A 57,364-nucleotide genomic window follows, 5' to 3' on the forward strand; every position below is an offset into this window, starting at 1 on the left:
CTGCGATGGCCAGAGCTGTGGCTAGTGCATTGCGGCTGATATGGGGAATGATTTTGGTTGACTGTGTCATGTCTGCGCTTCCTTACGGGACCTGGCACTGACGGGTAGGGCATTTCGGCGGGGGCGGAGCCGGTCTCTGCTCGCCCGATTGGTAGGCGTAGACATCCTTCGTCGCCAGAACCACCCCGCCGCTCTTCAGTGCGAAGCGCACAGTGTTCGTGGCGATCCAGCTAGCGACCTGCGAACCGCTTTGCGCGCGTGCGAACAACTGGGGGTTGGTGCCATCTGGGTTGCTGACCCACACCTCTGCATCGGCGCGACTGGAGTTCCAGCTCATCGTCACCGCGCACGTGGTATCGCCGACGTACAGCTTGCACGGGCTGGTCGACGCGGCGATGGTCCCACTCGCCACGGTGATGACCACGTTTGGTGTGCTGGCCCCGAACCACGTATAGCCGTCACGCACCATTCGCCATTGGAAGTTATACGTACCGGCCGTGGACGGCGCTGTCGCGTTAAATGCAAACGTCGCGCCACCGCCCGGAACGACCGCTCCAGGAGTGCCAATCCGGCTCACTCCCCACGTCGTGTTATCGCCCGGATTGGATGACCCCAAGCTGTAAGCATCCGCGGCCGTCCAAGTCGTGTTGCCTGTGTTGCTCAACTGGACGCTTACAGCGAATGGCGTGCCGGCAGCGACGAGTGTCGGAACACTCTGGTTAATGTAACTGCTGCCATAGGAGATTGGTTGTACAAAGACCGTGGCGGAAGGCGTGCCGCAGCCGGCTGCATTGCACGCCCATACGCGGTAGCCGTAAGTGGCTGCTGTGCTACGTCCGGTCAGATACGCGCTATTGCCACCCGCGACAGCGGTCCAGCCGCCTCCGTTTACGCTTTCGTCGAGCTGATATGCCGTCGCGCCAGTAGAACTTGACCAACTAATAGTGTAGCTGCCGGTCGCATTGACGCTCGGCGCGGAAATCGTTGGCGCCCCTGGAAGGTCAATACGGCTGACTGACCCGACATCCGACACAGGACCACAGCCGGACAAGTTACAGGCGGACACTCGGTAGCTATACGTACCGATCCCTCGCCCTGTTAGCGTCATCGACGTTGAAGCCGTCGGCGCGAGCGCCGTCCAAAGTCCGTTTCCTGTGTTCTCTTCGACCTTGTAACTTGTTGACGACATCACCGCCGTCCACGTGATCGTATAGGTGCTCGAGCTGCTAGTTCCAGGCGCCGACAACGCCGGAGCTGTGGCGGGCGGATGAAGCACTTGCACGGTCACTGCATTGGATGCACTTGCGCATCCGTACTCATTGCATGCACTTACGCGATACGTATAGCTGCCGTCAGCTCTGCCGCTCAACGTGGTACCCACTCCGGTGTAGCGGCCCAACGATGCCCAGCCGCCACCATTGACACTCTCGTCTAACTGATACGCCGCAGCGGTCGCGATAGCGGACCACGAGAGTGCGAAAGCGCCATCTGGGCTCGACGTCGGAGCCGCAAGCGACGGTGCACCGGCCGGCGCCACCACCGCCGCCTTACGCTCTACGACCTTCGACGTTACTTGCGAATTTGCGTTGTATGCGTATGTCGCGACCTCGTACGTCCCGGCCGCCTCTTGGCTGTACTCACGGACAACACGCCAAGCCTGGTCGTAGTCTCGGGTAAGGACCCGACCGTTAGGTGTCCGAATGGTCGTTGCTCGTCCGGCTGCGTCATACGTGTACGCCGTATCCTGCGCAACGCCGTTGACGTACTCCCGGATTAACCGCGGGCGGTCACGCTCGTCGTACGTCACCTCGGTGACGGCCCCGTTAGGCGTAACGATTTTACGCGGCTGTCCTAAACCAGTGAAATCACTGTAGGTTTCAATACCTGTAGAGCTTGCAACGCTCGTGAGATTACCTACCAGATCGTAAGCACGTGTCGTTTTATCACCAGCTCCTGCAATCGGTCCATCGACAGCTTCTTCGGCTGTCGGCCCGTCGAAGTAGCCATACCAGTCGTTACCGATCGGCCAGTACTTGTAATCGTAGGTGGTAGAGCGCGCCTGCCCTTGCACACCTGCCGCCGACAAGTTGGTCGTCGTCACACGTGCTATGCGATCAAATTTTCCGTACTCGAAGGACGTGGACATCAGCCCGACCACCGTCTGGCTAAGCATCCGATTCTTGCCGGGTGTGGGGTCCCAACTGAACCGTGTCGTCCTCGCGGAAGGCGTGCCGGAAGCTTCCGTCTTCTCTTGCAGCTGACCCTGCGCGTTGTATGTGTACGTCGTAACGGATCCGCGAAAGTCGGTCTTTGACTTTAGGTAGCCGTTGGCGTCATAGATCGTTTCGGAGTACGAAGTGGCAGGGCAATAAGTACTTGGCTGGCCCGTCGTGGTTCTGGGCTTGCCGTTTTCGAACGTGTAGACAGTCTGTTTACCTAGCGGGTTTGTCTCAACGACCGTCAACAGCCCGTTAGCACCCGGCGTGTACTGAAACGTATAGCGCTCAATCCCGTTGTGCTCGCTGCTAGTCGCGTGCCCCGCCGCATCATAAGTGAACTTAGAATACCGGACACCGTTTACCGACTTACCAGTAAATTGATCTGGATGCGCAGCATCCTCATAGTGGTAAGTCGTGGTTGTTGCGGGGTTGCCAGGCGAGGTCGCCGACGCCAAGCGGTGCAGACCCGCTCCAAATGCGTTGGTCGCATAGGTGTATGTGTAGACGTTGCCAGCAGGATCGCGAACGCCCGTTAGCTGACCATTCGTCCAGAGCAGATCTATGAAACGATTGTTGATGTGCGTTATGCGCGTGGGATAAGTCCAGCCGGCGTCGTAGGTATAACTCCATGTCAGCCCAGGCCGCTCTGAGACGGATGTTACGTAGCCCGACGGTGTATAGGACTCACTGCCGCCAAGTTCGTTAGTGAGGTTATAGCTTGACCCCGTCCATACGATCTTCGCAATCGGCGAAGGCTTGTCTTCATAGAAGGTGCCGTCCGCTGCTCGAATAAACTTAATGATCCGTCCGTCCGGGCGCCATGCGTAGATGACCGTATTCGATCCAATCGTGCACGAACCGCCGTTTGGCCTCGGATAGCAGGCATTAATTGCCGTAGTGCCGAACGTCAGCTTGTAATCGAAGTCACTCAGCCAATGCTTACCGAACAGGCCAACGCCTTGCCAGTAGTGGTTGTAGCTTCGGGTAAGCCCTAGCGGCTGCTCGCCTGTGGTTGCGAAGTCGCGCTCTTCTTCGATCTTATTTCCGGTAGCCGGGTAAATGGGGTTTGCTTTTGGACAGCCCTTTTTTGAGCTATCAGCGGCGGGGTCTTGAGCGCCGGGATTGCCGACAAACGGGCCGCCCATGGCCCCAAGATCGATCACCGATCCGCCGGGCCTTCCATTATTTACGAACAAATAGTCGGGCCAACCGCCGCCGCCACTGGTCTGCCCGCCGTGGATCGTGACGCTGTCCAACCTGTAGTCGCAAACCGTCGGATCGGTCGGACTCGGTTGATAGTGATCGGGGCACTGCCCATTGACAGCGGCTAACGCATGCGCGCGAGGTGACACGCCGCCGAACGAAAGCAAGATCAGCACGGGAAAAAGGGGATTGGCGTAGAGGCGCCGACGAACTCGTTCTCCGGGCGGCGCCCCGACACTTGAATTCCAGGCCGCAGGCCACGGGTTACTCGAGCGCTGCCCGGACTTGCACGTCGCAACCGCGGGAGAAGAGTGGTTTTCATGCGCGTGAGCGCTGCGAACGCGCGCGGTGCTACTCGGCAGGATTGCTCCGCCAGGCCAACTGGTCTTCATTGCGTCCCCTTGCCAGCCTGTTGCAGGCTGACTCCATGATCCCCGCGCAGCGACAGCGTCCCTGCGGTCCAGCATTCACGATAGTTAAAGTGTTTTGCCCACGCAACCTCCGGGTGAAGTTGGCCCTGGCGCGCCGACTGCCTCAGCGCCGCGACCTTGCGCGATTGATCGGCCTAGCCCGTCGACGGTTGTTCGTGCGGTTCGGCGCCTTCGGTTCGTCAACGAACGCAAGACGTCGCGGCCATACACGGTGTCGCAATCCCTCTACCGCATCCTGTAGCACGCTTCGCCGAAGCACGCGCCGAAGAGGCACTAGTGGGCAAGTATTCCGAGCAAGTTTCCCGCTAGATGTCGGGCAGAGCGGGACACCTGGTCCGGCGCGTACGGAATGCTGTCGCCCATTTTTCGAAGCCCACGCGTAAGCCAGTGACAGTCTTGTCCAATTTTGTATCTGATAAGGCGGCTGCCGCCGTCGACATGTCCACCATGCGTCGGCGCGCGGCGGGATCTTGGAGCGCCAGATAGCGCTCGAGTCAGACGACGCAAGCCCCCGTCTCTGTGCACGCCATGACGCGAGCGTCACTGAGCGATGGGCGCCTGACGCCGACGCGCCAGACTATCGACGACACTGCTCGCGCCTTCCGCAAGCGCAGTACCGGGCCGGGAGGGGGGGACTGCGTGGGCATCTGTAGTAAAAGCGCCATCGCCCCCCCTTAAATCGAACGCGTTTTTTTCGGAAATTTGAAAATTCTGATGGCGAGTGAGGCTTGCCACGGATTCCATCAGGCGAATCTCGCAACGCACGTACGCCCGGACTCATCTCGTTGCGGCCTAGCAGCACTAATAGTCCGCCAAAAGCGCGTAACTATCGCCCGTAAATCGGCGTGCGTGCCTGCTTCAACTCGCCCCCAATCGACACGCGGGCGCACCGCCTCGAACCGTTGCTCGCGTTTGAGACCCCAGTCCAAGGTCCCGCGTCGAGCCACTCCATGCGCAACGCGAGCGGCGAGGCCTTCGTGAGCCCCCTGGGGGCTTCGAGGTTGCGACCCCGTAGACGCGCGCGGCCGAGCTAACCCTGCATCGCGCCACGATTGGGACGATGCGCTCGTCGAACTCGCGCACGAATGCGTGCACCTGCTCGAACGACCGCTCGCAGCCGCGACGCTGCTCGAAGAGGGACTCGCCGTTCGCTTCTCGCTCGACGCGCAGCGCGAACTGCGCGTCGTCGTCGTCGTTGTCGTTGTCGTTGTCGAGCCAGTCGACCTGAAATACGTGGCCACGCTGCCTCTGGTCGCGCATCACCTGCCGGGCGATGCGTACGCGAGCGCGAAGACCGTTCGGGACCAGGCCGGAAGCTTCGCGGCCGCCACGCCGCAAGGGCTCGCCGACTTGTTCCCGTCGCTCGACGTCGGCATGGCGCAGGCGTTTTGCGGACGCGCGCTAATGCGTTGAAGCTTTAGCGTAGCGGTCGGTCGTCATGCGCCCGCGCGGCGGGTACTAATCGCTGTCGCGCTGAGCCTTTCGGGCCGCTACGGCGAGCGCCATCGCATCGGTTATTTCGTCGGACGATACCGTCGTCATCATGGTGACGTCGGGATATTGCTTTTTAACCTCGCCTACGATGCGATCAGCAACGCGAAGACCTTCTTCGAGCATCGCGAATAGCTCGCCGTAGACGCGCGCAGCTGCGTCGGGCTCGTCGTATCTGAGTAGTGATTTCTCGTGGCCGGGTGGATAGTCGGCGAGCCGACGAATGTCGGACGCGATGCCGTCCGCGTACATCACGAAGCGCGACAACAAGCTCGGAAGATCCCCTTCCAAGAGCCCGGCGTTAGTCATCGCGGCCCGGGACGTCGGAACAATGTCTGGTGGCAGGTGCACGGCGAACTGGTAGACGGCCCCATCGATACCCGCGTCGCGCGAATACTCTGCAATTTGCGCTTGCCAATCGCGTCGACGGACGACTTCCGCGACGGCGGCGGCTTCGCCAGCAATCGCGACTGATAGGTTGCGTCGAGTCATCCGAATTTTCGCGTACTCGACGCCGAACGTCGTGAGTGCTGTGAGCCCGCCACCGATGAGCGCGCCGAAGAGCGCCGCTGCGCCTTGATCCATTGTCCGTCCCCCTCATCCCCGCCGGTGAACGTATGCGCGGCAACACCGCGTGGCAAGTCCGCAGGCTGTTAGCGGTCGCCGTCGACGTGCGAATCGACCGGACCTGCGCCCCGCATTACCCAGGGGCCGAACACGCGCAGGAAAGCCGCCGCTTCCGCGTCACCGGCCAGAGCCGCGCGCCAGAGTGCATCTAGAACCTCGTCGGGTGTCGCCATCGTTCCAAATCCGTTTGGGGTGCGGAGACGATGCCTGGCCGAACGCGCGCTGTCCGTCGGATTAATCCGCAACGTCGATCGGGCTTTGCCGCGATGCAGCACACGGCTTCCGACAAGTGTCGCGCGACGTGGTGATGGTATAGATCGCATCGACGCGACCACGAAGGCGGCGATGAACTTAATTCTGTTCGGGGCGGGTGCGAGCGCCTACGCGTGTGGCTGCGGCAAGGGGCCGCCGATGGGCGACAAGCTCTTCGATGCGCTTATGAGCGCGCGGCCCGAAATCGCCGCGATCGTCGACGCCGAAATTGTTCGCGTATTTCGCGAAACAAATCGCTTCGAAGAAGGCATGGGCCGCGTCTGGGGCGACGGTAGCCGGCGCGTAGCCCCTTTTCTGCGGGCGATGGCCAAATACCTTGCTTCATTCGAACCATGCGCGTGCAAACGCTACGGTTATCGCCGCCTTCTGGCGGCGCTGACGCGGAACCTGCGACGGACGCAATTCGCGACGCTGAATTACGACCTACTGCTCGATAGGACAGCGCTGCAAATGGGTCTCGGCATCCGTTTCGGTGATGAACTGACGAAGGGAACGGCGGCGATACTGAAACCGCACGGATCGGTCAATTTCTTACCGGCGCATCGGATACACGCGCGCGACTTGCAGATCGTGGGTTGCAGCACCTACATAGAAACGAACGCATGCGTCGTTCCTCCACCGTTTGATTTGCGAGATATCGAGCGCTGGTGCGACGACCCGGACAACGAAGCGTTTGCGCCTGCGATGTCGGTCTACGCAATTGGTAAGGCGACGCCATATAACTCCGGCCTCGTCACGGAGTACCGCGATGCATGGGCCACCGCCGCCCGGACGGCGAAGCGGGTCGTTATCGTCGGGGTCAAGGTGACCGAGGAAGACACGCACCTGTGGTCGCCGCTAGCCGACAACCGCGGGGCAATCATGTACGTCAATCCGAGCTCGGGCGATCGGCAGGCGTTCGCTGATTGGAGCGCGCGGCATCGGGGCCGTTCACCTGTCGAGTGCGTGCCGCACGGATTCGCCGAGTCGATCGACACGATCGCCCGCCGCCTTGCTGTCCACTAGCCCGGCACCAAGGCGACCGAGACTACGGCGGCGGTTGCGGACGTTCCACGCCGCGAGCGTCAGGTTCCACACCTATCCCCAAGCCGCGGGCATCGGCTGAGACGCGCGCGCCGTAGCGTGGCGCCATGACCGCGCCGCCCCTGACGCCCGACGACCTTCCCGACGTTCCGTTGCCGGCCGGCTTTCGTTGGGCCCTGAGCCCATACAGCGGGCGCGTCTGCATCTACTGGGGCGACGACCCGGCAAGGCGACGCCTGGTCGCGGAAGCGGGCCTGAACTTCTGGAATGGCTACGAGACGAAGGTCGGCATGCACCGGCGGGTCTACATGCGGCGTTGCTTCGGCGACCTATCGCGCGCGTTTTGCTTCCTGGCGGCTTGGCTGCATGCACGGCACGAGGCCGTGGCCGAAGAACTCGCCGGCCGCCGCTCCGATCCGACCGAACGCCTCGACCCGTACGTGCGCGACTGGCGTGACGTGCGGAAGCCGAAGGCGCAGCCGCGTGCAAATCCGTTTCGAACGCCGCCGCCTCAATCGGGCACGTCGCGCGAAGCGCGGCGTCGCTGGTGACGCCGAACTGCGCGGCGCAATCCCCGAGCGGAACGCCTGCGCGTTGACCATGAGGCGCCATCCGATCGCGCAATGGTCAACGCCATCCGCTGCCCGTTGACCATGCGTTGACCATTAATTCGAACGCCGGAAACGAAAAAAGGGTCTGCATCGCTGCAGACCCCTTCTTTTAAGCTGTTTTTGTGGTGGCCGGGGAGGGAATCGAACCCCCGACACGGGGATTTTCAATCCCCTGCTCTACCAACTGAGCTACCCGGCCACGACCACGGCGGGCCGTGGGAGGCGGAATGTTACGGACGCGTGGAGTGGTTGGCAAGCCGCATGTGGGCTGAACGGGCGCGATGACGCGAGTTTTGGGGGGCCCGTCTTCAAGCGCATCATCGGGAGACCTTCAACGGAACTGGAGCACACACCATGAAACCCGTACTCGCGCTGGTGGCCGCCGCGCTCGTGCTTGGCGGCTGTGCCAGTAACCCCCAGAACACGGCGCAGCAGCTCGAGATGTATCGCTCGAACGCAGGCGCGCCGATCAACAACTTCCTCTACAACAGCAGCTTCATGCAGTGGACGCCGCTTGGGACGGAGGCGCTTGCACTCTGGATGTCGCCCGGGCGCGCATACCTGCTCGAGGTACCCGGCTGCCGGGACCTGCAATGGGCACACGGCATCCAGGTCACGCAGAGCGGCGGCAACCAGGTATCGGCGAAGCTCGATCGCGTTATCCCGCTCGGGGCGGGCAATACCGTTCCGTGCCAGATCGTGTCGATCCGCCCACTGGACACGAACGCGGTCCGCGCCGCGGAGCGCGTCGTCAGCAAGTAGAACAGTCGACCTCGGCAGACATATGCGCGCAATGCAAACAAAAACGCCCCGGGTTTCCCCGGGGCGTTGCACATTGACGAGGTGCGCGTGGGGGAACTCAGTCCTGCGCGGCCTGGTAGGCGGTCAGGTAGCGGCCGGCGGCGACGGCGAACGCGGCGCGCGTTACTGCCTTGTTCGGGTCGAAGTACGCCTTGAGCGTCGGCTGCAGGTCGTACGGCCCCTGCTCCACCGCGAAGCGCGCATTGATCAGGCCGAGGTCGAGCGCCTGCTGCACGTAACCGCGAAGCGCGGCGGGGATCGAAGCCGCATCCGCCACCGGAACGCGCTTGCCGTCGTAGAACGCGGTGAGGTCACCACTGAACGACTGCGCCTGCGACTGCAGCGCCATGCTCTGCACCAGCGAGTAGGCGAGCGAGACGCGGGTCACCGGGTCGTTCGCACGGAACGCCCCGTTGACGGTGCCCATCACGCCGTCCTGGTTGTGCGCGAGGTCGCGAAGTGCGCCACCACGTGCGATCGCCGACTCGGCGTACGCATAACCTGCGGCACCGGTGCCCAGATCGCTGAAGCTCGAGCGTCCGTTGAACGGCAGCGATTGACCGATGTTCTGGCCCATCGACAGGTACTGCGCGAGCTCGATGCGCTTGAGGTTGGCATCCGGGCGGAACGTCTTGTCGGCGTAACCATCAGCGAGGCGGTTCGCGATGGCGAACTCGATCGCCTGACGCGCCGGATGACTGGCGATGTCGTTGAGGCCGGTATAGCCGCCCGAGTTGAGGAAGCTGATCTCACCGTCGACATAACCCGGCGCGGCATAGCCGTTCGTGACCTTCAGCGGATCGAGCCCAGCGCCCGACACCGAACCGACGCCGCGTACGGTGAGCTTCCACTTGCCCGCCTTGCCCGGCGCGCCGACGGTGATGGTGTCGCTCTCGACCGGCAGCGCGATCGACGAACCGTACTGCTCGCCATCCGGATCGATCAGCACGAGCGCAACCGTGTTGTCGACGGTCGAACGTGCGCTGACGAAGGCGACTTCCGGACCGACGTCGAACTCCATCGTGTCGACCGTGCCGACCGGCGCGAAGAACAGCGAGAACGGCTCCGGATCCGCGCCCTTCGCGAGCACCGCGTTCGAGTTGAACGTGTGCAGCGAGTTGACCGTGCTGCCGTAACCGGTGCGGACGTTGGTCGCTTCCGCAACGGCGGCATACGTGTTGATGTGACCGGCGCCCGCTTCCCACGAGAGGCGACCGGTCATGTTCGTCGCGGTGCGCTTGATGATGTCCTTGACCTGCGCCGGCGTGAGGTTCGGGTTCGCTTCCAGCATCAGCGCGATGATGCCGGCCACGTGCGGTGTCGCCATCGAGGTACCGCTCATGTGCGTATAGAACGGCAGGTACTGCGGTGCGAGCGTCTCCTGGTCGTGCTGCGCTTCCAGCGGCGGCAGCGCACCGGCGAGGTCGCGATCGGAAATGATGTCGACGCCCGGCGCGACGATGGTCGGCTCGTTGACGTAGGTCCACGACTTGCCGTCTGCCATGGTGAAGGTGCCGGTTTCACCGCGCTTGCCGCGCGACGAGAAGCCGGTCAGCACGCCGTCCTTCTCGCTCGCGCCCACCGAGATCACCCACGGCGCCTGCGCGTACGGGTTGTGCGTGTCTTCGCCCGGGCCGTCGTTGCCGGCCGCGAACACGCTGACGATGCCGCGCTTGTAGAGCTCGTACGTGGCGACGCTGACCGGATCGGTCGGGTCGAACGTGCCACTGCTGCCCCACGAGTTGCTGACTACACGGATCGTGTCGCGATAGCTGAACTGGTTGGTCGCGGCGTAGTCGAGGCCACCGACCGCATCGAGGATCGAGATCACCGCGCCCGAGCCATAGCCGACCAGCGATGCGCCCGGAGCGACGCCGCGATACAGGCCGTTCGAACGCGCGCCGCTGCCACCCACGATGCCCGCGCAATGCGTGCCGTGACCGGAGCTGATGTCGGAGTTCGGCACGTTCTCGGCGTACGTCATCGGCACGATGCCGGGCGCGACATCCGATGCCAGCGACGCCAGAATGTTCTGCGGCGCGAGCACGTTCTGCACGACATGCGTGCCGAGCTTGAGGTCATCGTGCGTCGCATCAATGCCCGAGTCATTGATCATCACCGCGACGCCCTTGCCGCTGAACGGCACGGCGCGACTGAAGTCGCCCGGGTTGGAGATGGCACGCGTCGCGCTCGAGATCTGGTTCGCCTCGACGTCGAAGTAGCGCAGCGGCGCGTTGTAGAAGATCGAGACGACGTCGCCTTCCTTCGCGAGCGCGCGGATCTCGGCCGGCGTGGCGATGACGCCGGCGATCGGCAGGCTGCGCATCGTGCGGCCCTTCTCGATGCCGAGCGCCTTCAGCTCGGCGAGCTGCGTGGCGTCGATCGGGCCGGACTGGCGATACGTGACCACGACGCCGAGCTGGTCGGTCGGCGCGGCGGCAGCGAGCTTCTGCACGAGCTGGCCGTCGAGGTGGGCGTCGGCGAGGGCAACGCCACTGGCGAGCAGGCCGAACGCGAGGGCGGAAACGCGGAGGGAGAGGGAGCGCGAGGCGGACATCGGGAACTCCAGGTCAGGCGACGATGCAGTTGTCGCACCGGCGGCGGCCCGCTCCCATCCGGCATTGCCTCCACGCCGCGCAGGGGTAAACACTCATGAACGCGCGGGGGTTTTCGACCTCGCGTCCGCGCCGCGCGCCGGTGTAAGGTCGGGCCCGTCCGCAACGACGCGCGCTTCACCAGGCCCGGCCTAGCGTCGCTGCGATATCGGGGTCCCAACACGTTCCGGAGCCGCCATGCCGCGTGGTCTTGCCCGCTGGTTCATCTTCGCCCTGCTGGCCGTCGTCGCTCCGTTCGCATCCGCGCAGTCGTTGCCGGTGCAGGTCGCGGTGCAGGGCAATGTCGCCACCGTCGTCATCGGCACGCCTTCGCTGCCCATCGCGGATATGACGCTGACGTTCGACTCGCCGCACGCGTTGTCGGCCGCGAACCTCGGAATCGTCGCGCAGACGGTGTCGCTCAACGACCCGCAGTTGCTGACGCGGCTGCCCGGCTCGCTCGCCGCGCTGGATTCGTCGTTCCCGCTGATGGTGACGGTCGAGCCGCCCACCGGCGGCCTGTCGTTCGATCGCACGGTCAAGGTCGAAATCCATACGCACGCTCTGGCCTACACCTACGGCAGCAGCTATCGCCTGTTCAAGGCGCCGATCGGGGGCGCGTTCCGTGACATCACCACGGAAGTCGCGCAGGGCAGCGTCCGCGCACGCGGCACGACCGGTGGGTTCTCGCAATTCCTGATCCTCGCCGACGTGCGCCGCACCGGCGACGTCGTCAACGACAAGCTCGAACGCCTCCGCACGCGTATCGCCACGCTACCGGCCAGCGAAGCCGCGCCGTTGGAAGCGCAGCGCGCCGCTGCGGCGCAGGCTGTAGCGGACGCCCGCTACGACGACGCGCTTGTGAACCTCGATGCCCTCGCCTCGCGCGTCGATGCACGTGCGGGCACTGCGATCCCGAATACGTGGCTCGCGGGCGGCGGTGGCGACAACACGGCGGGCGAACTCATCGCCGGCGTCGCCACGGCGAAGTTCTCGATCGCCTACCTGCGCAACTTCGGGCACTGAGGCACCGCCTGACGCCGCCACGCTCCATCGACGCATCCGAAGCCCCCGCCCGTCGGGGGCTTCGCGCGTCCGGGCCCCGCACGTCGGCGTACGTTGACGTGCACGGCCGTTTCGCACGGGGAACTGGCCCTAAGATGCGCTGATGCAGGCCCGTCTCATCGCCTACGTTCCGGAAGGCGCCGCAATCGCACGAATCGTCGCACCGGGCGACCGTCTCCGCATTGGTCGCGCGCTCGACGCCGACCTGTTGTTGCCGCATGCCTCGGTATCGCGTCGCCACGCCGAGCTCGCACCCGAGGTCGACGGCACATGGCACCTGACCGACGTCGGCAGCAAGAACGGCAGCTACGTCGACGGTGGGCGCGTCACCGATACCTCGCTCGCGCGCGCATGCTGGCTGCGCTTTGGCGACGTGCACTGCGAGTTCGCGATCCTCGACACCAATGCCGCCGAGGAACAGGTGCGACGCTGGGCGGAACGCCGCAACGAGGCCACGCGCCTTACCGCACGCATCGAAGCCATGGCGCAGCCGCAGGACGGCGCCGCGCCGACATCCACCCTGCTGGAGCACAGCCTGCGCGCGGTGCTGGAACTGGCGCAGTGCACGCGTGGCTTCGCGCTGACCGCGGGCGGCGGGCGTTATCGCATCGCGGCATCGATCGCGCTGGATGCATCGCTCGCCACCGGCCCCGAATTCACCGGCAGCCTCGGCGCGGTGGCGCAGGCACTGCGGTCGCGCGCACCGGTGGTGTTCAACGACATCGGCCACGATGCCTGGCTGTCCAGCCGCGAGTCGGTCGTGCGCGGCGGGCTGCGTACGTTGATCGCCCTGCCCCTGCTCGATGGCGATCGCGCGCTCGGTGCCGTGTATGCCGACCGCCGCGAAGCCGGCCCCGCGCTGACCACGCTCGACGTCGAGCTTCTGCAGGCCTTCGCCGAGCGTTGCGCGCTGTGGCTGGCCGCGCGAGGTGAGGCACAGGGCGGCGTAGAACCGCCCGCGCCCGGCGACTGGGCGAACCTGCTCGCAGGCCATTCGCCGACGCGATGACCGACCACACGTCCACCGGCATCTACGCGCAGATGGATCTGGCGCCCGGCACCCTGCTCGCCGGGCGTTTTCGCATCGAGGGGCTGGTCGGTGTCGGCGGCATGGGCGTCGTCTATCGCGCGCGGGACGAAGCGTTAGGTGTTCCCGTGGCGATCAAGTTGCTGCGACCGGAAATCGCGCAGCGGGCCGATGCGTTCGAACGCTTCCGGCAGGAGTTGCTGCTCGCACGCCAGGTGTCGAGCCCGCACGTGGTGCGCATCCACGACATCGCGCGACACGAGTTCGCCAACGGCGATACGCGTTGGCTGATCAGCATGGACCTGATCGACGGCGAGCCGCTCGATCGCGTCCTCGATCGCGGCGCGCTTCCCGTCGACACCGCGCTGCGCATCGCGCGCGACGTTGCACTGGGCTTGCAGGCCGCGCATATGCGCGACGTGGTGCATCGCGACCTCAAGCCCGCGAACGTGCTGGTTGCTGCCGATGGAAACGCATCGATCACCGATTTCGGCGTGGCGCGCTCGATCGCGACGAGCACGCGCAGTGCGACGTCGAGCATCGTCGGCACGCCGGATTACCTGTCGCCCGAACAGGCGCGCGGCGATCCGATCGGGCCGCGCAGCGATCTGTACGCGCTCGGCCTGATCCTCCACGAGATGCTGACCGGCGAGCGTGCGTTCGCATCGGCGACCGCGGCGGAAGCGCTGGCGCAGCGGATGGTGCGCACGCCTGCGCTCGTCACCGCGACGCGACCCGACGTGCCGACATGGATCGCGCGGCTCGTCGAAAGGCTTCTGCGTCCGCAGCCCGCGCATCGGCTGCCGGACGCGGCTGCGGTCGTGCAGGCGATCGACCGTCGCGAAGTACCGCGCGATCCTGTTCGTGGTCGTCGTTTGCTCGCAGCTGCTGTTATCGCTGCGCTAGCCATCGGCGGCGGCGCGTTCTGGTGGACGCATCGCGCTCCCGTGAATGCCATCGCGCCTGCGCCATCGCGCCCGCTCGAACGCGTGCTGCTCATGCCGCTGGAAGGCGACGGCGTCGCGGAAGCCGAACGTGTCGGGCTCGACATGCAGTTGCGCGCCGCATTGGCCGATGCACCCGGCATGGCGCGCGTCGACACCGATCGCATGTTGCAGGCACTGGGGCAGCTCGACGCAACGGGCCGGCCAACGCTTGATGCAATGCGTCGCGCCGGTGCGGCGAGCCGCGTGGTGCGTCTCGAACTCGCATCCGCGGCGAACAGCTGGCATGTAGTCGTTGAGCAGGATGGCAGTGGCGGTGCGCGACTCGCTGGTCCGCGCGCAGCAACGCCCGCTGCCGCGCTCGCCGCGTGGTTGCGCACCGCGCAGGCCACAAGCGCGCTCGGCGTCAATGCGACTCCCGCTTTCCACGTGCCTGCGCCGAACGTGCTCGCGCTCGAAGGCTCGGCGGAAATCGCGCGTCGCGCCGGTCACTACGACGCCGCGCTGGCGGCGCTTCAACAGGCGACCGCGCTCGATCGCGATGACCCGATTATATTCGTCATTCTGGCGCAGGTCGCGCAGGCGATCGGCGAGGACGACCTTGCGCTATCCGCAATCGACCGCGCGCAACGCGCCGCGCCGAATTCTGCGACGTCGTCGCGTGATCAGCTCGCAGCGATGCGCGCGATGCTGGAAGGCGACCCGTCCGTCGCGGCGAAGACGTGGAGCGCGCTGTCGACGCGGTCGCCGTCCGACACCTTCGCGCAACTGCAGTTCGCGCGCGCGTCCGGCGCCGCAGGCGAATTCGACGCCGCCATCGGCACGCTGCAGAAGCTGACCGAACGCGATGCACAGGATGCGCGCGCATGGTTCGAACTCGGCAAGTTCTCCATCCTCAAGGGCGACTCACTCCCGGCGGTGGACGACTACCTGGTCCGCGCGCTCGTTCTGTTCAAACGCGGCCGCAACGCGTACGGCGTCGCGGAAACGGTGAATGCGCTCGGCGTCGGCTACGGACGGCTCGGTCAGACAGTCGACGCCGAAGAGCAGTACCGCCGCGCGGTCGAACTGCGCCGTGCGGTCGGCAATCGACGCGGCGTCGCGACCAGCCAACGCAACCTCGCCAACCTGCTTAGTCAGCGCGGGGCGTTCGATGCTGCGGCCGCCGCGCTGGACGAGGCGCGTCGCATCAACATCGAACTGAACGATCGCGCGGGCCTTGCGGCGGTCGACAACGAACGTGGGTTGCTCGAAGAGGAACGCGGTCATTATGCCGCATCGCTCGATGCGTTCCGTCTTGCGCTGCAGGGCTTCGAGCGTGCCGGCGACCCGCATGGTGTGGCGCAGGCGCTCAACGACATCGGCTTCGCCCAGTACCAGCTCGGCGCATACGACGATGCGCAGACCTACTGGCAGCGTGCGGCCGACGCGTACCGCCAGCTCGGCGACGAAACCGGCGTGATCCGCACGCGACAGAACCTCGGGCTGCTGCTCGCCGCCCGCGGACGATGGGCCGATGCGCAGCAGGCGCAGACCGATGCTCTCACGCAAGCGCGTCGTCGCCAGATGGCGGAGGAAGCCGCCGTCGCCTATCGCAACCTCGCGGAACTCGCGATCGCGCGCGGCGACACGTCGGGCGCAATTCGTAACGCGGCCGAAGCGCTTGCACTGTTCAAGGAACGCGACGACCTGCGCGGAAGCGTCGACGCGCGCCTGCTCGATGCGGAAGCGCGCATCGAAGGCAGTGACCTCGACGGCGCATCTCGCGTGCTGGCGGGATTGCGCACTGATCTCGCGCAAGCATCGACGGAACAACGTGCGATCGCCGGCCGCCTCGACGCGCAGCTTGCCGACACACGCGGCGACCCACGTGCGGCGCTTGCCGCGTTGAAGATCGCGCAACCACTCGCGATGGCGTCGGGCGTGCGTGCGTTGCAGCTCGACCTCGACCTGCTGCAGGCGCGCATCGCGAAGCGCGATCCGACGCCGTTCGACGCGCCCACCGCCGCGCTCGGCAATGCGGGCCTTCGTCTCGACTGGACCGACCTCGCGATGCGCGCCGCGCTCGCACGCAATGACGCAGCGGGCGCTCTGCGCCTGTATCGCGACGCCGCGCCGTCGCTGCGTGATACATCGAGCCGCCTCGTCGCTTCCATCCACGATCAGGCGGCGGCGGCCGAACGCACGCTGGGCGACACGTCGGCCGCCGCCGACGCCGAAACCGCGGCACGCGAGGCGCGCACGCATTTCGAGGCCGCAATGCCGCGCGTCGCATCTGCCGCAACCAAAGCCACCGCGCCATGACCGACTCCACCGCCGACCGCTACATGCAACTGCTCGACCGCCTGGAGGCGAACGAACGCGAGTTCCGTCGCCTTGGCCGGTCGGTGCTACGCGTGCAGGAAGACGAACGCCGTCGCCTCGCACGCGATCTGCACGACGGCGTCGGCCAGAACCTCACTGCGCTCAAGCATCGGATCGCGCAATTGCGTGATGGGCTCGACGACGACGCGCCGATGCGCGCCGCGCTCGATGCGGCCGTCGCACTCTGCGCCGACACGCTCGAAGACACGCGCGAACTCTCGCGCCTGCTGCGCCCGACGATCCTTGACGATCTCGGTCTCGAACCCGCCCTGCGCTGGCTCGGCCGCAGCGTCGGCGAAACCGCGGGCATCGCGGTCACCGTCGACGTGGAGCCGCTTCCGCCGCTGGATGGCGAACGCGAAACGCTGATGTTCCGCATCGCGCAGGAAGCACTGAACAACATCGCGAAGCATGCGCAGGCGCGCAGCGTGCTGCTGCGGCTGGTGGAGCGCGAGGGTCGCCTGCAGTTGCAGGTGCTCGACGACGGCATCGGCTTCGATACCGGCGAACGCGCGGGCGGAAGCGGCGTATCCGGCATGCGCGAACGTCTGCGCCTGTTCCAGGGCACGCTCGAGATCCATTCCGCGCCCGGGAACGGCACGCGGCTGCGCGCGGTGGTGCCGCTCGACGCGTACTGACGCCGTCAGGGCGGCCCCGGCTTGACGCCATGGCCGCTCGAACCGCACGGTTCGCGCATGCCCATCCGCATCCTCATTGCCGACGACCACACCCTGGTGCGCGAAAGCCTCGTCGGCCTGCTGCAGGCCGATGGGGACGTACAGGTCGTCGCGCAGGCCGCGGACGGCATCGAAACACTCGAGAAGGCAAACGCGGTGCGGCCCGACATCGTGATCGCCGACCTGTCGATGCCCGGCCTCGGCGGTATCGAGGTCGTGCGACGCCTGCGCGAGTCACTGCCGCAGACGCGCGTGCTGGTGCTGACCATGCACCAGGAAGACGAGTACGTGCTGCAGGCCGTGCGCGCCGGCGCGTCGGGTTACCTCGTCAAGGACAGCGCGTCGTCGGAGTTGCTGGCCGCCGTGCGTAACCTGCACGCCGGACGCGGCCACTTCGGCCCACAGGCGGCGCGCACGCTGGCGCAACAGCTGCAGCACCCCGAACGCACGCTCGACGATCCCTACGGCCGGCTCACCGCACGCGAGCGCGAAGTCTTCCACCTGATCGCCGAAGGCCACACGACGAAGGAAGTCGCACGCAAGCTCGACATCAGCGCGAAGACCGCCGAAAACCATCGCGCCCGGGTGCTCGACAAGGTCGGCGTGCGCAACACCGCGGAGCTGGTGCGTTACGCGCTGCGCAAGGGCCTGCTCGACTAGGCCACCGCTACCGGCTTCGGCAGCGCGAACGATGCGAGCCCGCACAGCGCCGCAAACACCGCGCCAGCAACAAACGTCGTCGATGCACCGTGCCAATCCCACAGCGCGCCGGCCAGTGCGCTCGCGATGACCAGCGCGATGCCCGACGCAAGACTGAAAACACCGAACGCCGTGCCGCGGAAATCCTTCGGCGCGTGGTCGGCGACGAATGCTCCGAGGACGCCCTGCGTCAGGCCCATGTGCAGTCCCCATAGCGCCGCACCCGCAAGCGCGACGATCGGACCGTGCGCGGATGCCAGCACGACGTCGGCCACGACGAGCACCGCCAATCCTGCGACCAACACACCGCGTCGCCCAAGCCGGTCACTCAACACACCAGCCGGGTACGAGCTCAGCGTGTACACCAGGCTCATCACCACCAGCACCAGCGGTGCATACGCCTTCGCGAGGCCGAGCTGGTCGGCGCGCAGGATCAGGAAGGCCTCGCTGAAGCGCGCCAATGACAGCAATGCGCCGATCGCGACCACGCGCCAGTAACCGCTGCCGGGCGCACGCAGACCTTCGCGCGTGATCGGAAGACTTGCGCGCGGCGCACGATCGCCGACGCGTTCGGGCTCGCGCACGAAGCGCACGAGGATCGCGACCGATACCAGGCTCGGCACCACGGCGAACCACAGCACATGCCGGATGTCGTCGTGGAACGCGAGCATCAGCGCGATCGCCGCGAGCGGGCCGATTACCGCTCCCACGGTGTCCATCGACTGACGCAGGCCGAAGCTCGCGCCGCGCAGGTCGGGCGGGACGATGTCGCTCATCAGCGCGTCGCGCGGTGCGCCGCGGATGCCCTTGCCGAAGCGGTCGAGCAACCGCGCGCCGACGACCATCGACACCGACGTCGCCATCGGAAACAACGGCTTGGTCAGCGCGGCTAGCCCGTAGCCCAGCACCACCACCGGCTTGCGGCGCCCGATCGCGTCGCTCGCATAGCCGGAGAACAGCTTGGTCACCAGCACGAGCCCTTCCGCGCTGCCTTCGATCAGCCCGATCGCCAGCGCGCTCGCGCCTAGCGGCCCGGCGAGCAGCAGGGGCAGCAGCGAATGGACCATCTCGGAGCCGAAGTCCATGAACAGACTGACCCAGCCCAAGGCCCATACCGCGGGCGGAATGCGGCGGATGTTGGATCGCTGCATCGGCTGCTCCATCGATGACGAGCCGAGTATGGCGGCCGTCGCGTGGCGAACCTCCACAGCGTGTCGACGCGCTCTCCGTGCGGGACGGTATGCTCGACACGATTCCGAACGGAGCCGCTCGATGCGTCCAGCCTCACTCTTCCGATTCGCCCTCGCGACCGCCGCGCTCGCGATGCTCGCCGCCTGCGCCAGCGGCCCCGTGCGCCGCGTGTCCGAGCCGACCGCGCAGATCCAGCAACTGACCGTGCGCGCCGACGGCGGCTGGGACGTCCAGCTGCGGCTGCAGAACTACAGCTCGATCCCGATGCGCTTCGACACGGTGCGGCTCACGCTGACCGCGTCCGAACAGGCCGCCGGCGATCTCGTCGCATCGCCTGCGCTCGACATCGGCCCGGAATCCGCTGACGTGATCGACGTGCGCCTGCAACCCGCAACCGGTGCGAAGCTCGCCATTGCCGATGCATTGGCCGCGGGTCGCAGCGTCGACTACGGGCTCGAAGGCAAGATCGCCGCGACGCCCGACAAGAAGTCGCAGCAGACCTTCGACGTGAAGCATCGCAGCACGCTCAACCCCGCGCCGGGCCTGCCCGGCGTGCTGCGCTGAGGTCGCCGCCATGAGCCGTTACGACGCTCCACTGACCGACATGCGCTTCGTGCTCTTCGACCTGCTGCAGGCCGAACGCGAGTTCGCGCGACTGGGCCATTCCGACGCAACGCGAGACGTGCTCGACGCCGTGCTCGAGGAAGGCGCGCGCTTCGCCACGCAGGTGCTCGCGCCGCTCAACCGCGTCGGCGATGAAGTCGGCTGCACGCTCGACACTTCGACCGGCGACGTCCGCACGCCACCCGGCTTCAAGGAGGCGTATGCGCAATACGTCGAAGGCGGCTGGACCGGCCTTGTCACCGCGACCGAGCACGGCGGCCAGGGCCTGCCGCACCTCGTCGGCTTCCCGATCAAGGAAATGGTCGACGCCGCGAACCTCGCGTGGGGCAACTTTCCGCTGCTGTCGAACGGCGCAGTCGAAGCGTTGTCGGTCTATGGCACCGAATGGCAGCGCGAAGTGTTCCTCAAGCCGCTGGTCGAAGGCCGCTGGACCGGCACGATGTGTCTGACCGAACCGCATTGCGGCAGCGATCTCGGCCTGCTGCGCACGCGCGCTGAGCCGCGCGGCGACGGCACGTATTCGATCTCCGGCACCAAGATCTTCATCACCGCCGGCGAGCACGACATGACGGACAACATCGTCCATCTCGTGCTTGCGAAATTGCCCGATGCGCCTGCAGGAAGCCGCGGCATCTCGCTGTTCGTCGTGCCGAAGTTCCGTGTTGCGAAGGATGGCTCGATCGGCGAACGCAACACGCTTCGCTGCGGAAGCCTCGAACACAAGATGGGCATCCACGGCTCGGCGACGTGCGTGATGAATTTCGACGGCGCGGAGGGCTACCTCGTCGGCGAACCGCACAAGGGCTTGATGGCGATGTTCGTGATGATGAACACCGCGCGCCTTGCCGTCGGCCTGCAGGGGCTGGGCCTTTCGGATCGCGCGTACCAGAACGCGTTGATCTACTCGAAGGAACGCCTGCAGATGCGCGCCGCGACCGGCGCGAAGTTCCCGGACAAGCCGGCCGATCCGATCATCGTCCACCCCGACGTGCGCCGCATGCTGCTCACGTGCAAGGCGCTGGTCGAAGGCGGCCGCGCGATGTCGTACGACGCCGCATTGCAGTTCGACATAGCGCTGCATGGCACGTCGGACGAAGAGCGCGCGGAAGCCGATGCGCTGGTCGGTTTCTTGACGCCGATCGTCAAAGCCTGCCTGACCGAATGGAGCATCGAGGTGACCTACGATGCGCTGCAATGCTTCGGCGGACACGGCTACATCCACGAACACGGCATGGAGCAGCTCGCGCGCGATGCGCGCATCACCACGCTCTACGAAGGCACGACGGGCATCCAGGCGCTCGACCTGCTCGGTCGCAAGGTGATGCAGCTCAAGGGTGCCGGCCTGAAGGCCATGCTCGGCCGCATCCGTTCTTTCGCGACCGAGCATGCCGACGACGCCGCGATCGGCGGCTACTGCACGGCGCTCACCGACCTCGCGACGCAGTGGCAGGCACTCAGCGTCGCCATCGCCCAGCGCAGCGGCGAGAACGCGGACGAGCTCGGCGCGGCGTCGTACGACTACCTGATGTTCTCGGGCTACGTCGTGCTCGCCTACTGGTGGGCGCGCAGCGTCGCGTCGCTCGACGGTGCATCCGTCACGCCCGCGTTCGCCGACGGCAAGCGCGCGGCCGCACGGTTCTATTTCGACCGCATCCTGCCGCGCACGCTCACCCATGCGGCGGCGATCGAGAGCGGTGCGGCGTCGCTGATGGCTCTCGACGCGGACGCTTTCGACGCCGGACGCTGAACCGGCCAGCGGCCGCGTCGATGCAACACGAGCCGGTGACGCCCTTTCGTCACCGGCTCGTTATAAGCTCGGGCCATGGCGCACCATCCTGCTAGGTTGCGACTCGTCGACCACGATCCGATCTGGTCTGCGGAACCGCTGTCCCCGCCTCCCGGCGGATTCCCGCTGGACGGCGTCCGTTTGCTCTCCCTCGACGCGCATGGCCACGTCCTCGACTGGCTGCACTGGCACGAGGCGACCTGTCTCTACGCACGCGGCGCCGTGGCCTGGACGCTGGGCGAACCCTGCCTGCGCGTACGTGGCGGCCATGCGCGCGACACCGGCGAGCGCAGCATCATCGAACTGCATCCCATCGTCGCGACGCGCGGCCGCGCACGTGCGCACGCGCTGAACCCGACGCCCGCGCTCACCAACCCGGCGCTGTTCGCGCGTGACGCGCACCTCTGCCTCTACTGCGGCGACCCGTTCCCGCGCAGCAAACTCACGCGCGATCACGTCATGCCGCTGTCCAAGGGCGGGCGCGATACGTGGGAGAACGTCGTCGCCGCCTGCTTTCCCTGCAACTCGCGCAAGCGCAACCGGACGCCGCAGCAGGCGTCGATGCCGCTGCTTGCCGTACCCTACCGGCCGAGCTGGATCGAACACCTGATCCTCTCGAACCGGCACATCCTCGCGGACCAGATGGAATTCCTGAAGGCGCAGTTGCCGCGCCGCGAGCGACGCATCGCAGTCTGAGGACTGCGTCCCCGTTCACGATTCGACGACGCGGTGCGTCGCATGTCGACGCATGCACGTCGTGCGCGTTGACGGCGCCGGACCCATTCGCAACACTCGACCCAAATACTAGGCAGAGACGTATGGCGGCATTGACACTCGGCTTTACCGGCATGGACGCTTCCACCGAGAGCGAGCTGCGCCGCGCCTTCGAACAGGCGCTGCCGGCCTCCGGCGGCGGCTGGCAGCTGGTGCCGGACACGCACGCCGACTACGTCGTCGTCGACATGGACAGCATGTACGGCCCGATGAGCTGGCTGCGGCTGCACAACGCCGGCAAGCAGGTGGTCGGGCTCACCGCCTCGCCGCGCACGCAGGCGCCGTATCGCCTCCCGCGTCCGGTCGATGCGGAATCGCTGACGGAGCTGCTGCGCGACATCCGCGTCGCGAACGGTGTGGACGCGATTGCCGTTGCGCCCGCTGCCGCGCCGACGCCTGCCGCCCCGCCCGCGCCGACGCCCGCACCCGCCGAACCCGAGCGCATCGCGGTCAAGCCGTCCGGCATGACGCCGTCGCCGCAGCCGTTCGACCAGCTGCCCGAAGAGCGACCCGCGCCGGCCGCCGCGACGGAACTGCCCGCGAATCCGGTCGCGATCACCGAACCTGCAGCGCCCGCGCATGAGCCGCCGAGCGTGGCCGTCGCGAAGGTCGTTCCGCCCGCGCCGAGCATTGAGCCGGTCGCGCCTGCGCCTGTCGCTGTTCCGACGCCTGCACCGACACCCGCTCCCGCCCCGCCCGTCGCGACCCGCAGCGCCGAGCCGCAGTCGCTGGCCGAATGGCTGGCCTCCGGTCGCTTGCGCGGCCGCGTGCGTTTCGGGGACGGCAGCACCGCCGTCCTGCTCGACACCGACCAGCGCCAGTACTTCGGCCCGTCCGCGCTCAAGCCGGTCACACCGCTCTTCACGCGCAACGCCACGCTCGCCGACTTCGAAACCGTGTCGCCGGACATCTGGAACGCGCAGACCACCGCGCTCGGCGCGCCGCAGCCGATCGCGCGCCTCATCTGGTACGGCGCGTTGCTGGCCGGCGAAGGCCGCATCGCGCCGGGCTACGACCCGGCCGACCGCTTCAGCCTGACCAAGTGGCCGCAGACCGAGCGCGAGTTCCCGAAGCACTTCCGCATCGCCACCGCGATGATGAAAGGCCCGGCGACGATCAAAGAAGTGGCCGACGCCAGCAGCGTGCCGGAGTCGGATGTCGCCGACTTCGTGAACGCCTCGCTCGCCACCGGCTTCGCCGAGCCGTTCCGCGAGCCGGAACCCGAGCCCGATGCCGGCGCACGCGGCGGCCTGTTCGGACGCCTGCGCGGTCGCTGATCTGACGGCACGCACACCAGCGGCAGGCGCGATGCCTTGCCGCTGGACCGCCTGCGGCGGGACAATGCGCAGTTCGCTTTTCCGGCCGCTTCCATGATCGATCCGCAGCGCTACCCGCGCCTTTCCCGCATCGCGACGCCGGCCGACCTCCGGCAGTTCGACGAGGCCGAGCTGCAGGACATCGCGGACGAGTTGCGCGCGTACCTCATCGAGCAGGTCGCACTGGTGGGCGGCCATTTCGGCGCGGGCCTTGGCGTCATCGAACTGACCGTCGCGCTGCACTGGCTGTTCGACACGCCGACCGATCGCCTGGTGTGGGACGTCGGCCATCAGACCTATCCGCACAAGATCCTGACCGGACGCCGCGACACCATCGCGACGGTCAAGCAGAAGGACGGCGTCGCGCCGTTCCCGAAGCGCGAGGAATCCGAATACGACACGTTCGGCGTCGGTCATTCGTCTACGTCGATCTCGGCCGCGCTCGGTATGGCGATCGCACTGCAGCGCATGGGTGACGACCGCAAGGTGGTCGCAGTGATCGGCGATGGCGCGATGACCGCCGGCATGGCGTTCGAAGCGCTGATGCACGCCGGCGGCATGGAGCCCGAGCCCAACCTTCTGGTGATCCTCAACGACAACCAGATGTCGATCAGCGAGAACGTCGGCGCGCTGACCAAGATGCTCGGCCGCCTCAGCGGCAGCCGCGCGCTCAACGCGATCCGCGAAGGCGGCAAGAAGCTGCTCGGCGACAAGAACAAGGGCCCAGCGCGCTTCGTGCGTCGCTGGGAAGAACATTGGAAAGGCATGTTCGTGCCGTCCACGTTGTTCGAGGAACTCGGCTTCCATTACACCGGCCCGATCGACGGCCACGACATGGACGCGCTGGTCGCGACGATGAAGACGCTGAAGGGCCTCAAGGGCCCGCAGCTGCTGCACATCATCACGACCAAGGGCAAAGGCTACGAACTCGCCGAAGGTGACCAGATCGGCTACCACGCCGTGTCGCCGTTCGATCCCGCGAAGGGCCTGGTCGCCAAGACCGGCGCGAAGAAGCCGACCTACACCGACGTGTTCGGCGAGTGGCTGTGCGATATCGCCGCTGCCGATCCGCGCGTCATGGGCATCACGCCGGCGATGCGCGAAGGCTCGGGTCTCGTGCGTTTCAGCAAGGAATATCCCGAACGCTATTTCGACGTCGCCATCGCCGAGCAGCACGCGGTGACGCTCGCCGCCGGCATGGCCTGCGAAGGTGCGAAACCCGTCGTCGCGATCTACTCGACGTTCCTGCAGCGCGGCTACGACCAGCTCGTGCACGACGTCGCGATCCAGAACCTCGACGTGCTGTTCGCGATCGATCGCGGCGGCGTGGTCGGCCCCGACGGCGCGACGCACGCGGGCAATCTCGACCTCTCGTTCCTGCGCTGCGTGCCGAACATGGTCGTCATGGCGCCGGCGGACGAGAACGAGTGCCGCAAGATGCTGTCGACCGGCCATTACTACGACGGCCCCGCCGCGGTGCGTTATCCGCGCGGCACCGGCCCGGGCGTCGCGATCGAGCCGACGCTGGATACGTTGCCGATCGGTCGCGGTGAAGTGCGTCGTCGTGGATCGAACATCGCGCTGCTCGCATTCGGCGCGATCGTTCCTGCCGCGGAAGTGGTCGGTGCGGAACTCGGCTTGACGGTCGCGAACATGCGCTTCGTGAAGCCGCTCGACCGCGACCTCATCCTCGAGCTCGCGCGCACGCACGACGGCTTCGTGACGCTCGAGGACAACGTTGTCGCAGGTGGCGCGGGTTCGGGCGTTGCGGAGTTGCTGGGCGCGGAAGGCATCGCGATGCCGGTCGTGCACGTCGGGTTGCCTGACGAGTTCCAGCACCACGCAAGCCGCGAGCAGTTGCTCGCCGAGGCGGGCTTGGACGTCGCCGGCATCCGCGACGCGGTGCTGCGTCGCTGGCCTGCGCTGCGTTCGCCGCCGCGCGCGGCGGCGGTCTGATTCAGCGGGACGCGGCGGGCGTTGTTTCGACCAAAGCCGGCGCGTCCGGGGCTTCGACGACGTAGCCCTTCGCCGCGAGCGCAGCCACGAGCCCGCCCGGTTGCATGACATCGTTGATCGGCAACGTCGCGAACGTCGTCCGGTTACGCGCCAGGCTCGCCTCCGCTTCGGCGATCCATTTCGCGCGCGCCTGCGCTTCGAGGTTGTCCATGCCGTACTTCGCGGCGAACTGGCCGCCGAGCATCGCGCGTTCGCAGACGTCGCCCAAGTCCGGGTTCGGCAGCGTGCCCAATGCCGGCACGTCGCCACGCGCCCATGCATCCGCGCGGGCCGACAACGCCGGCAGGTCGCGCTCGACGCGATCGAGCGTTTTCGTGAAGCACTCGACGTCAGCAAAGTCCGCGGCCTTGAACTCCTTCAGCACCTTCTTTGGATTCTCGAGCTTCACTTTCGCGACGGGCGCTACCGGCTTCAGGCCGCGCGCCTTTACCGCATCGGCGACTGCTGTACGCACGACGTCGCGACCCGTCAGCCCCTGCTTCTGGATCGCTTTGTCGTAAAGCTCGTCGGCAGCAAAGATCGGACGCCAGCGCTCGATCGAATCGTCGCGGCCGAGGTGTTGCTGCTTCAGCAACGTCCACCGCGCGTATTGGGCAGCCGGCACCACGTCGTGCAACGTCTTGTCGTCCGGCAGCGAACGCACGCCGACCAGCGATGGCAGCAATGCGAGCTTGCCGAAGAAGCCGATGTCGGCGTCCACCATCACGCTCGGCTCGGCGATCACCTCGTCGGCCGACGCGACGATCCTCCGCATCGGCACCGAGTTCCACACCATCCGCGCCGGCAGCGCCGACACGGTGCCGAGGATCCACAGCGTGTTGTCGCCGCGGCGCACCTTCCACATGCCGGGGCCCGGCGCGTGTACGACCGCCGTGTCGAGAAGGCGTCCGTCGGCAGCGACCGGCGCAGGCTGTTGGGCGAATGCGTCGAACGCGAACGACGCCGCGACGAGGAGTAACGATGACATTGCGATGCGCATGACGGTTTCCGGATCCCTGGATTGAAGTCGCCGGCTGTGACTCGGCCATCGCGACGGAAGTTCCAGCAAGTCTGCGACCTGTCGACGGACGCGACGCGGCCCGAAGGTGGTCATGACGGACGGCACGCGCCGGAAACGACGACGCCCGGCACGTGGCCGGGCGTCGCGATGCATCGAATTGGTCGGGGTAGCCGGATTCGAACCGACGACCACCAGTCCCCCAGACTGGTGCGCTACCAGGCTGCGCTATACCCCGGAAAGCTTCCCGCCGAAGCGGGCGCGCAGTATAGCGCGGCGCGATTGGATCCGCTTCCGACGACGGGCGATGCCACGTCGAAACGAGCGGCCGTACTCAGCGCTTGAGCAGCTGCAGCACTTCTTCGAGTTCCATCCGCACTTGGCGGATGATCTGCGAGCTCAGCGCCGATTCCTGCTTCTGGTTGTCGCCTTCCAGACGCAGGCGCGCGCCGCCGATCGTGTAGCCCTGCTCGTACAACAAGCCGCGGATCTGTCGCACCATCAGCACTTCGTGGCGCTGGTAGTAGCGGCGATTGCCGCGGCGCTTGACCGGATTGAGCGTGGGAAATTCCGTTTCCCAGTAGCGCAGCACGTGCGGCTTGACGTCGCACAGCTCACTGACTTCGCCGATCGTGAAATAGCGCTTGGCCGGGATCGGCGGCAGTTCCCGGTTACTTCCCGGATCAAGCATGGTCCGTCGCTCCGGAGTAGGCCTCGACGCGTTCCTTGAGCTTCTGGCCCGGACGGAACGTCACCACCGTGCGCGCGGAAATCGGAATCTCCTCGCCCGTCTTCGGGTTACGCCCGGGACGCTGGTTCTTGCGGCGCAGGTCGAAGTTGCCGAAGCCCGACAGCTTGACTTGGCGACCGGTTTCCAGCGCCTCGCGCAGCACGTCGAAGAACGAATCGACGAACTCCTTCGCCTCGCGCTTGTTGAGGCCGACCTCGTCGAACAGTCGCTCGGCCATCTCGGCCTTGGTCAGCGTCATCGCTACGTTTCCTCGGGATCAGCTGCGGATCGTCGCGCCGTGCTCACGCTGCAGCGAAGCGACCACGTCGCTCACCACGGCATCCACATCGCGGTCGGTCAGAGTGCGACTTTTCTCCTGCAGGATCAAGCCCATGGCGACACTCTTGCATCCCGTTTCGACGCCCTTGCCGCGGTACACGTCGAACAGCACGAGATCGCGCAGGGACGGGCCAGCAGCCTTGCGAACCGACGTCTCGAGCGCGGCCCACGGCGTGGTTTCGGCGACGACGAACGCGAGGTCGCGGCGGACGGACGGATAGCGCGACAACGCATCAGCCTTCGGCACCGCACGACGCTGCACGGCGTCGAGATCGACCTCGAACGCGACCACGTCGACGTCCAGTCCAATAGCCTGCTGCAGGCGCGGATGCAGCTGCCCGATCCAGCCGACGACGCGGCCGGCGAGCACGATGTCGGCCGATCGACCGGGATGGGCCCACGGCTGCGACGAACGCACGAACGTGAGCTGCGCGCCGGACAGCGCGGCGAGACTTTCAAGATCGCCCTTGAGGTCGTGGAAACCGACCGCGCGTGGCTTCTCGCTCCACTGCTCGCCCTGCGCATCACCGCACGCCACGGCCGCGACGCGCTGCGTGTGCAGCGGCGCCTCGCCATCGCCAGCGGCGTGGAACACGTTGCCGAGTTCGAACAGGCGCACGCGCGACTGCTGACGCGCGGCGTTGCGCGCCAGCGCGGCGACGAGGCCCGGCAGCAAAGATGTCCGCATGATCGCCAGTTCGCCACTCAGCGGATTGGCGAGCGGCACGGCGCCGGCCTGCATGGACCAGGCGTTGAGCCACGCGGCGTCGACGAACGCGTAGTTGATCGCTTCGAGGAAATCGCGACCGGCGAGCGCCCGGCGCAGGTGCGCGGCGTCGACACGCGTTTCGGTGGCAGGCGCGAGCGGCACGACGCCGCCCGGAAGCGTCGCCGGCACGGCGTCGTAGCCGTGGATGCGCGCGACTTCCTCGATCAGGTCTTCCTCGATCGCGAGGTCGAAGCGGCGGCTCGGCGGGGTGACGCGCCAGCCATTCGGCTCGCTGTCGACCGTCAGGCCGAGCGCACCCAGGATGCGTTCGACCTCGGCGTCGTCCACGCGCACGCCGAGCACGCGCGCAAGCCGTTCACGACGCAGCACGATGGGCGTCGGACGCGGCAGATGTTCGTCGAGCGCGGCTTCGATCACCGGCCCAGGCTTTCCGCCCGCGATATCGACGATCAAGCGCGTCGCGTATTCGATCGCCTGCCGCGGCAGCTCCGGGTCGACGCCGCGCTCGAAGCGATGTGAGGCATCGGTGTGCAGGCCGAGCTTGCGGCCGCGGCCGATGATGGCGCTCGGTGCGAAATGCGCGGCCTCGAGGAACACGTCGCGCGTCGCATCCGTCACGCGCGTGTCGTGCCCGCCCATGATGCCGGCCAGCGCGACCGCGCTATCGGCGTCCGTGATGACGAGGAACTGCGGATCGAGCGTGACATCGCGGCCGTCGAGCAGCTTCAGCGGTTCCCCATCGCGCGCACTGCGCACGCCGACCGGCCCTCGCAGCGTGCCGCGGTCGAACGCATGCATCGGCTGACCGAGTTCGATCATCACGTACTGCGTAACGTCGACGAGGAACGACACCGGGCGAATGCCGCTGCGACGCAGGCGTTCGGCCATCCACACCGGCGTCGCGCGCGTGGCGTCCACGCCTTCGATCACGCGGCCGCAGTAGCGCGGCACGTCGGCGCCGGCATCCAGTTCGACCGCCAGCGTCGATGATGTTTCGGCCGTAACGGGCGCGATGTCGAGGGGCGCAACCTGTGCACCCGTCGCCGCGGCCACATCGAACGCGATGCCGCGCACGCTGAAGCAATCGGCACGGTTCGGCGTCAGCTTGATCTCGATGCTGGCGTCGGGAAGCGCGAGGAAATCGGCGAGCTTCGCGCCCACGGGCGCGTCGTCGGGTAGTTCGAGCAGCCCGGACGCATCGGCGTCGATGCCGAGTTCCTTCGCCGAACACAACATGCCGAACGACTCGACTCCGCGCAGCTTCGCCGCCTTGATGGCGATACCGCCCGGCAGCGTGGCGCCGACAGTCGCAAGCGGCGCGCACAGCCCCGGGCGCGCATTCGGCGCACCGCAGACGATCTGCACCAGCTCGCTGTGACCGGCATCGACGCTGCAGAGCTGCAGACGGTCGGCCTCGGGATGACGCTCGGCGCTGATGATGCGCGCGACGACGACGCCGTCGAGTGATGCGCCGAGCGGCGTGACCTCTTCGACTTCCAGGCCGATCGCGGTGAGCGTCGCGGCGAGTTCTGCGCGCGAGGCCTGCGTCGGCACATGCTGTCGAAGCCAGTTTTCAGAGAACTTCATCGGGATCTCGCTCGTCGAACCGGCGCACGGCCGGTGTCATCGGAATTCGAAAGAACGGCTTACGCGAACTGGCGCAAGAAGCGCACGTCGTTCTCGAAGAAGCTGCGCAGGTCGTCGACGCCGTAACGCAGCATCGCGAATCGCTCGACGCCGAGGCCGAATGCGAAGCCCGTGTACTTCTCCGGATCGATGCCGACGTTGCGAAGCACGTTCGGATGCACCATGCCGCAGCCGAGCACTTCCAGCCAACGCGTGCTTCCGTCGGCCTGCTTCCACGCGATGTCGACTTCCGCCGACGGCTCGGTGAAGGGGAAATAGCTCGGACGGAAACGCATCTCGAGGTCGTCCTCGAAGAACGCGCGGACGAACTCGACGAGCGTTCCCTTGAGGTCGGCGAAACTCGCGCGGTCGTCGACCAGCAGGCCTTCGACCTGGTGGAACATCGGCGTATGCGTCTGGTCGCTGTCGCTGCGATACACCTTGCCGGCGGCGATCATGCGCAGCGGCGGCTGGTGTTCCTGCATGAAACGCACCTGCACGCCGGAGGTGTGCGTGCGTAGCAGTCGACCGTCGCCGAAATAGAACGTGTCGTGCATCGCGCGCGCCGGGTGATGCGGCGGGAAATTCAGCGCTTCGAAGTTGTGCCAGTCGTCCTCGATCTCGGGGCCGTCGGAGAGCTGGTAACCGAGGCGGCCGAAGATCTCGGCGATGCGTTCGAGCGTGCGGCTAACGGGATGCAGGCCGCCGCGCGCGACGTCGATGCCCGGCAGCGTTACGTCGATCGATTCGGACGCGAGGCGCGTATCGAGCGCTGCGGATTCGAGACCGACGCGACGTTCCGCGAGCGCGGCCGTCACGGTGTCGCGCGCCGCGTTGATTGCTTCGCCCGCGGCCTTGCGCGCGTCGGGCGGCAACGTACCGAGCTGCTTGAGCTGGCCCGTGATGCTGCCAGACTTGCCGAGCAGCGCGACGCGCAGCGCTTCGATCGCGTCGGGCGAATCGGCGGCGGCGATGTCGGCGAGCGCCTGTTGCGTCAGCGACGAGATGTCACTCATGGACGACCACTCTCTTCGTTGCATCGATCCCGCAGCGCGGGCTGGGCGGGGCGATTAGCGGCACGCCACCGGGCCGTTGAGCATCGCGTTCGGTGCACTGCGCGCCGTCGAACGAGACACCACGAATTTCGGACTGCGGAAACGAACATGGGGAAGGACTTGCGCCCTTCCCCATGCGTGAGGCTTCTCGCGAAAGCCCACGCATGAGCGCGGGCTTCGCTGATTGCTTCTTACGCCGCGAGCGCGCTCTTCGCCTTCTCGGTCAGCGTGGTAAACGCTGCCGCGTCGTGCACGGCGATGTCCGCCAGCACCTTGCGATCGAGCGTGATACCGGCCTTCAGCAGACCGTTGATGAAGCGGCTGTAGCTCATGCCGTTCAGACGCGCAGCGGCGTTGATACGGGCGATCCACAGCGTGCGAAAATGACGCTTCTTCTGCTTGCGGCCGATGTACGCGTACTGCAGCGCCTTCGTAACCGCCTGCTTGGCGACGCGGAAAACCTTGCGACGCGCGTTGTAATAACCCTTCGCCTGGGCGAGGACCTTCTTGTGACGGCGACGCGCCATCACACCACGCTTAACTCGTGCCATTGTTCAGCCCTCCTCAGAGATACGGAAGCATGCGGTCCAGACGGCCCGCGTCCTCGGCACGAACATGGTTCGTCTGCCGCAGGTTGCGCTTCCGCTTGGTCGCCTTCTTGGTGAGGATGTGGCTCTTGTTGGCGTGGCCGCACTTGTACTTGCCGGAAGCGGTCTTCCGGAAGCGCTTGGCCGCCGCCCGATTGGTCTTGATCTTGGGCATATCGATGTCCGTTCGGAGTTTCTGACTGGCTGGGCGGTGGCTTGCGCCACGCTTTCCGTCCTGCCCATACCGGCGTGTTGGTCGACGATCCGGCCGAGCCGGTCGTGACGGGTCCTAAATCCCCGGAATGACCGGGCCGCGTATTGTGCACGACCCGTTAATCCCGTGCAAATCAGTGGGTTGGGCTAAGTCGTCGGCTGGAGACCGCGGCCCTGCTCGAGCGGGCCAGCTCCGGCGTCCCAAAACGCGAACGGCCCGCCGAAGCGGGCCGTCCTGTAAACCGAAGCGGCCGTTACGGCTGCTTCTTCTTGGGCGCGATCATCATCACCATCTGGCGGCCCTCGAGGCGCGGCCGGGATTCGATGACGATGTCCTCGCCCAGGTCCTTCTCGATCCGGTTGGCCATCTCGCGGCCCAGTTCCTGATGGCTCATTTCGCGGCCACGGAAGCGGATGTTGACCTTGATCTTGTCGCCTTCCTCCAGGAAGCGGCGCATGTTGCGCAGCTTGATCTGGTAGTCGCCCTCGTCGGTCACGGGGCGGAACTTCATTTCCTTGATCTCGACCTGCTTCGACTTCTTCTTGGCCTCGTTGGCCTTCTTCTGCTGCTCGAAGCGGAACTTGCCGAAATCCATGATCTTGCAGACCGGCGGGTCCGCGTTGGGCTGGATTTCAACGAGATCGAGGCCTTCGTCCTGGGCCATCGTGAGGGCTTCGTCGCGCGTGAGCACGCCGATCATCTCGCCGTCGCTTCCGATGACTCGGACGCGCGGGACGCGGATCTCGCTGTTTTTACGATTCGGCTTTTCGAGCGTACTGATGTTGCGGTCTCCAGATGTGGAACCGGCCGTCCGGACGGCCGGTCATTCCTGCAGGCGGGCCCTCAGAGGGCCTCGCTGCGCAGTCTCGCGGCGAACTGGTCGATGGTCATCGATCCCAGGTCGTCCCCTCCGCGGGTCCGCACCGCGACCATGCCGTTCTCCTTCTCGCGGTCTCCGACCACCAGCAGGTACGGCACGCGCTGCAGCGTGTGCTCGCGGATCTTATAGCCGATCTTCTCGTTCCGCAAATCGGAATGGACCCGGAAGCCTTGATCCATAAGGGTTTTCCGGACTTCGTCGACGTAGTCGCCCTGCGCGTCGGTGATGTTCATGACCACCGCCTGGATCGGCGCCAGCCAGCTCGGGAAGACGCCGGCGTGGTGCTCGATGAGGATGCCGATGAAGCGCTCCATCGAGCCGACGATGGCCCGATGCAGCATCACCGGATGGCGGCGCTGCGAGGCTTCGTCGACATACTCCGCGCCGAGGCGTCCCGGCATCATGAAGTCGACCTGCATCGTGCCGAGCTGCCACGTGCGACCGATCGCATCGCGCAGGTGGTATTCGATCTTCGGGCCGTAGAACGCGCCCTCGCCCGGCAGCTCCTGCCATTCGACGCCGGCCGCACGCAGCGCTTCGCGCAGTGCGTTCTCGGCCTTGTCCCACGTCGCATCGTCGCCGAGGCGGTTGTCGGGACGCAGCGCGATCTTGATCTGGATGTCGGTGAATCCGAAGTCGGCGTAGACCTTCAGCGCCTGCGCATGGAACGCGCGCACTTCGGCTTCGATCTGGTCTTCGGTGCAGAAGACGTGGCCGTCGTCCTGCGTGAAGCCGCGCACGCGCAGGATGCCGTGCAGCGCGCCCGACGGCTCGTTGCGATGGCAGGCGCCGAACTCGCCGTAGCGGATCGGCAGGTCGCGATAGCTGTGCAGGCCCTGGTTGAACACCTGCACGTGGCCCGGGCAATTCATGGGCTTCAGCGCGTACGTCCGCTTCTCGGACTCGGTGAAGAACATGTTGTCCTTGTAGTTGTCCCAGTGGCCGGACTTCTGCCACAGCGACACGTCGAGGATCTGCGGGCAACGCACTTCCTGGTAGCCCGACTCGCGGTACACGCGACGCATGTACTGCTCGACGACCTGCCAGATCGACCAGCCCTTCGGATGCCAGAAGATCAGGCCCGGGCCTTCCTCCTGCAGATGGAAGAGATCCTGCTGCTTGCCGATCTTGCGATGGTCGCGCTTCTCGGCTTCCTCGACGCGCTGGATGTAGGCCTTGAGCTGCTTGGTGTCGGCCCACGCCGTGCCGTAGATGCGCTGCAGCTGTTCGTTCTTCGAATCCCCGCGCCAGTACGCACCGGAGATGCGCGTCAGCTTGAACGCCTTGAGGAAACGCGTGTTCGGCACGTGCGGGCCGCGGCACATGTCGACGTATTCCTCATGGTGGTACAGGCCCATCGCCTTTTCGTCGGGCATGTCTTCGACCAGGCGCAGCTTGTAGTCCTCGCCACGATCCTTGAACACCGCGATGACTTCCTCGCGCGGCGTGACGCGCTTGATGACGTCGTACTCGGTGTCGATCAGCTCGCCCATGCGCTTTTCGATGGCGACGAGGTCGTCGGGCGTGAACGGGCGTTCGTACCAGATGTCGTAATAGAAGCCGTCCTCGATGACCGGGCCGATCACCATCTTCGCAGTCGGATAGAGCTGCTTCACCGCATGCCCGACCAGGTGCGCGCACGAGTGGCGGATGATCTCGACGCCTTCAGCATCCTTCGGCGTGATGATGCGCAGCTTCGCGTCGTGGTCGATGACGTCGGATGCATCGACGAGGCGGCCGTCTACCTCACCGGCGACGGTGGACTTGGCGAGGCCCGGGCCGATCGACGCAGCGACGTCGGCAACGGAAACGGGATGGTCGAACTCGCGGCGTGAGCCGTCGGGCAGCGTGATGGCGATCATTTGGGGTCCGGAACTACGGCGCCGGCGGAGCGGCTATGGCGATGCGGCACCGGCATGGCCGGTGCGGAGGAATCAGCGCTGGGCGATGGTAGTGCTCATGTCGCACGCTCGGCCGGCGTTGCCGCTGGCCACCTCGGGTCGGGCGCGACGGCGTCGTCGCGCAGGCCCCAATGGTTGGCGACTTCGCGGCGCGCGTCAACGCCGGCGCGCGCGGCCGTCGTGCAGGTCGACCTCGATACGCAGTTCGAGGAGGCCGTTTGGGTGGTCGATCGTGTACTTCAGGCCGTCGCGGGCTGGGAGTCGTGTGGCGAGGTCGTCGACGTCGGTTTTCGGCAGGGTGATGTCGACCGCGGCTCCCTGCCCGCGCACTTCGATCGTATCCGCGGCGCTGACGGTTACCGACCACGGAGCTTGCGGCCAGTCGATACGTGCTTCGAGGCGCGCTCCGCCCTGCAGCGATGCGAATTCGGCGCGGGTCAGGCGAATGCGGACGTCGGCGGTGTCGAACTGCACCTTCATCGCGTGACTTCGTCCAGATCGGCGGGTGTGTTGAGGTTGCGCAGGACGTCGCGAGTCGGCGCCGGCACCGCGATCGCCCCGACGGCGGAATGCAATGCGCGCATCGACGGCCCGTTGGGGCTTTCGATCATCAGCTGCCGGACGGCGGCTCGCAGTCGTTCGTCGACGTGCACTGCACACGGTAGCGGGTGACCTTCGAAGAAGACCGCGCGCGCGTCGGCCAATGCGCCGACGAGTGATTGGACCGCATCGACATCCAGACGCGGAACGTCGACCGGAGTCACGACCATCGCACCGTCACCGACATGGGGAAGCACGCTTGCGATTCCGCCGACCGGCCCGGCGCCGGGCGTGATGTCCGCGATGCCGTGATGTTCGGGGCGATCACCGCTCACCAGCACCTGCGCCGCACCGGCATCTCGCAACACAGCGATCGCACGATCCAGCAGCGTGCGCCCGTCGAGCATGAGCGTCGCCTTGTCGCGACCCATCCGCGTCGAACTGCCACCCGCGAGAACCATGCCGGTGAATGGCACGGTCACGGCGCGTGGCACAGCGAGCAGCCCTCGCTCCATTCGCTGCTGCCGTCCTCGTAATGCTCCTGCTTCCAGATCGGCACGGTGTGCTTCACGGCTTCGATCACCTGCCGGCATGCACGGAATGCTTCGTCGCGATGCGGCGTGCCGACGGCGATTACGACCGCGACGCCGCCGACATCGAGCCGGCCTTTCGCATGTTCGATCCAAACACGAACGCCCGGACCGAACGACGCGATCGCCTCGTCGGCGATTTCGCGGAACCGCTGCATCGCGAGAGCGTCGAACATGTCGTAGCTGACGCCGAGCACGCGTCGGCCGTGGTTCATGTCGCGGATGCGGCCGACGAATGCGTTGTAGCCGCCGAAGCCGGGGCCGGCGACGAAATCGAACGCGGCGGCGATGTCGAGCGGGCGCGTTGCCGCGTCGACGATGCCGAGATGCGTTCGCTCCACCTCAGCCACCACTCACCGGGGGCAGCAACGCGAGGCGGCCATCATCCGGAAGCGGGTCGGCATCGCGGAGGACGGTCGTCGTGCTGGCGAATGCCGAGCGCGACAGCAACGCACGCGCCTGGGACGGCCACGCCGCAGCCAGAGCTTCGACGTCAACCCGCAATTCACCAACGGTGCGCGCTTCGCTCTCGATCGACAAGCGCGCGCTTGGGTCGACCTCGCGCAGCGCGCCGAACAGTTCGATTTCGATCGTCCTCATGCCATCACCGACAGCGGCTCGAGATGGCCGCGGCTCGCAACGCGCACACGCGTACCGGCTTCCAGCGCATCCACATCCGCATCGACGATCGCCCATGCGTTCGCATCGAGCATGGGGCGGATGCGGAAGGATTCCTGGCCGCCGAGCATCTCCACGCAGGCACGTGCGTCCTCGTCCAGCACGACGCGTGCTTTCAGGTGCATGCGCAGCGGCGCGCGTTTGGCATAGGCGGCCAGCAACGGCAGATGGACCGGCGTTTCGTCAGACATGCCCAGCATCGCGCGCAGTACCGGCTCGACGAAAAACCGCAGGCCGACAGCAGTGGACGCCGGGTTGCCCGGCAGACCGAAGAACATCGCACCCGACGGCAGCGTCGCCGCAAGAATCGGCTTGCCCGGCCGGATGCGGACTTTGTGGAACAACGTCGTCGCACCGATACGCGCCAGCGCATCGGGCACAAAGTCGAACCGCCCCATCGAGACGGCACCCGTGCTGACGACGACGTCGTGCGCCGGCAGCGATGCGAGCGCGCCCAGAAACTCATCGATGTCGTCGCCGACCGTATGCATCGCAGCGACCTCTGCGCCGGCGGCTGCCAGTCGGGCGGCGAGAAACGGTCCGTTCGAGTTGCGTATCTGCCCCGGCTCCAGCGCCCGCCGCGCATCGTCGACGAGTTCGCGACCGGTGTTGATCAGCGCGACGCGTGGACGTCGCACGACGTCCACAGTTGCCACGCCCGTCGCGGCGCAAAGCATGTGCAGAGCGGGATCGACGACGGCGCCGCTGGCCGCGAAGGTAGCGCCGCTCATCACATCCTCACCTGCACGACGCAGGTGTTGCGCGGGCGCAACGGTTGCGAGCACGCGGATACGGCGCGGGCGTCCGTTTTCGTCGCTATCGAGAATTTCGACCTGCTCGACGGGAACGATCGCGTCGAGCCCGTCAGGCATGCGCGCGCCGGTCATGATTTCCCATGCGCCGGACGTCGCCTGCGCGACGCCGTCGCCCGCCGCGCGGCCGCCGACGACGTCGAATTCGGTACCCGACGCAATCGGCTTCGCGCCGGCTCGCAGCGCGAAGCCGTCCATCGCGGAGTTGTCGAACGGAGGAAGCGACTCCGCGCTTACCAGCGGCGACGCCAGCACCCGACCGATCGTATCGCGCGCGTCGACACGCTGCGACGGCAGCGCTTTCGCGACACCCAGCAGGAGCCGCAACGCGTCGTCGTAATCGATCACGCGTGCCCTGCCCCGTCGATCATGGCGAGTGCATGCGCGAGAACCGGTGCGAGAATCTCAAAACCCTGTCGCGCCGCACGCGGGCTGCCCGGCAGTGCGATCACGAGCATCGCGCCGATGCGGACCGCGCGCGCACGGCTCAACCACGCCAGCGGCGTGAAGTGCCTGCTTTCGCTGCGGAACATTTCGGAGAGACCTTCAACCTCTATACCGCCAGCCTGCAGCAGTGCTTCCGGTGTCGCATCGCGAGGACCAAGGCCAGTGCCGCCTGTGCACAGGCAGAGACGCACACCGTCGTCCGCCAATGCGATCAATCGCGACCGCAGTGGCTCGATGCCATCGGGCTGCACTTCGGTGCGAACGTTCGCACCCAGCCTTCCCAGCGCACTGACGAGTTCGGGGCCGGACAGGTCGTCCGCTTCGCCCGCACTCACGCGATCGCTCAGCGTTATCACCGCGCAAGCGACGCCATCGAGCCGCGCGACATCGCGTGGCTTGTAGTGCGCGGCTTCCTCATCGGTCATGCCGGCCGGATGCCGCCACAAGCCCTTCTTGCCGCCTTCCTTGAACAGCAGGCGCACCGCTTCGATCGACAGTGCCGGCTCGACGGGCTTGGTCAGGTCATACAGCGTCAGCAATGCGGCGCTCGCGCCCGCCAACGCCTCCATCTCGACGCCCGTGCGCGCTTCCGTCGCGACTTCGCAGTAGACGCGGATCGCGTGTCGTTCGGGCACGGGCACGCAGCGCGCGCGCACGAGTTCCAGCAACAACGGATGGCACAACGGCATCAGGTTCGACGCCTGCTTCGCGCCCTGCAGGCCGGCAATCTCCGCCATCACCATTGCGTCGCCCTTGGGCAGGCGGCGTTCGACGATCGCGGCATACGCGTCGGCACCCGCATGCAGCTCACCGACCGCGACAGCACGCCGGCGCGTCGGCCGCTTGCCGCGCACGTCAGCCATGTGGAAGGACTCGCCTGACACTCAGCCTCCGATCGATGCGAGATGCGGCGTGATGCCGCTGTTTCCGTCGTGTAGGCCGTGGCCGGCGGCTTTCAGTCGCAACTGGCTTGCGATGAGATCGACGAGCGCATCTCGGTCATCTTCGCGCTGCAACAGCGGGCGAAGCGGCACGCCGAATTCGCCGAACAGGCAGAGCCGCAAGTCGCCACGCGCGGTAACGCGCAGACGATTGCAGCCGCTGCAGAAATCACGCGCATACGGCGTGATCAAACCGATTCGGCCGGCGTAATCCGGATGCACATATTCGTTCGCGGGGCCGGCATCGGACGCACGCACCATCCGCACCCAGCCGCTTTCCACCAATTCGCGTTCGATCGATTCCGCGCGCACATGATGACGCTCGAAATGCGCAACATTGTCGTTCGTGCGCATCAGCTCGATGAAGCGCACGGTCGCGCGTCGGTCACGCAGGTAGTCGAGCCAGGACGGCAGGGACGCGTCACTGACGCCGCGTAGCAGCACTGCGTTGAGCTTGATCGCGTCGAATCCGAGCGTCAGCGCGTCGTCGATGCCTTCGAGGATTTCGGGCAGACGGTCGTGCCCGGTGATCGAGTGAAACGCCTCGCGATCGAGGCTGTCGACGCTTACGTTGAGCGACGTCAGCCCGGCCTCGCGCCATGCGCGCACATGCGTGGGCAACCGCGTACCGTTGGTCGTCAACGCGATCTTCGACACGCCGGGAACCGATGCGATGTCGCCGATGATGTCGTCGAGATCCTTGCGAAGCGTCGGCTCGCCACCGGTGAGCCGGACCTTGCGCATACCGACGCTCGCAAACGCCTCGACCAGGCGACGCACTTCATCGCGCGCAAGGAATACCGGGCGACCGTCCGCGACGTAACCGTCCGGCAGGCAATAGCCGCACCGGAAGTTGCAGGCCTCGGTGAGCGACAGCCTGAGATAGGGAAATGTGCGACCGAACGGGTCGGACAGGACGGACATCGGACTCCTTCCGCCGTCGGCAGGCGCCAACGGCATGAGCAGGAACGCAGCTTAACGCCTCGCGGATGCAGCGGCCGAGACGCGTTGTCATCGAAGTTTCAGCGCGGTCTCACACGGGTGTCATAGCAGGCCTCAAGAATGCCGCGACCGACCGGACGACCTTCGATGACCCACCTAGGTCGCCTTCGCGGTGCGTTGGCCCTGCTCGCCGTGCTAACCGCTGTGTTGATCGCGGCCGCGTGCCGGATGAACACGTCCAGGAGGGACGCTCGCAACCGCGTGCACCATCGCGAGCGGTTCGAGACCCGTGCTCGGAGACTCGTGACGAGATACAGCCTCGAAGCGCTTACAGGCCCTGTTGCGCGGGCGCGCTGATTCCGACTTGTTGGGACCGCTGCACGGCGTCGCGGGTCGCGTTACCGACGTCCCGCACAGCATCAGCGTCGCGGCACACCCGCTTGGTCATGTTGGTGCCCATCGAGCGCTCGCGGGTGCAGATCTTCTTCCGCTCGGGCGCAGGCGCTGCCGCCGCCACTACGCCAGCAGGCACCGCCGACGCTTCGTTCGGCGTCGCGGTCGCGGCGGCCGGCGCAGTGGAAACACCAGCAGCAGGCGCAGCGCTTTCCTGAGCGTGGACACCGCCGGCGACGGCAAGCGCGAGCACCACAACGAACCTAGCCTTCATGACGATCTCCTGTAAACGTCGGATCCTGACCGCCGCGGCCCGAGGTGACATGTGCCGAAAGGCGGATCACAGTCGCCCCAAAAGCAAACGGCGCGATCCGAAGATCACGCCGTCTGACCACGTATGTGGTGGGCGGTACAGGGTTCGAACCTGTGACCCCTACCATGTCAAGGTAGTGCTCTACCGCTGAGCTAACCGCCCGCTGCCGGTGAACTGCCCCGGCGAGGGGCGCACAGTGTAGCCAGCCCCGCTGCTGCCGGCAAGCCGTTCAGCTCGCGAAACCCGCTTCCTTCAGCTTGCGAAGCTGGTCGCGGACGTTCGCGGCGGCTTCGAACTCCAGGTCGCGGGCGTGCTGGTACATCTGCTGCTCCAGCGCCTTGATGCGCGACGACAGCTGCGCGGGGCTGAGCGCGGCGTAATCGGTCTCGGGCTCGGCGACGCGGCGCGCCTTCTTGCCCTTGCCCTTTCCCTCGTCGACGTCGCGACGCGCACCTTCGAGGATGTCCTTGACCGGTCGCACCACCGACTGCGGCGTGATCCCGTGCTCGGCGTTGTATTCGACCTGCTTCTGCCGGCGGCGGTCGGTCTCGTCGATCGCGATCTTCATCGACCGCGTGACCACGTCGGCATAGAGGATCGCCTTGCCCCGCACGTTTCGCGCGGCTCGGCCGATTGTCTGGATCAGCGAACCGGCCGATCGCAGAAACCCTTCCTTGTCCGCGTCGAGGATGGCAACCAGCGACACCTCGGGCATGTCCAGGCCTTCGCGCAGCAGGTTGATGCCGACCACCACATCGAACTTGCCCAGGCGCAGGTCGCGGATGATCTCGACGCGCTCGACCGTGTCGATATCCGAGTGCAGGTAACGCACCTTGATGCCGTGCTCCGTCAGGTACTCGGTGAGGTTCTCCGCCATGCGCTTGGTGAGCGTGGTAATCAGCACGCGGTCGCCCATCGCGACGCGTTTGTTGATCTCGCCGAGCACGTCGTCGACCTGCGTGGCGACCGGGCGCACCTCGACTTCCGGATCGATCAGGCCCGTCGGGCGTACGACGAGTTCCACGATCTCGCCCGCCGACTTCTCGAGTTCGTACTTGCTGGGCGTCGCCGACACATAGATCGCGCGCGGTGCGCGGCCTTCCCACTCCTCGAACTTCAACGGCCGGTTGTCGAGCGCCGACGGCAGGCGGAAACCGAACTCGACCAGCGTTTCCTTACGCGACCGATCGCCCTTGTACATTGCGCCGACCTGCGGAACGGTCACGTGCGATTCGTCGACCACCATCAACGCGTCGGCCGGCACGTAGTCGAACAGGCACGGCGGCGGCTCGCCGGGCAAAGTGCCGGTCATGTGCCGCGAGTAGTTCTCGATGCCGTTGCAGAAGCCGACCTCGGCCAGCATTTCCAGGTCGAACTGCGTGCGTTGCTGCAGGCGCTGCGCCTCGACTAGCTTGTTCTGCGCGTACAGCTGCTCGAGCCGCTCGCGCAGCTCGTCCTTGATCGTGTCGACGGCCTCGAGCACGGTCTTGCGCGTCGTCACGTAATGCGACTTCGGATAGATCGTGTAGCGCGGCAGCTTGCGGAAGACCTCGCCTGTCAGCGGATCGAACGCGGACAGCTGCTCGATCTCGCCGTCGAACAACTCGACGCGCAGCGCTTCGTTCTCGCTTTCCGCCGGATGCACGTCGATCACTTCGCCGCGCACGCGATACGTACCGCGGCGCAGCTCGGTGTCGTTGCGCGAATACTGCATCTCGGTGAGCTTGCGGATCAGCTCGCGCTGGTCGATGCGCTCGCCGCGCACCATGTGCAGCACCATTCGGTGGTATTCGCCGGGGTCGCCGAGGCCGTAGATCGCGGACACGGTGCAGACGATCAGCGTGTCGCGACGCTCGAGCAGCGCCTTCGTCGCCGACAGCCGCATCTGCTCGATGTGCTCGTTCACCGAACTGTCCTTCTCGATGAAGGTATCCGACGACGGCACGTAGGCTTCCGGCTGGTAGTAGTCGTAATAGCTGACGAAATACTCGACGGCGTTGTTCGGGAAAAACGCCTTGAACTCGCCGTAAAGCTGCGCCGCGAGCGTCTTGTTCGGCGCCATGACGATCGTCGGCTTCTGGATGCGCTGCACGACGTTCGCGATCGTGTACGTCTTGCCCGAGCCGGTCACGCCCAGCAGCGTCTGCGACGCGATGCCGGCGTCGAAACCGTTCGCCAGGCGCTCGATCGCCAGCGGCTGGTCACCGGCGGGGGAATAGGGGGAGACGAGTTGGAAGCGGCCGTCGGAGGACGCAGAGCGGACAGGGGAATCGGGCATCGGGAACTCGGGCATGGCGAACACGCGATCTGGGGGCGGCGCGCGGCAGGGAAAAGTCCTACAAGCGGCTTTGGCGTCGACCGATACAGCCACTGCTTAGGCGCGTCGAAGCTAGGCGGACCACGGAGGGACCCATGCGTACGAAGGTAAACGGATTCACCTTGATCGAGTTCATCATGACACTCGCGATCGTCGGTCTACTGACGGGCATCGCGCTGCCGTCGCTCGCTCGCGTCGGCGCCCACACGCGTATCCGCACGGCCGCCGATACGTTGGCGACGCACTTCGCATCTGCACGTTTCGCAGCGATATCGCGGCATACCGCTGTGAGCGTCTGCCCCACGGCGGACGGCGCGACGTGCCGTGCGGACGGCGTGTGGGACGGTGGCTGGATCGTGTTCGAAGATCCGGCGCGCTCCGGACGGCCTAACGCGGTCCTGACGCGGAGCGACCCGGTCGGCCCGCGCATCCATGTGAGGTCGAGCAGCGCGCGTTCGCTGATCCGGTTTCTCCCGAACGGTTCCGCCAGCGGCACGAACCTCACCGTGGAGCTGTGCGGGCAAAGCGCGTCGCGGGCGATTATCGTGAACAACGCGGGGCGTGCGCGAGCGGAAGACTCGCCGCAGCTGCACCTCTGCTCGTAGCCTGACCTGCGGGTGGGTGTTGACCCTTCCCCGCCGTCGGTTAGAATGCAGCCCCCGCCCGAATAGCTCAGCCGGTTAGAGCACTTGACTGTTAATCAGGGGGTCGTTGGTTCGAGTCCAACTTCGGGCGCCAGATCGAAATGAAAAAGGCCTGCAGCGATGCAGGCCTTTTTTGTTGCCGGTGCGGCCGCTTACCAGCAGTCGGCCTGCGTACCCGTGTTCGGGGATTTGACGCCCGCCTGGTTGATGCTCAACGTCCCGCACTTGTCCTTGACCTGGTTGGTCGTAGGCGTCGCAGTGATCGTGAAGCCGGACTGCGTCGGCGTGGGATTGAGCGCGAGCGTATAGGCTGGATTGCCGCCCTGACGCGGTGAACTCGTGTTCGGAAGCGTGAAGCTCGCATACGAGTTGTTGATCGTGTGGAAGCGCTCGGCCAAGGCCGCGTACTCCACGAGGTCGGCCTTGGCTTGGTTGCGCTTGGCCTTTCGCGTGTACTGCGAGTACGACGGATATGCGATCGCGGCGAGGATCGCGATCACCACGACCACGATCATCAATTCGATCAGCGTGAAACCACGACTGACACGGGAAGTGCTCGGACGCATTCGACGGGACCTCGGGAAGTGGACGGAGACCATCGTCAGCGTACCTGACGCCACGACTGGCGACCGCAGGCGCGTGGGAGATACATCGGCGGCGCGCCGGCCACCTGCACGACTGTCGAGCACCTGGACGCCAAGGCTGCAGCCTGCTCGGCGGCGGTGGCGGTCGACGAAAGCGGTTGCTGGCGCGGCGTCGACAGTACTGCGATGTCCTTTACCGGCGCGGAGCCGCCCGTGTTGAGCGGGAACCCATTCGCATTGGCGCTGGGTGTGGCCCCATTCGGCGTGCCTATGCGGACGGAGTTCATCGAGGAAGCGCCCGACACCGAATTGACGCCGTACAACCTGTTAGTTCCGTCGCCGGCGCAATCAACGCTAGTGGTGGGTGCGTACGTCGCGAAAAACACAAGGCCGTTCTCGACGCGCGGATAGCCGACTGCACGCTCGCCCGTCGCAGTTACGGTGGTCCCGGATATCGCGCCCAGATCAACGTACCAACCGTCCGCATTGCCGGCGTTCGTAGACAGGCTACGAGTCGTGCCGCTATCGGTAATGGTCTGCCTGACCAGCTGCGAACGCGCCACGTTCGAGCCGCGGTCGTTGATGCCGTAGAAGGACTGGATCTGCGTATCGGTCTTGTCGCTTTCGAACGAGAAGCTACCCGTTCCGAAGTAGAGCATGACGCCGCCGGGACCCGCGCCGGCCTCGATACCGCCGAGGATCGGCTGACGCGCGCCCGACGGATCGGTTGCGATGAAGAACGGAGTGCCCGGAACAGTGTTGTCGCGCAGGTCGAACTTCCAGATGGCGCCGTTCTGGTCCGCTGCGTACACGGTGTCGGCGAGTCCATCACGTCCGGCGGTTTCGCCGGTGCCCTTGGTATTGCCAATCCAACGGTCGAGCACCGCGATATTGCCCAGCCCGTTCGCGATGCCGGCGCGGCCCGATTCCTGCGCCGTAATCATCGTCGGGACGCCAGTCTCGAGGTCCACCACGAAAAGCACAGCCTTCTGACTCGTGCTGTTGTAGCCGTTGCCGAAGATGGCCTTCCAGTGGATGCCGGTCGAATCCTTCACCGGCACGATGACCGGGCGACCAAGCACGTACCCCATGTTGCTATTGACGTTCGACGGCGACGTGACCTGGTCGTTGAGTTCCCACAACACGTTACCGGTGCCGAATGACGAAGGGCTCGTCACGTCGAGCGCGAAGACGCCACGACCGCCAGCACCCGAGGTGCCGACCAGAACTGTCTTCCAGCTGCTGTTGATGTATGCATCCGCAACAGTGGTCGGGCCATCCACGTAGTACTTGTGGCGGGCAATCTGGTCGCCCTGGCGGCTTGCGTCATACGGGAAAAGAAGATTGCCCAGATGACCCAGTGCGGTCGACGGGATGTAACCGAACAGCTCGTTACCGGAGCTGCCGTCGAACGCATGGAGCATGCCGTCGTTTGCACCGGCGTAGACCACCGACGTAGTGGACGACTTTGACGCCAGATAAGTGGTGTAGCTCGCCTGGTACGGATACGTGGTCGTGCCGCCCGAGGTCGTGCGAATCGCCCTGTAACCGAAGTCGATGAAGGGCGACGCCACCACCGGCGTCGAGTTCACGATGTCGCCCAGCCGGGAGGTGCGCGTGCGGAACTTGCTGCCCTCCAGGGTCGTGTCGCCACGCAGGTAGTTCACGACATTGGCAATCGACGTATCGAGCTTGCTCGAAGATCCAATGATTCCGTTGCTCGCACCGCTCGCAGTACACGCCGCGAGGCCGTCCGCGCATAGATCGGCTGCGGTAACAGACGACGAGTCAAACGCCGCCACGCTGGGGTTGACAGTGCCCGTCGTCTTTGCCCGGAAGATCCGTCGCGACGCGGCCGCACCAAGCTGCGCGCTCGCTTCCCAGACGTTGGTATAGGTCGCCGCGCCGGTCGTTGGATCGGTCGAGACCGTCTGCCCTTGGAGCCTGCTGTACCAGTCGGTACCGTTGTTGGCGGACGTGTAAAACGGGACCACGGTCAGCGAGCCCGCACCGATACGCGCGCCCGTAATGCCCAGGCCGCCCGATGGTGTGTTGCCGTTTCGGGCCGCATCGATGACGCGGCGCATCGCGTTCGTGACTTCCGTCGGCGTGGAGGCGTTGATGAACGCACCGCGACTGTTGATGGTCGCGTGCCACATCTCGTCGATGACCGTACCGTCGTCGACACCCGTCGGATTTGGCAGGCCGTTCCAATTGGGCGCGTTTGCGTACGGATCCGCTGTCGCGGCCGCATTGACGCCGTAGATGCGGCCGGCGGCACCCAGCGTGATGCCGTAGAAATTCATGTGAAGGTTGGTCTGGCAGTCGAGGCGCTTGTACGCCGGCGTCGACGGATCGAGGGTGGCGCACTCGTCAGGGACTTTCACCTTGCCGGTGGGGAAGCTAGCACCGGTGCGAAGCGGAACACCGCTGCCCGAGTAGTACTTCGCCGCCACGTCCGCAAGCGTTTCGCTGTAGCTGTCTGCGAACGGCGCACCGAGCCCGCCGTCTGCATTGCCGACCGCCGCCGGGAACGTGTTCGCGTTCGTATAGCCGTCGGTAAACAGCATGCCCGAGTTGCGCTGACATGCGAGCTGCACCGGCGCGCCGGCGTCCGTTCGGCTGAATTGCTGCCCCAGATACGAGACGGCGGCACGGTTAGGCGTACCGCCGCTCGTGTACAGGCCCATGATCTGGGCGTAGAGCGCGTTCTTGTCCGATTGCGTTCCCATGTCGCGCATCGTTGCATCGACATTCGTTCTGTTGATCGTCGCGTAGCCCACGCGCATGTTGCTGACGTCGGAAAGCGCATGGGTCATCGAACCGATCGTCGCTAGTACGCGGTCACGGTGATACTGGAACCAGTTGGCGAAATTCTGCATCGCCGCGTCGTAATCTGCAGACGTGTTGTAGTTCGCCGACTTGATCTCGTAGCGCCGCAGGTCGCAACCCGGACCGCACGCGTCGGACACAATCGGCCGATTGGCGTTAGCCGTCTTGTAGCCCGCTGGAGCGGGGTCGCTTGCAGGCAAGTAGAAGGTCGCGGGGTAGTAGTCAAAGTAGTAAGTCGCATTGGCGCTAAGCGTCCTTGCCCCCGTCTCCCAACTGCCGCCCGTTGACCTTTTGTAGCGCATACCGCGCGAGCTGAGATCGGGGACGCTCATCCCCGACAGCATGGAAAAGGGGTCGTTGGTTGCTCGGTTCTGGGTGAGGTCGTAGATGACCGAATACGCTTTCGTCGACGTCGTGCTCCCGGTGGTCCCATACGTCGTTGGCTCGCGTGGGTCGGCTCGCGTGGCGCCCGGCGTGGCATTAGGCCATTTCGAACCGTCCGCGTTGAGCCAGGGCTCGTAGGTGACGTCCGGATCGAAGTACGTCTTGTTGTAGGCGGGCGAGCGGGCGAAACCGAACGCATCGAGCGGAGGGATCGCGACGCCGGGGCTATAAGAGTCTCTGTAGCCGTCGTGCGGGTAGAGATAGACGTAGCAATCGACCGAGCCGCACGGCTGACCGACGTCGTAGAAGACGCCGGCCGAGCTGAAGAAGCTGTTGTTCGACGTGTTCCAGCGCATCCGGCCATCGCCACCCGCGAACAGCCGCTCGAACGTCATCGAGTTCGAGTCGTCAACCGCCATGATGAAGGCGGGTTTGATATTCGCTTCGATGTTCAGAGGCGCCTGGGCAAGCGTGCCCGCACCCTGCGTCGCAAGAACGCTATAGGCGAAGTAACCGACGAGGCCCAGAACGGCGGCTGTCGTGGTGAGAATCAATGGAGTCTTTGCGCGCATGGCTGCAGACCGCCTCAAGGCATGAAAATCGTGTCGACGGCCGAATCGGCGGTCGGGTTGGCGTTCGTCTTATCGTCGGTCGCGTACGCGGTGATTTCGTAGACCGGGTTCGGGTCGCCACCGCGCTCGGCCTCGCGCCCCATCGCCAGGCTCGACTGGCCTGAGATGCACTTGCCGATCGATCGCATGTTGATCGAGTTGGTCGCCGGTGCATTCATTGCCATTCCCTTGGCCCAGGTGGTTGCATCGAAACTCGTTTGGCAGAGCTCTTCCACCTGAGTGGATGCCGGGGCGCACGCACTCGTCGCACGATTGACCTTCGCATCGAGGTAGCACTCGGCAGTGCGAGCGACCTCTTCAGCGTTCTGGAACGCGATATTGGTATTGACGTAGTTGGACGACATCTTTTCCTGCATCGCCGCGACTTGCATGCCCGAGATCCCGAGCAGCGCGATGATGACCAGCATGATCAGCGCGATGTACAGCACCGCACCGCGTTGATGCCTGCGTGTTGCGATGGAGGGTGTCTTTCGCATGGTCAGTTCGTGCTCGCGAGGCGGTTACGCAAGGCGACCGTCGCATCGTAGAACGCGCGGTAGCGACGATCGGTCGGGCGCGTGACGGTTACGCCAACGACCTGCAGGTTGGCTTTGGTCGTTGCGTTTGCATCGGCAGCGGAGGAGGCGTCCGGGCTTGCGGCAACCACGCCGATTCGCACCTGCCCTACCCGGCGCCAGTCCGGCTCCGTCGTAAGCGTGCTGGCGACGTCCTGGAATCCGATGTGGCCGGTCGGGCGCGTGACGTCGGTCGATTGATCGCGCCCGTAGACCAGCTGGATGGTCTCGATGCCCTCTACCAGCTCTTCCGGCGCAATTCCCGTACCAGGCACCGCGGTGCCGTTGACTGCGGGCGTGAACCGCGCCCGGAAGAGAGAGCGTTGGCCGTTCGCGCCATTGGCGACGTAATAGGCGACAGCCTCTGCGCGGTAAAGCACCGTCTGGCCAGCAGGGCTCGCCGTATACCGGCTTCCGAAGTCGATCGCGCTCGTGTTGAGCACGCCGGCGCCCGTTGTCACCGTACCGCTCGAAACAGCCTTTGCTTCGAAGATGTCCGCATTCGTGCAGTCTGCGACACCGAACAATGCCGGGCTGGCAACGCCGTTCTGGGTGAGTACTGACCACTTCGTCGAATCAACCGAAAGCGTGACGTCGGTACCTGACGTGCCGAAACTCGTTACCGGAATCCCTTCCGGGGTCAGGTACCGCAGAACAATGACATCGCTTCCGGGCACGGGAGCAGGCGTCAAAGTCGTGAGCCACGATGGCAGCGATGGGGACCAACCGGCGGCCGGAGACGCGAGATTCAGAGTGCCCGCGGCGCCGGTGCCCGTGGCCTCATAACCTTCGATGGAACGATTGAAATCAAGCGCCCCGCCCGTGGCGAAGTGCGAGTTCAGCTCCCCCGTATTCATGAGGCGGAACTGATCGTTGACGCACCCGTAGTGGCCCACCATGCGCAAGTCACGCTGCAGTGCATCGACGGCGAACCGAGCGTTTTCCTGCACTCGGCTCATCCCTTCGACCATGGCATACGAGGTGCGCGACGCCGAGAACACCTGCACGATGCCGATGGTGAGAATCGCGCCGATAAGCAGCGCCACCATGAGCTCGATAAGCGAAAAACCGCGTGGCCGTGCGTGATGTGGCGTCACAATTGCGTCCCCAGACTTACTTGGCCGGTCTTCAACGCACCGGTCTTGCGCGACGCATTGGCTTCCCAACGCTGATCATCCCAATTGATGGTCACGGTGGCTTGGCCGTTGGTATACGTGACATTCGCCGATGCGCCGTCGCCCAGCGTCAGGCGCACGCGACACTGCCAATCCGTAACACGCGTCGCGATCGTCACCGTGCCGGTGGGCGGGGCGCAGGCTGTTGGCGCCGTGCCGGAAGCGAAGGACGCGTCCGTGAACTGGGCTGCCAGCAAGCGGTTCGCACGCATCTGGTCGAGGAGGTCGTATGCCAGGTTGATGGCCTGCGTGCGGTAGTTGGAACTCTCCGCGAAACGCATGCCCATTGTCTGCATCAACGCGAACCCGAGCAGGCCGATCGCCATGATCAGCACCGCGACCATTACTTCGATCAGGCTGAAGCCCCGGCTAGCGCGCCGAGCGCCACTACGGTGTCGACGGTTCAAAGACATGCGGCGAGGCTCCCGCTCTTGCGCACCTGACCGGTGGGATTGATGAGGAGAGTCCGGCGCAAAGCCTGCGAACCACAGCTATCGGGCTGAAGAATTATCGTCTGGGCCGTATTGGTCAGGCGTCCGCGCGCATCGAAGCGCACCGCAGTCGCACCTGACGGACCAGTGATCGTCACCTTCGGATTGCCCTGCACGTAACGCAAAGCAGTGTCGGTACCCGCACCGTCGTAGGTCCCGTTGCCATTCACGTCCGACCAGACCAACCAGCCCGTGGTCCAGTCAGTTCCGGTAGAACAGGATGAACCGTCCGTACTGGCGCAAACGCCCGAACCACGCGTGTTGCGAATAGCCTCGGCACGCGCCAGCGCCATCGCGCCCAGCACCTGGTTCGTCGTCGTCGCCAGCCGATTCGAGCGCATCACTCCTTGGAAGTTAGGAAATGCGATCGCGGCGAGAATCGCCATCACCCCGACGGCCACCATGAGTTCGATCAGCGTAAAGCCGGACTCGCGCTTCGGTCTGGCTGTATGGTTCCGCATGACATCCCCTTTCCTTCTGTTGGACATGCTAGAGCCGTCTCCGTCCACGGCAAGAACTTCGAGACCGGCGGTCGCATTCCCGGTATGAGCGAGGCGTCATTGAACCCTGACCAATCCAGAGCGCGTGCAACCGGGCACTTGGACCGTGATGCGCGACACGAAAATGCCTTGCCGCTTCTCTGGCGCGATAGCCGAACGTTGCTGGCAGTGATGGTGGCTGGCGAGTTCCTCGCGGCGATCCTCACCCTCGCCCTCGAGACCCCGAACATGCTCGACCGGTTCGCGGTGGTGTCGCTCGCAACGCAAGTCGTCGTGTTGCTGACCGTGATCTTGCTATACGCGGCGCGTACTCGCCTCGCGCGCCTGCCGTCGTCCAGCGCTGCCTACGTGGCCTTCTGCCTGATGCTGGCGACGACCGTTGCCGTCGCGGTTGTCACCCGATATGTCTTCGAGCCGGTCGTGCAGCTCTCGCCCACCGCATGGCATTCGCTAGTCTGGAGGTCGGTGGGCATCGTCGCGATTGCAGGATCGCTTGGCCTCTTGAGCCTTCAGAACCATTGGCGGCTCAAGGAACTGGCGCTGGAAACGAAACAGGCGCAACTGGAGTCACTCAAGGCGAGGGTCCATCCGCACTTCCTGTTCAATACGCTCAATACCGCGATCGCGCTTGTCCATCAGGCACCGGACAAGGCGGAGTCCGTGCTTCTCGGCCTGTCCGAACTAGTGCGAATGGCGCTCGCCAAGCCGCAAGTCGTCGAACTGCGTGACGAGATCGAGGTGACGCGTGCCTATCTCGATATCGAATCGCTACGTTTCGGCGACCGCCTGCGCGTCAACTGGTCGCTACCTCCGGACCTGCCGCGCGTAAAGGTACCCGCGTTGTCGCTGCAGCCGTTGGTCGAGAACGCGATCCACCACAGCGTCGAGCGCGTCGAACGCGGCGGGACAATCGACATCGCGCTCGAATCGGATCCCGAGTGGATCGTGATCCGTGTGCGCAGCCCGCTCGTGCTCGGCAAGGAGCGATCGACGCCGGGGCACGGCGTCGGTGTGCGCGCCGCGCAGGCGCGCGTCGATGCGCTTACGAACGGAACCGGACGCATCGAGACGCAGACGGTCGGCGAGCACTACGTCGCGACCGTCCGCCTGCCCCGCCCTCGCCCCGCCAACGCGTTGATCAGGTGACGACGCGATAGCACGGCCGATAGTCACCCGCGATCTTCATGCGGTGCTGCTGCACGAAGCCACGCAGCAACTCGTCGAGTGCCTGCATGATGTCGACGTCACCGTGGATTTCGAACGGGCCGAATTCCTCGACGCGACGGATGCCGTCTTCCTTGACGTTGCCGGCGACGATGCCGGAAAACGCGCGACGGAGGTCGGCGGCGAGTTCGTGCGGCTTGCGACCGTGGTGCAGGTCGAGCGCGGCCATCGCTTCGTGCGTCGGCACGAACGGTTGCTGGAACGCGAGCGGGATGTCGACCGACCAGTTGAAGAAGAACGAATCGCGATGCGCGATGCGATGCTCGCGCACCTTGCGCATCGCGCGGCTCATGCGCCTGCCGACTTCGGCCGGGTCGCCGACGATGATTTCGTAACGCGACGTCGCCGCTTCACCGAGCGTGAGGCGCAGGAACTGGTCGATCTGCTCGAAGTACGGCGCGGACGCGGTCGGGCCGGTCAGGATCAGCGGGAACGGCAGGTCCTGGTTTTCCTCGCGCAGCAGGATGCCGAGGATGTACAGAATCTCCTCCGCCGTGCCGACGCCACCCGGGAACACGATGATGCCGTGCGCCATGCGGACGAACGCTTCGAGACGCTTCTCGATGTCCGGCATGATCACCAGGTGGTTGACGATCGGGTTCGGCGACTCGGCGGCGATGATGCCGGGCTCGGTGATGCCGATGTAACGCATGCGACGACGACGCTGCTTGGCGTGTGCGATCGTCGCACCCTTCATCGGCCCCTTCATCGCACCCGGGCCACAGCCCGTGCAGATGTCGATGCCGTGCAGGCCCAGCTCGTAGCCGACCTGCTTGGTGTAGAGATACTCGTCGCGATTGATCGAGTGGCCGCCCCAGCACACGACGAGATTCGGGTCACCCGGGTGCAGCACGCGCGCGTTGCGCAGCAGGCCGAACACGGCGTCAGTGATGCCATCACTGCTTTCGAGGTCGCGGTTGCAGTCGTTGCCGAGTTCGATCGCGGTGTAGGCGAGATCGCGCACGACCGCGGCGAGCAATTCGGCGACACCCTGGATGAGTTCGCCTTCGACGAATGCCATCGCCGGCGCCTTGACCAGGTCGATGCGGACGCCGCGATCTTGCTGCTGCACCTGGATGTCGAAATCCGGATACAGCTCGCGCGCGGCGCGCGGGTCGTCGCTCGTGCTGCCACTGGTGAGCACGGCCAGCGCGCAGCGGCGCAGCAGTTCGTGCATGCCACCACTGGACGCGTCGCGCAGGCGTGCGACTTCGGTGCGGGACAGGATGTCGAGACCGTTGCGCGGATAGATCCGCGCATCGACGGTCGGGAGGATGACGGTGCTGGGTGCTTCGATCACTGCGTTCATTCCGCTTGCGTTCTTTTCGTCTGATTAGTGCGCGGACTCTAGCGCACGCGCCGTTTTCACAAAAGAAAACGGCCGGGCGAGCCCGGCCGTTTTCGGTGACGCTGGAGTCGCTTAGAACTTGTAACGCAGGGTCAGCAGGACCGACCAGCGCTGCGACGGGGTGAAGCTCTCGTTCGGGGCAAGGGCCTGCGGCGCGTAGTTGCCGTTGGCGTCCTTGTACTTCGAGATGTCGTAGACGTACTTGCCGTTAGGACCGACGCCGGCCGAATCCGCCAGCACGCGCTCAAGCGGGAAGTTGGCACGGTATTCCACGCCCCACTTGTTGTTGAGCATATTGAGGAAATTGAACACGTCGAGGCGGACTTCGCCCTTGTGGCCCTTCATGAAGCCCGGGATTTCCTGCGAGAACGACAGGTCGAGCTGGTTCACCCACGGAGCGCGCGCCTCGTTGCGCTGGAAAATCTCACCCTGGAAGCGGGCGAGTTCCGGATGCGCAGCGATATAAGCCCAGAACGAGTTGATCAGCTGGGCGCTCGCCGCCGCATTCGCCGGCGTGGTCGTGTTGTTGGTCGTCGTAGCCCAGTTGATGTCCCCCGGACCCGACGGCACGTACGCAAGATCGTGGAAGTACGAGTCACCGTTGACGTCGTTGCCGAAGATCCAGCTGTACGGCGCGCCGTTGTGACCGTCGTACAACGCCGTGAAGCTCGTGTTGTACGCACCGAAGAAGCGGTGCTGCCACGTGGCCTGCGCGAGGACGCGGTTCGGGATCTCGTAGTTCGACGTGCCCAGGTAGTCGTCGTTCGGGTTGATCCAGTCGCGGTTCTGGAAGCTGCTGTTCGCGACGCTGGAGGCGCCCGGGTTGACGTCCTTCGCCTGCGTCCAGGTGTACGCGATCGACGCTGCCCAATCGTTCGCCATCGGCTTGCGCAGCGAGAACGTCACGCTGTCCGAGCTGCCCTTATCCGTATTGGTCAGCAGGATCATGGCCTGACCGAACGACGGGTTCGCATTGACGCGGTTCGTGTTGGCACCGCCGGGGGCAAGGGTCGTCGATCGCGAGTAGTTCAGACGACCGTCCGGGAGAACGCCGTTCGACGCGCCCAGGTTGATGTTCTGGTACAGGATGCCCTTGATCGTGTCGAGGTGCTGCCACTCGGTCGTCGCGACCGTGCCACCGAACCACGGGAACGTGTGGTCGATACCAAGCGTGTACTTCGCAACCGTCGGGATCTGGAAGCTCGGATCGACGATCGAGAGGCTCATCTGCGACGTACCAAGGCCCGGCAGCGTACGGCCACCCGGGATCGGCTGGTTGCCGGCATCCGGGCTGAAAGCCGGGTCGCCTGGCAGCAGCACTGCACGGTTGACGTCATAGCTCGCGACGGCAACGCCGTTGTTCGAGTACGGATTAGCTACCCAAACGGCCGGCGTATTCGAAACGAACACACCAGCGCCGCCACGCAGCTGCGTGTTGTCGTCGATCTGGTAATTGAACGACGCTCGCGGCTGGAGCACCGAGTTACCGTCGATCGTGCCCTGGTTGGAATAACCGTAGCCACCGCTCGAACCCTGGCCGTTGACGCCAGCCGCGGGACGCAGGCCGCACACCGCGGGCGAGCCCTGCGGGCCCTGCGCACCCGGCTGTGCCGCGAAGCACGGGTTGTACGTCGGCAGCGGGCTGACCTGCGGGATGTCGTAACGCAGGCCGTACTGCACCGACAGCTTGTCGTTTGCCTGCCACGTGTCCTGCAGGAAGAGCCCGTACTGCGTCATCACGAACCGCGCGGCAACGTTATCGAGCGTGTAGCCCGGCGCCGGCGTGTTGAGCTGGTAACGGCGGTAGACGCCGCTCTGGAACTTCGCAATCGAATTGAACGCGTACGAACCGTTCGCGGCCTGCAGGAACAGGTTGTAGAAGTCGTCGCGCTGATAGTCGACGCCGCCCTTGATCACGTGATCACCGGCGTACCAGGTACCGGCGAAGTAGCCGTTCCAGGTCTTGACCGCGAGCACGTTGGCCTGCGAGGAGAACTCGGTGCCGAAACGGACTGCCGGACCGGTGTCCGCGTCACCGACGCGAACGGTAACTTCCGGCTGGGCACCGCCCACGAGCGGCTCGCGGTTCTGCGTGAACTCGTTGTAGCCGACCGAGGCTTCCGTCGAGAAGTTGCTAGTCCAGTCGTCGTAGAGGCTGAGCGCGTAGCTGGTGTTCTTCTTGTCCAGCACGTACCAGTTGCTCGACAGAGGCAGCGTCGGGTTCGCACCCGTCGTGGTCGCGGCCGTAATGATCGGCTCGATTTCCTTCGTCTGGCTCAGACGCAGGCTGGCGCGGTGCTGCTCGTTGATGTTCCAGTCGAACTTGACGAGCGCGCGCTTGCTGTCCGTGTCGACGTTCGACGCGGTCAGGTCGCCCGGCGTCAGGCCCTTGGCCTTAGCGGCCGCGATGATCTGGTCGACCTGCGCCTGGGTGATGCCCGGAACCTTCAGCGTGGCATTGGAGTCCGACGGACCGAACGGTGCGCCCGGGCTCGTCTTCTTGCTTTCTTCGTAACTCGCGAAGAAGAACAGCGTGTCCTTGATGATCGGGCCGCCGAGGGTGGCGCCAATCGTCGTGTCCTTGGTGAAACCGGTCCACTTCGCGCCGGACTGGTTCTCACCAATCATGTTGTCGGCGTTCTGGTAGACGTAGTAGACCGAACCGTGGAAGTCGTTCGTGCCGCTCTTGGTGACGGCGTTGACCCACGCGCCGACGCCACGACGCGTTGCGACGTCGAAGTTGGCGGTCGAGATGTTGTAGCTCTCGATCGCATCCTGCGAGATCGGCGTGCCCTTGGTCGGCAGGCCGTTGTCGTTCAGGCCGAACGGGTCGCCCGCCTGGATGGTGTCGATCGTGATGCTGTTGTAGCGGAAGTTCTGGCCGGCGGCCGAGAACGCGCCACGGTCGCGGTCGGTGACGACGATGCGGGGATCGGCACGCACGACGTTCTGGATCGAGCGATCCGGAGCCGGCATACGGTCGAGGTCACGACGCGACAGGTTGGTGCTGATGCCCTTCATGTCAGCGCCGAAGTACTGCGACGTGGCCTTGCCCTTGACGACGACGGAGCCGAGCTGCACGTCGTTCTGCGTCAGGTGCAGGTCCACATCGGCAACCTGGTCGAGGCCGAGATAAACGCCTTCCTGGTGTGCCGTGTTTCCGGAGTTGTTGATCGTGATCGTGTACGGCCCGCCGACGCGCAGGCCGCGCGCGTTGTAGCGACCGTTCGCGTCCGTGGTCGCGTGGCTGACCGTGCCCGATTCAACGTGCACGATCGTGACGTCGGCACCACCGACGGGGCGGCCGCCAGCATCGGTGACGACACCGCCGATACCGGCGGACGTGCTCTGCGCGAAAGCGTTGGCGGCGGCAAGGGCGGTGAACAGGCCAAGCGTGAGCTTGGACAGCCGCAGGCGGCTGGCATGGGTCATACGTGAAACCTCGATGGACACGGCAGACGGGAGTGGCACGCCCCGGACTCCCCGTCCGGATCGTGGTTAACATCAGATTAACACGCTAGAAGGCTTTCGTGACAGGCACGTGACGGGACGTCGGTCGCGCCCGCTGACAGGCGGCTGAAGGCTTCAGCGCAGGTAGGCCGAGAGTCCGTCAAGGAACATCTGGACGGAAATCGCGACGAGCAGCATGCCCATCAGCCGCTCGATCGCCGTCAGCACCCGCTTGCCCAAGAAGCGGTAGAGGACGGTCGCGCAGGCCAAGATGGCGGCGGTGCCGGCCCAAGCAATCAGCAGCGCGATGCTCCAGTCCTTGAGGCGACCGGGCTCGTTGCTGCCCATCAGCATCACTGCCGCCATTCCCGACGGGCCGGCGATCAAGGGGATGGCCATCGGCACGATGAAGGGCTCGCCATCCGGGATCTCGCCCATCAGGCCTTCCGGCGGCGGGAAGATCATGCGGATGCCGATCAGGAACAGCACGATGCCGCCTGCGATCGATACGGACTCCTGCCGCAGGTGCATCAGCTCGAGGCCGTACTTGCCGCCCCACAGGAATGCGAACAGCACTCCGAGCGCGATGACCAGCTCGCGGGCGAGCACCGCGCGCTGCCGGTGCGGCGCGAGCGGACGCAGAAGGCTCAGGAACACTGGAATGTTCCCGAGCGGATCGAGGATCAGGAACAGCAGCAGCGCGGCCGACGCGATGGTCATGCGGTGGCGAGTTCAGCGGCGGTGGGCGCCCAGACGCT

Annotated in this window: 50 protein-coding genes and 4 tRNA genes (2 of these 54 cut by a window edge); 17 read left to right on the plus strand and 37 right to left on the minus strand. The window is 65.6% G+C overall.

The window, feature by feature from the left end:
* Together ACVWZN_RS06585 and ACVWZN_RS06590 are read right to left on the minus strand one after the other, a co-directional pair.
* Positions 1-70 carry the 5' end (the start) of an RHS repeat-associated core domain-containing protein gene (locus ACVWZN_RS06585; protein ID WP_456953119.1) on the minus strand. It extends 2,204 nt beyond the left edge of the window, so 70 of the gene's 2,274 nt are visible here — the first part of the coding sequence; its start codon is at positions 68-70; the stop codon falls past the left edge of the window.
* A 12-nt stretch (positions 71-82) separates the two neighbouring features.
* Positions 83-3,598 carry a DUF6531 domain-containing protein gene (locus ACVWZN_RS06590; protein ID WP_456953120.1) on the minus strand — a complete coding sequence of 1,172 codons (3,516 nt, stop codon included), beginning with the start codon at positions 3,596-3,598 and terminating at the stop codon, positions 83-85.
* A 1,344-nt stretch (positions 3,599-4,942) separates the two neighbouring features.
* Here ACVWZN_RS06590 and ACVWZN_RS06595 point away from each other — a divergent pair.
* Entirely contained in the window at positions 4,943-5,266 is a 324-nt protein-coding gene (locus ACVWZN_RS06595) for a hypothetical protein (RefSeq protein WP_456953121.1), read from the plus strand.
* Positions 5,267-5,311: 45 nt separating this feature from the next.
* On the opposite strand, the gene ACVWZN_RS06600 is transcribed toward ACVWZN_RS06595, so the two are convergent.
* Complete coding sequence (locus tag ACVWZN_RS06600) at positions 5,312-5,929, minus strand: hypothetical protein (RefSeq protein ID WP_456953122.1); 618 nt, start codon at positions 5,927-5,929, stop codon at positions 5,312-5,314.
* A gap of 68 nt (positions 5,930-5,997) precedes the next feature.
* Positions 5,998-6,144, minus strand: coding sequence for a hypothetical protein (locus tag ACVWZN_RS06605; protein WP_456953123.1), 147 nt, complete (start codon positions 6,142-6,144; stop codon positions 5,998-6,000).
* 238 nt (positions 6,145-6,382) lie between these two features.
* Between ACVWZN_RS06605 and ACVWZN_RS06610 the strand changes: the two genes are divergently transcribed.
* Together ACVWZN_RS06610 and ACVWZN_RS06615 are read left to right on the plus strand one after the other, a co-directional pair.
* Complete coding sequence (locus ACVWZN_RS06610; RefSeq protein WP_456953124.1) at positions 6,383-7,249, plus strand: hypothetical protein; 867 nt, start codon at positions 6,383-6,385, stop codon at positions 7,247-7,249.
* Positions 7,250-7,374: 125 nt separating this feature from the next.
* On the plus strand, positions 7,375-7,818 hold the full coding sequence (locus ACVWZN_RS06615) for a hypothetical protein (RefSeq protein ID WP_456953125.1): 444 nt from the start codon (positions 7,375-7,377) through the stop codon (positions 7,816-7,818).
* A gap of 183 nt (positions 7,819-8,001) precedes the next feature.
* On the opposite strand, the gene ACVWZN_RS06620 is transcribed toward ACVWZN_RS06615, so the two are convergent.
* Positions 8,002-8,077: transfer RNA gene (locus tag ACVWZN_RS06620), tRNA-Phe, on the minus strand.
* A gap of 155 nt (positions 8,078-8,232) precedes the next feature.
* On the opposite strand from ACVWZN_RS06620, the gene ACVWZN_RS06625 reads away from it, so the two are divergent.
* Positions 8,233-8,640, plus strand: a complete 408-nt coding sequence (locus ACVWZN_RS06625) for a DUF6491 family protein (protein ID WP_027083479.1) — start codon at positions 8,233-8,235, stop codon at positions 8,638-8,640.
* 97 nt (positions 8,641-8,737) lie between these two features.
* On the opposite strand, the gene ACVWZN_RS06630 is transcribed toward ACVWZN_RS06625, so the two are convergent.
* On the minus strand, positions 8,738-11,236 hold the full coding sequence (locus tag ACVWZN_RS06630; RefSeq protein WP_456953126.1) for a S8 family serine peptidase: 2,499 nt from the start codon (positions 11,234-11,236) through the stop codon (positions 8,738-8,740).
* Positions 11,237-11,471: 235 nt separating this feature from the next.
* On the opposite strand from ACVWZN_RS06630, the gene ACVWZN_RS06635 reads away from it, so the two are divergent.
* The 5 genes from ACVWZN_RS06635 to ACVWZN_RS06655 all read left to right on the plus strand — a co-directional run bounded on the left by ACVWZN_RS06635 (position 11,472) and on the right by ACVWZN_RS06655 (position 18,010).
* Complete coding sequence (locus ACVWZN_RS06635; RefSeq protein WP_456953127.1) at positions 11,472-12,299, plus strand: DUF6689 family protein; 828 nt, start codon at positions 11,472-11,474, stop codon at positions 12,297-12,299.
* A gap of 142 nt (positions 12,300-12,441) precedes the next feature.
* Entirely contained in the window at positions 12,442-13,347 is a 906-nt protein-coding gene (locus ACVWZN_RS06640; protein WP_456953128.1) for an FHA domain-containing protein, read from the plus strand.
* On the plus strand, positions 13,344-16,613 hold the full coding sequence (locus tag ACVWZN_RS06645; RefSeq protein ID WP_456953129.1) for a protein kinase domain-containing protein: 3,270 nt from the start codon (positions 13,344-13,346) through the stop codon (positions 16,611-16,613). Before ACVWZN_RS06640 ends, ACVWZN_RS06645 begins: the two co-directional genes overlap by 4 nt.
* The gene (locus tag ACVWZN_RS06650; protein WP_456953130.1) at positions 16,610-17,311 is read left to right on the plus strand and encodes a sensor histidine kinase; all 702 of its coding nucleotides are present in this window, start codon (positions 16,610-16,612) and stop codon (positions 17,309-17,311) included. Before ACVWZN_RS06645 ends, ACVWZN_RS06650 begins: the two co-directional genes overlap by 4 nt.
* Before the next feature lie 57 nt (positions 17,312-17,368).
* Positions 17,369-18,010 (plus strand): response regulator transcription factor, encoded by a 642-nt coding sequence (locus tag ACVWZN_RS06655; protein WP_027083474.1) that lies wholly within the window; start codon positions 17,369-17,371, stop codon positions 18,008-18,010.
* On the opposite strand, the gene ACVWZN_RS06660 is transcribed toward ACVWZN_RS06655, so the two are convergent.
* Entirely contained in the window at positions 18,007-19,200 is a 1,194-nt protein-coding gene (locus ACVWZN_RS06660) for an MFS transporter (RefSeq protein ID WP_456953131.1), read from the minus strand. The two genes, ACVWZN_RS06655 and ACVWZN_RS06660, sit on opposite strands and share 4 nt — an antisense overlap.
* Before the next feature lie 121 nt (positions 19,201-19,321).
* Here ACVWZN_RS06660 and ACVWZN_RS06665 point away from each other — a divergent pair, with 121 nt between their 5' ends.
* The 5 genes from ACVWZN_RS06665 to dxs all read left to right on the plus strand — a co-directional run bounded on the left by ACVWZN_RS06665 (position 19,322) and on the right by dxs (position 25,696).
* The gene (locus ACVWZN_RS06665) at positions 19,322-19,804 is read left to right on the plus strand and encodes an NDR1/HIN1-like protein (protein WP_456953132.1); all 483 of its coding nucleotides are present in this window, start codon (positions 19,322-19,324) and stop codon (positions 19,802-19,804) included.
* Between the two features lie 10 nt (positions 19,805-19,814).
* Complete coding sequence (locus tag ACVWZN_RS06670; RefSeq protein ID WP_456953133.1) at positions 19,815-21,611, plus strand: acyl-CoA dehydrogenase C-terminal domain-containing protein; 1,797 nt, start codon at positions 19,815-19,817, stop codon at positions 21,609-21,611.
* Positions 21,612-21,686: 75 nt separating this feature from the next.
* Positions 21,687-22,346: an HNH endonuclease gene (locus ACVWZN_RS06675; protein ID WP_081672167.1), complete on the plus strand. Its 660-nt coding sequence runs from the start codon at positions 21,687-21,689 to the stop codon at positions 22,344-22,346.
* Positions 22,347-22,498: 152 nt separating this feature from the next.
* Positions 22,499-23,701, plus strand: a complete 1,203-nt coding sequence (locus ACVWZN_RS06680; protein WP_456953134.1) for a hypothetical protein — start codon at positions 22,499-22,501, stop codon at positions 23,699-23,701.
* A gap of 93 nt (positions 23,702-23,794) precedes the next feature.
* Positions 23,795-25,696, plus strand: a complete 1,902-nt coding sequence (gene dxs / locus ACVWZN_RS06685) for a 1-deoxy-D-xylulose-5-phosphate synthase (RefSeq protein ID WP_456953135.1) — start codon at positions 23,795-23,797, stop codon at positions 25,694-25,696.
* A gap of 1 nt (position 25,697) precedes the next feature.
* Here the strand turns inward: dxs and ACVWZN_RS06690 are convergent, their stop codons facing one another.
* The 20 genes from ACVWZN_RS06690 to uvrB form a co-directional block, all read right to left on the minus strand.
* A complete protein-coding gene (locus ACVWZN_RS06690) occupies positions 25,698-26,723 on the minus strand; it encodes a TraB/GumN family protein (protein ID WP_456953136.1) in 1,026 nt (341 codons plus the stop codon).
* A gap of 191 nt (positions 26,724-26,914) precedes the next feature.
* A tRNA-Pro gene (locus tag ACVWZN_RS06695) sits at positions 26,915-26,991 on the minus strand.
* A gap of 96 nt (positions 26,992-27,087) precedes the next feature.
* Positions 27,088-27,444, minus strand: coding sequence for a MerR family transcriptional regulator (locus tag ACVWZN_RS06700; protein ID WP_027083468.1), 357 nt, complete (start codon positions 27,442-27,444; stop codon positions 27,088-27,090).
* The gene (locus ACVWZN_RS06705) at positions 27,437-27,742 is read right to left on the minus strand and encodes an integration host factor subunit alpha (RefSeq protein WP_027083467.1); all 306 of its coding nucleotides are present in this window, start codon (positions 27,740-27,742) and stop codon (positions 27,437-27,439) included. Before ACVWZN_RS06705 ends, ACVWZN_RS06700 begins: the two co-directional genes overlap by 8 nt.
* An 18-nt stretch (positions 27,743-27,760) precedes the next feature.
* Positions 27,761-30,139, minus strand: a complete 2,379-nt coding sequence (pheT, locus tag ACVWZN_RS06710; RefSeq protein WP_456953137.1) for a phenylalanine--tRNA ligase subunit beta — start codon at positions 30,137-30,139, stop codon at positions 27,761-27,763.
* A 59-nt stretch (positions 30,140-30,198) separates the two neighbouring features.
* Positions 30,199-31,194, minus strand: a complete 996-nt coding sequence (gene pheS / locus ACVWZN_RS06715) for a phenylalanine--tRNA ligase subunit alpha (protein ID WP_456953138.1) — start codon at positions 31,192-31,194, stop codon at positions 30,199-30,201.
* Between the two features lie 230 nt (positions 31,195-31,424).
* Positions 31,425-31,784 carry a 50S ribosomal protein L20 gene (rplT, locus tag ACVWZN_RS06720; RefSeq protein ID WP_027083464.1) on the minus strand — a complete coding sequence of 120 codons (360 nt, stop codon included), beginning with the start codon at positions 31,782-31,784 and terminating at the stop codon, positions 31,425-31,427.
* Positions 31,785-31,797: 13 nt separating this feature from the next.
* Positions 31,798-31,995 carry a 50S ribosomal protein L35 gene (gene rpmI, locus ACVWZN_RS06725; protein WP_027083463.1) on the minus strand — a complete coding sequence of 66 codons (198 nt, stop codon included), beginning with the start codon at positions 31,993-31,995 and terminating at the stop codon, positions 31,798-31,800.
* Between the two features lie 292 nt (positions 31,996-32,287).
* Positions 32,288-32,815 carry a translation initiation factor IF-3 gene (infC, locus tag ACVWZN_RS06730; protein WP_081672163.1) on the minus strand — a complete coding sequence of 176 codons (528 nt, stop codon included), beginning with the start codon at positions 32,813-32,815 and terminating at the stop codon, positions 32,288-32,290.
* A 62-nt stretch (positions 32,816-32,877) separates the two neighbouring features.
* Positions 32,878-34,776 (minus strand): threonine--tRNA ligase, encoded by a 1,899-nt coding sequence (gene thrS, locus ACVWZN_RS06735; RefSeq protein WP_456953139.1) that lies wholly within the window; start codon positions 34,774-34,776, stop codon positions 32,878-32,880.
* 195 nt (positions 34,777-34,971) lie between these two features.
* On the minus strand, positions 34,972-35,295 hold the full coding sequence (locus ACVWZN_RS06740; RefSeq protein WP_456953140.1) for a DUF7009 family protein: 324 nt from the start codon (positions 35,293-35,295) through the stop codon (positions 34,972-34,974).
* On the minus strand, positions 35,292-35,837 hold the full coding sequence (mobA, locus tag ACVWZN_RS06745) for a molybdenum cofactor guanylyltransferase (protein ID WP_456953141.1): 546 nt from the start codon (positions 35,835-35,837) through the stop codon (positions 35,292-35,294). Before mobA ends, ACVWZN_RS06740 begins: the two co-directional genes overlap by 4 nt.
* Positions 35,834-36,295: a molybdenum cofactor biosynthesis protein MoaE gene (locus tag ACVWZN_RS06750; protein ID WP_456953142.1), complete on the minus strand. Its 462-nt coding sequence runs from the start codon at positions 36,293-36,295 to the stop codon at positions 35,834-35,836. Before ACVWZN_RS06750 ends, mobA begins: the two co-directional genes overlap by 4 nt.
* Positions 36,288-36,545, minus strand: a complete 258-nt coding sequence (locus ACVWZN_RS06755; RefSeq protein ID WP_456953143.1) for a MoaD/ThiS family protein — start codon at positions 36,543-36,545, stop codon at positions 36,288-36,290. The genes ACVWZN_RS06750 and ACVWZN_RS06755 overlap by 8 nt, the downstream gene beginning before the upstream one ends.
* Positions 36,542-37,783 (minus strand): molybdopterin molybdotransferase MoeA, encoded by a 1,242-nt coding sequence (locus ACVWZN_RS06760; RefSeq protein ID WP_456953144.1) that lies wholly within the window; start codon positions 37,781-37,783, stop codon positions 36,542-36,544. Before ACVWZN_RS06760 ends, ACVWZN_RS06755 begins: the two co-directional genes overlap by 4 nt.
* Positions 37,780-38,766 (minus strand): bifunctional molybdenum cofactor biosynthesis protein MoaC/MoaB, encoded by a 987-nt coding sequence (gene moaCB / locus ACVWZN_RS06765; RefSeq protein ID WP_456953145.1) that lies wholly within the window; start codon positions 38,764-38,766, stop codon positions 37,780-37,782. Before moaCB ends, ACVWZN_RS06760 begins: the two co-directional genes overlap by 4 nt.
* Positions 38,767-39,747, minus strand: coding sequence for a GTP 3',8-cyclase MoaA (gene moaA / locus ACVWZN_RS06770; RefSeq protein ID WP_456953146.1), 981 nt, complete (start codon positions 39,745-39,747; stop codon positions 38,767-38,769).
* A 346-nt stretch (positions 39,748-40,093) separates the two neighbouring features.
* Complete coding sequence (locus ACVWZN_RS06775) at positions 40,094-40,432, minus strand: hypothetical protein (protein WP_456953147.1); 339 nt, start codon at positions 40,430-40,432, stop codon at positions 40,094-40,096.
* A 126-nt stretch (positions 40,433-40,558) separates the two neighbouring features.
* Positions 40,559-40,633: transfer RNA gene (locus tag ACVWZN_RS06780), tRNA-Val, on the minus strand.
* Positions 40,634-40,700: 67 nt separating this feature from the next.
* A complete protein-coding gene (gene uvrB, locus ACVWZN_RS06785) occupies positions 40,701-42,749 on the minus strand; it encodes an excinuclease ABC subunit UvrB (protein ID WP_456953148.1) in 2,049 nt (682 codons plus the stop codon).
* A 134-nt stretch (positions 42,750-42,883) separates the two neighbouring features.
* Here uvrB and ACVWZN_RS06790 point away from each other — a divergent pair, with 134 nt between their 5' ends.
* Both ACVWZN_RS06790 and ACVWZN_RS06795 read left to right on the plus strand, forming a co-directional pair.
* Complete coding sequence (locus ACVWZN_RS06790) at positions 42,884-43,393, plus strand: GspH/FimT family pseudopilin (RefSeq protein ID WP_456953149.1); 510 nt, start codon at positions 42,884-42,886, stop codon at positions 43,391-43,393.
* Positions 43,394-43,449: 56 nt separating this feature from the next.
* Positions 43,450-43,526: transfer RNA gene (locus ACVWZN_RS06795), tRNA-Asn, on the plus strand.
* Between the two features lie 58 nt (positions 43,527-43,584).
* Here ACVWZN_RS06795 and ACVWZN_RS06800 read toward each other — a convergent pair.
* The 6 genes from ACVWZN_RS06800 to ACVWZN_RS06825 are packed head-to-tail and all read right to left on the minus strand — an operon-like array spanning position 43,585 to position 50,572.
* A complete protein-coding gene (locus ACVWZN_RS06800; protein WP_456953150.1) occupies positions 43,585-43,998 on the minus strand; it encodes a type IV pilin protein in 414 nt (137 codons plus the stop codon).
* A gap of 35 nt (positions 43,999-44,033) precedes the next feature.
* Positions 44,034-47,804 carry a pilus assembly protein gene (locus ACVWZN_RS06805; RefSeq protein WP_456953151.1) on the minus strand — a complete coding sequence of 1,257 codons (3,771 nt, stop codon included), beginning with the start codon at positions 47,802-47,804 and terminating at the stop codon, positions 44,034-44,036.
* Positions 47,805-47,818: 14 nt separating this feature from the next.
* Positions 47,819-48,340: a pilus assembly PilX family protein gene (locus ACVWZN_RS06810; RefSeq protein WP_456953152.1), complete on the minus strand. Its 522-nt coding sequence runs from the start codon at positions 48,338-48,340 to the stop codon at positions 47,819-47,821.
* 2 nt (positions 48,341-48,342) lie between these two features.
* Positions 48,343-49,515 (minus strand): PilW family protein, encoded by a 1,173-nt coding sequence (locus ACVWZN_RS06815; RefSeq protein ID WP_456953153.1) that lies wholly within the window; start codon positions 49,513-49,515, stop codon positions 48,343-48,345.
* Positions 49,512-50,006, minus strand: a complete 495-nt coding sequence (gene pilV, locus ACVWZN_RS06820) for a type IV pilus modification protein PilV (protein ID WP_456953154.1) — start codon at positions 50,004-50,006, stop codon at positions 49,512-49,514. The genes ACVWZN_RS06815 and pilV overlap by 4 nt, the downstream gene beginning before the upstream one ends.
* The gene (locus ACVWZN_RS06825; RefSeq protein WP_456953155.1) at positions 49,997-50,572 is read right to left on the minus strand and encodes a GspH/FimT family pseudopilin; all 576 of its coding nucleotides are present in this window, start codon (positions 50,570-50,572) and stop codon (positions 49,997-49,999) included. The genes pilV and ACVWZN_RS06825 overlap by 10 nt, the downstream gene beginning before the upstream one ends.
* A 141-nt stretch (positions 50,573-50,713) precedes the next feature.
* Between ACVWZN_RS06825 and ACVWZN_RS06830 the strand changes: the two genes are divergently transcribed.
* Entirely contained in the window at positions 50,714-51,730 is a 1,017-nt protein-coding gene (locus ACVWZN_RS06830; protein WP_456953156.1) for a sensor histidine kinase, read from the plus strand.
* Here ACVWZN_RS06830 and ppnN read toward each other — a convergent pair.
* The 4 genes from ppnN to ACVWZN_RS06850 form a co-directional block, all read right to left on the minus strand.
* Positions 51,723-53,117 (minus strand): nucleotide 5'-monophosphate nucleosidase PpnN, encoded by a 1,395-nt coding sequence (gene ppnN, locus ACVWZN_RS06835; protein ID WP_456953157.1) that lies wholly within the window; start codon positions 53,115-53,117, stop codon positions 51,723-51,725. The two genes, ACVWZN_RS06830 and ppnN, sit on opposite strands and share 8 nt — an antisense overlap.
* A 111-nt stretch (positions 53,118-53,228) precedes the next feature.
* Positions 53,229-56,588, minus strand: coding sequence for a TonB-dependent receptor (locus ACVWZN_RS06840; protein ID WP_456953158.1), 3,360 nt, complete (start codon positions 56,586-56,588; stop codon positions 53,229-53,231).
* 153 nt (positions 56,589-56,741) lie between these two features.
* Complete coding sequence (locus ACVWZN_RS06845) at positions 56,742-57,326, minus strand: YhgN family NAAT transporter (RefSeq protein ID WP_027083444.1); 585 nt, start codon at positions 57,324-57,326, stop codon at positions 56,742-56,744.
* Positions 57,323-57,364, minus strand: the 3' end of a protein-coding gene (locus ACVWZN_RS06850) for an SDR family NAD(P)-dependent oxidoreductase (RefSeq protein ID WP_456953159.1). The gene runs 696 nt beyond the window's last position; only the last 42 of its 738 coding nucleotides appear in the window; its start codon lies beyond the right edge, outside the window; its stop codon occupies positions 57,323-57,325. Before ACVWZN_RS06850 ends, ACVWZN_RS06845 begins: the two co-directional genes overlap by 4 nt.

Source organism: Lysobacter sp. HA35 (assembly GCF_054061195.1).

Excerpts from the sequence above, each read along its gene's own strand:
- ACVWZN_RS06600 (WP_456953122.1), bottom strand. The coding sequence starts at position 5,929 with ATGGATCAAGGCGCAGCGGCGCTCTTCGGCGCGCTCATCGGTGGCGGG.
- ACVWZN_RS06605 (WP_456953123.1), bottom strand. The coding sequence starts at position 6,144 with ATGGCGACACCCGACGAGGTTCTAGATGCACTCTGGCGCGCGGCTCTG.
- ACVWZN_RS06610 (WP_456953124.1), top strand. The coding sequence starts at position 6,383 with ATGGGCGACAAGCTCTTCGATGCGCTTATGAGCGCGCGGCCCGAAATC.
- ACVWZN_RS06615 (WP_456953125.1), top strand. The coding sequence starts at position 7,375 with ATGACCGCGCCGCCCCTGACGCCCGACGACCTTCCCGACGTTCCGTTG.
- ACVWZN_RS06625 (WP_027083479.1), top strand. The coding sequence starts at position 8,233 with ATGAAACCCGTACTCGCGCTGGTGGCCGCCGCGCTCGTGCTTGGCGGC.
- ACVWZN_RS06630 (WP_456953126.1), bottom strand. The coding sequence starts at position 11,236 with ATGTCCGCCTCGCGCTCCCTCTCCCTCCGCGTTTCCGCCCTCGCGTTC.
- ACVWZN_RS06635 (WP_456953127.1), top strand. The coding sequence starts at position 11,472 with ATGCCGCGTGGTCTTGCCCGCTGGTTCATCTTCGCCCTGCTGGCCGTC.
- ACVWZN_RS06640 (WP_456953128.1), top strand. The coding sequence starts at position 12,442 with ATGCAGGCCCGTCTCATCGCCTACGTTCCGGAAGGCGCCGCAATCGCA.
- ACVWZN_RS06645 (WP_456953129.1), top strand. The coding sequence starts at position 13,344 with ATGACCGACCACACGTCCACCGGCATCTACGCGCAGATGGATCTGGCG.
- ACVWZN_RS06650 (WP_456953130.1), top strand. The coding sequence starts at position 16,610 with ATGACCGACTCCACCGCCGACCGCTACATGCAACTGCTCGACCGCCTG.
- ACVWZN_RS06655 (WP_027083474.1), top strand. The coding sequence starts at position 17,369 with ATGCCCATCCGCATCCTCATTGCCGACGACCACACCCTGGTGCGCGAA.
- ACVWZN_RS06660 (WP_456953131.1), bottom strand. The coding sequence starts at position 19,200 with ATGCAGCGATCCAACATCCGCCGCATTCCGCCCGCGGTATGGGCCTTG.
- ACVWZN_RS06665 (WP_456953132.1), top strand. The coding sequence starts at position 19,322 with ATGCGTCCAGCCTCACTCTTCCGATTCGCCCTCGCGACCGCCGCGCTC.
- ACVWZN_RS06670 (WP_456953133.1), top strand. The coding sequence starts at position 19,815 with ATGAGCCGTTACGACGCTCCACTGACCGACATGCGCTTCGTGCTCTTC.
- ACVWZN_RS06675 (WP_081672167.1), top strand. The coding sequence starts at position 21,687 with ATGGCGCACCATCCTGCTAGGTTGCGACTCGTCGACCACGATCCGATC.
- ACVWZN_RS06680 (WP_456953134.1), top strand. The coding sequence starts at position 22,499 with ATGGACGCTTCCACCGAGAGCGAGCTGCGCCGCGCCTTCGAACAGGCG.
- dxs (WP_456953135.1), top strand. The coding sequence starts at position 23,795 with ATGATCGATCCGCAGCGCTACCCGCGCCTTTCCCGCATCGCGACGCCG.
- ACVWZN_RS06690 (WP_456953136.1), bottom strand. The coding sequence starts at position 26,723 with ATGTCATCGTTACTCCTCGTCGCGGCGTCGTTCGCGTTCGACGCATTC.
- ACVWZN_RS06700 (WP_027083468.1), bottom strand. The coding sequence starts at position 27,444 with ATGCTTGATCCGGGAAGTAACCGGGAACTGCCGCCGATCCCGGCCAAG.
- ACVWZN_RS06705 (WP_027083467.1), bottom strand. The coding sequence starts at position 27,742 with ATGACGCTGACCAAGGCCGAGATGGCCGAGCGACTGTTCGACGAGGTC.
- pheT (WP_456953137.1), bottom strand. The coding sequence starts at position 30,139 with ATGAAGTTCTCTGAAAACTGGCTTCGACAGCATGTGCCGACGCAGGCC.
- pheS (WP_456953138.1), bottom strand. The coding sequence starts at position 31,194 with ATGAGTGACATCTCGTCGCTGACGCAACAGGCGCTCGCCGACATCGCC.
- rplT (WP_027083464.1), bottom strand. The coding sequence starts at position 31,784 with ATGGCACGAGTTAAGCGTGGTGTGATGGCGCGTCGCCGTCACAAGAAG.
- rpmI (WP_027083463.1), bottom strand. The coding sequence starts at position 31,995 with ATGCCCAAGATCAAGACCAATCGGGCGGCGGCCAAGCGCTTCCGGAAG.
- thrS (WP_456953139.1), bottom strand. The coding sequence starts at position 34,776 with ATGATCGCCATCACGCTGCCCGACGGCTCACGCCGCGAGTTCGACCAT.
- ACVWZN_RS06740 (WP_456953140.1), bottom strand. The coding sequence starts at position 35,295 with ATGAAGGTGCAGTTCGACACCGCCGACGTCCGCATTCGCCTGACCCGC.
- ACVWZN_RS06755 (WP_456953143.1), bottom strand. The coding sequence starts at position 36,545 with ATGAGGACGATCGAAATCGAACTGTTCGGCGCGCTGCGCGAGGTCGAC.
- moaA (WP_456953146.1), bottom strand. The coding sequence starts at position 39,747 with ATGTCCGTCCTGTCCGACCCGTTCGGTCGCACATTTCCCTATCTCAGG.
- ACVWZN_RS06775 (WP_456953147.1), bottom strand. The coding sequence starts at position 40,432 with ATGAAGGCTAGGTTCGTTGTGGTGCTCGCGCTTGCCGTCGCCGGCGGT.
- uvrB (WP_456953148.1), bottom strand. The coding sequence starts at position 42,749 with ATGCCCGATTCCCCTGTCCGCTCTGCGTCCTCCGACGGCCGCTTCCAA.
- ACVWZN_RS06790 (WP_456953149.1), top strand. The coding sequence starts at position 42,884 with ATGCGTACGAAGGTAAACGGATTCACCTTGATCGAGTTCATCATGACA.
- ACVWZN_RS06800 (WP_456953150.1), bottom strand. The coding sequence starts at position 43,998 with ATGCGTCCGAGCACTTCCCGTGTCAGTCGTGGTTTCACGCTGATCGAA.
- ACVWZN_RS06805 (WP_456953151.1), bottom strand. The coding sequence starts at position 47,804 with ATGCGCGCAAAGACTCCATTGATTCTCACCACGACAGCCGCCGTTCTG.
- ACVWZN_RS06810 (WP_456953152.1), bottom strand. The coding sequence starts at position 48,340 with ATGCGAAAGACACCCTCCATCGCAACACGCAGGCATCAACGCGGTGCG.
- pilV (WP_456953154.1), bottom strand. The coding sequence starts at position 50,006 with ATGTCTTTGAACCGTCGACACCGTAGTGGCGCTCGGCGCGCTAGCCGG.
- ACVWZN_RS06825 (WP_456953155.1), bottom strand. The coding sequence starts at position 50,572 with ATGTCCAACAGAAGGAAAGGGGATGTCATGCGGAACCATACAGCCAGA.
- ppnN (WP_456953157.1), bottom strand. The coding sequence starts at position 53,117 with ATGAACGCAGTGATCGAAGCACCCAGCACCGTCATCCTCCCGACCGTC.
- ACVWZN_RS06840 (WP_456953158.1), bottom strand. The coding sequence starts at position 56,588 with ATGACCCATGCCAGCCGCCTGCGGCTGTCCAAGCTCACGCTTGGCCTG.
- ACVWZN_RS06845 (WP_027083444.1), bottom strand. The coding sequence starts at position 57,326 with ATGACCATCGCGTCGGCCGCGCTGCTGCTGTTCCTGATCCTCGATCCG.